Annotated in this window: 61 protein-coding genes (1 of these 61 cut by a window edge); 39 read left to right on the plus strand and 22 right to left on the minus strand. The window is 45.0% G+C overall.

All coding sequences use genetic code 11. The features are described 5' to 3' along the window. Window positions 1-104: 104 nt before the first annotated feature. The 3 genes from ACRBG0_RS16735 to ACRBG0_RS16745 form a co-directional block, all read right to left on the minus strand. Window positions 105-635 (minus strand): alpha/beta hydrolase, encoded by a 531-nt coding sequence (locus ACRBG0_RS16735; protein WP_431488012.1) that lies wholly within the window; start codon window positions 633-635, stop codon window positions 105-107. 104 nt (window positions 636-739) lie between these two features. Continuing rightward, window positions 740-1,255: a hypothetical protein gene (locus ACRBG0_RS16740; RefSeq protein ID WP_431488013.1), complete on the minus strand. Its 516-nt coding sequence runs from the start codon at window positions 1,253-1,255 to the stop codon at window positions 740-742. Between the two features lie 62 nt (window positions 1,256-1,317). Further along, complete coding sequence (locus ACRBG0_RS16745) at window positions 1,318-1,938, minus strand: outer membrane beta-barrel protein (protein WP_431488014.1); 621 nt, start codon at window positions 1,936-1,938, stop codon at window positions 1,318-1,320. Between the two features lie 105 nt (window positions 1,939-2,043). Between ACRBG0_RS16745 and ACRBG0_RS16750 the strand changes: the two genes are divergently transcribed. Continuing rightward, window positions 2,044-2,322, plus strand: a complete 279-nt coding sequence (locus ACRBG0_RS16750; RefSeq protein WP_431488015.1) for a hypothetical protein — start codon at window positions 2,044-2,046, stop codon at window positions 2,320-2,322. Window positions 2,323-2,324: 2 nt separating this feature from the next. Here ACRBG0_RS16750 and ACRBG0_RS16755 read toward each other — a convergent pair whose 3' ends face one another. Beyond that, entirely contained in the window at window positions 2,325-2,726 is a 402-nt protein-coding gene (locus tag ACRBG0_RS16755; protein ID WP_431488016.1) for a type II toxin-antitoxin system VapC family toxin, read from the minus strand. Beyond that, on the minus strand, window positions 2,717-2,968 hold the full coding sequence (locus ACRBG0_RS16760; RefSeq protein ID WP_431488017.1) for a hypothetical protein: 252 nt from the start codon (window positions 2,966-2,968) through the stop codon (window positions 2,717-2,719). The genes ACRBG0_RS16755 and ACRBG0_RS16760 overlap by 10 nt, the downstream gene beginning before the upstream one ends. A 151-nt stretch (window positions 2,969-3,119) precedes the next feature. On the opposite strand from ACRBG0_RS16760, the gene tgt reads away from it, so the two are divergent. From tgt to ACRBG0_RS16835, 15 genes are all read left to right on the plus strand, one after another. After that, a complete protein-coding gene (tgt, locus tag ACRBG0_RS16765; protein WP_431488018.1) occupies window positions 3,120-4,259 on the plus strand; it encodes a tRNA guanosine(34) transglycosylase Tgt in 1,140 nt (379 codons plus the stop codon). Then, the gene (locus tag ACRBG0_RS16770; RefSeq protein WP_431488019.1) at window positions 4,256-5,341 is read left to right on the plus strand and encodes an LptF/LptG family permease; all 1,086 of its coding nucleotides are present in this window, start codon (window positions 4,256-4,258) and stop codon (window positions 5,339-5,341) included. The genes tgt and ACRBG0_RS16770 overlap by 4 nt, the downstream gene beginning before the upstream one ends. Window positions 5,342-5,687: 346 nt before the next feature. Beyond that, the gene (locus tag ACRBG0_RS16775) at window positions 5,688-6,230 is read left to right on the plus strand and encodes an RNA polymerase sigma factor (RefSeq protein ID WP_020535076.1); all 543 of its coding nucleotides are present in this window, start codon (window positions 5,688-5,690) and stop codon (window positions 6,228-6,230) included. Window positions 6,231-6,245: 15 nt separating this feature from the next. Next, window positions 6,246-7,439, plus strand: coding sequence for an A/G-specific adenine glycosylase (gene mutY / locus ACRBG0_RS16780; RefSeq protein WP_431488020.1), 1,194 nt, complete (start codon window positions 6,246-6,248; stop codon window positions 7,437-7,439). Between the two features lie 21 nt (window positions 7,440-7,460). Then, a complete protein-coding gene (locus ACRBG0_RS16785; protein WP_431488021.1) occupies window positions 7,461-7,937 on the plus strand; it encodes a single-stranded DNA-binding protein in 477 nt (158 codons plus the stop codon). Between the two features lie 77 nt (window positions 7,938-8,014). Next, on the plus strand, window positions 8,015-9,406 hold the full coding sequence (gene gldE / locus ACRBG0_RS16790; protein ID WP_431488022.1) for a gliding motility-associated protein GldE: 1,392 nt from the start codon (window positions 8,015-8,017) through the stop codon (window positions 9,404-9,406). Between the two features lie 12 nt (window positions 9,407-9,418). Next, window positions 9,419-10,303, plus strand: a complete 885-nt coding sequence (locus tag ACRBG0_RS16795; protein ID WP_431488023.1) for an NAD kinase — start codon at window positions 9,419-9,421, stop codon at window positions 10,301-10,303. Window positions 10,304-10,381: 78 nt separating this feature from the next. Then, window positions 10,382-10,747 carry a cupin domain-containing protein gene (locus tag ACRBG0_RS16800; RefSeq protein WP_431488024.1) on the plus strand — a complete coding sequence of 122 codons (366 nt, stop codon included), beginning with the start codon at window positions 10,382-10,384 and terminating at the stop codon, window positions 10,745-10,747. Window positions 10,748-10,762: 15 nt separating this feature from the next. Next, window positions 10,763-11,518, plus strand: a complete 756-nt coding sequence (locus ACRBG0_RS16805) for a cyclase family protein (RefSeq protein ID WP_431488025.1) — start codon at window positions 10,763-10,765, stop codon at window positions 11,516-11,518. A gap of 5 nt (window positions 11,519-11,523) precedes the next feature. Then, entirely contained in the window at window positions 11,524-12,201 is a 678-nt protein-coding gene (locus ACRBG0_RS16810) for a helix-turn-helix transcriptional regulator (protein WP_431488026.1), read from the plus strand. Window positions 12,202-12,258: 57 nt separating this feature from the next. After that, the gene (locus tag ACRBG0_RS16815) at window positions 12,259-12,696 is read left to right on the plus strand and encodes an SRPBCC domain-containing protein (protein WP_431488027.1); all 438 of its coding nucleotides are present in this window, start codon (window positions 12,259-12,261) and stop codon (window positions 12,694-12,696) included. A 5-nt stretch (window positions 12,697-12,701) separates the two neighbouring features. Further along, window positions 12,702-13,187, plus strand: a complete 486-nt coding sequence (locus ACRBG0_RS16820; RefSeq protein WP_431488028.1) for a DinB family protein — start codon at window positions 12,702-12,704, stop codon at window positions 13,185-13,187. A gap of 9 nt (window positions 13,188-13,196) precedes the next feature. Further along, on the plus strand, window positions 13,197-13,547 hold the full coding sequence (locus tag ACRBG0_RS16825) for a hypothetical protein (protein ID WP_431488029.1): 351 nt from the start codon (window positions 13,197-13,199) through the stop codon (window positions 13,545-13,547). Between the two features lie 70 nt (window positions 13,548-13,617). Further along, entirely contained in the window at window positions 13,618-13,920 is a 303-nt protein-coding gene (locus ACRBG0_RS16830) for a hypothetical protein (RefSeq protein ID WP_431488030.1), read from the plus strand. A gap of 42 nt (window positions 13,921-13,962) precedes the next feature. Beyond that, window positions 13,963-14,949 carry an aldo/keto reductase gene (locus tag ACRBG0_RS16835; protein WP_431488031.1) on the plus strand — a complete coding sequence of 329 codons (987 nt, stop codon included), beginning with the start codon at window positions 13,963-13,965 and terminating at the stop codon, window positions 14,947-14,949. On the opposite strand, the gene ACRBG0_RS16840 is transcribed toward ACRBG0_RS16835, so the two are convergent. The 3 genes from ACRBG0_RS16840 to ACRBG0_RS16850 all read right to left on the minus strand — a co-directional run bounded on the left by ACRBG0_RS16840 (window position 14,937) and on the right by ACRBG0_RS16850 (window position 17,592). Continuing rightward, on the minus strand, window positions 14,937-15,413 hold the full coding sequence (locus ACRBG0_RS16840) for a TrmH family RNA methyltransferase (protein WP_431488032.1): 477 nt from the start codon (window positions 15,411-15,413) through the stop codon (window positions 14,937-14,939). The genes ACRBG0_RS16835 and ACRBG0_RS16840 overlap by 13 nt on opposite strands. Window positions 15,414-15,666: 253 nt before the next feature. Then, on the minus strand, window positions 15,667-17,010 hold the full coding sequence (locus ACRBG0_RS16845) for a GntP family permease (RefSeq protein ID WP_431488033.1): 1,344 nt from the start codon (window positions 17,008-17,010) through the stop codon (window positions 15,667-15,669). A 93-nt stretch (window positions 17,011-17,103) separates the two neighbouring features. Then, window positions 17,104-17,592, minus strand: coding sequence for a gluconokinase (locus tag ACRBG0_RS16850; RefSeq protein ID WP_431488034.1), 489 nt, complete (start codon window positions 17,590-17,592; stop codon window positions 17,104-17,106). A gap of 137 nt (window positions 17,593-17,729) precedes the next feature. Between ACRBG0_RS16850 and ACRBG0_RS16855 the strand changes: the two genes are divergently transcribed. After that, entirely contained in the window at window positions 17,730-18,440 is a 711-nt protein-coding gene (locus tag ACRBG0_RS16855) for an HAD family hydrolase (protein WP_431488035.1), read from the plus strand. An 83-nt stretch (window positions 18,441-18,523) separates the two neighbouring features. Here ACRBG0_RS16855 and ACRBG0_RS16860 read toward each other — a convergent pair whose 3' ends face one another. Both ACRBG0_RS16860 and ACRBG0_RS16865 read right to left on the minus strand, forming a co-directional pair. Then, entirely contained in the window at window positions 18,524-19,999 is a 1,476-nt protein-coding gene (locus tag ACRBG0_RS16860) for a T9SS type A sorting domain-containing protein (protein ID WP_431488036.1), read from the minus strand. Between the two features lie 202 nt (window positions 20,000-20,201). Then, complete coding sequence (locus ACRBG0_RS16865; protein WP_431488037.1) at window positions 20,202-21,263, minus strand: TIGR03032 family protein; 1,062 nt, start codon at window positions 21,261-21,263, stop codon at window positions 20,202-20,204. Window positions 21,264-21,550: 287 nt separating this feature from the next. Here ACRBG0_RS16865 and ACRBG0_RS16870 point away from each other — a divergent pair, with 287 nt between their 5' ends. From ACRBG0_RS16870 to ACRBG0_RS16890, 5 genes are all read left to right on the plus strand, one after another. Then, window positions 21,551-22,576, plus strand: coding sequence for a FecR family protein (locus ACRBG0_RS16870; RefSeq protein ID WP_431488038.1), 1,026 nt, complete (start codon window positions 21,551-21,553; stop codon window positions 22,574-22,576). 12 nt (window positions 22,577-22,588) lie between these two features. Further along, window positions 22,589-24,154, plus strand: coding sequence for a hypothetical protein (locus tag ACRBG0_RS16875; RefSeq protein ID WP_431488039.1), 1,566 nt, complete (start codon window positions 22,589-22,591; stop codon window positions 24,152-24,154). Window positions 24,155-24,296: 142 nt separating this feature from the next. Continuing rightward, window positions 24,297-24,908, plus strand: a complete 612-nt coding sequence (locus ACRBG0_RS16880; protein WP_020535097.1) for a hypothetical protein — start codon at window positions 24,297-24,299, stop codon at window positions 24,906-24,908. A 299-nt stretch (window positions 24,909-25,207) separates the two neighbouring features. Beyond that, window positions 25,208-25,951 carry a head GIN domain-containing protein gene (locus ACRBG0_RS16885; RefSeq protein WP_431488040.1) on the plus strand — a complete coding sequence of 248 codons (744 nt, stop codon included), beginning with the start codon at window positions 25,208-25,210 and terminating at the stop codon, window positions 25,949-25,951. A gap of 167 nt (window positions 25,952-26,118) precedes the next feature. Beyond that, window positions 26,119-27,102, plus strand: a complete 984-nt coding sequence (locus ACRBG0_RS16890) for an OmpA family protein (protein WP_431488041.1) — start codon at window positions 26,119-26,121, stop codon at window positions 27,100-27,102. Window positions 27,103-27,191: 89 nt separating this feature from the next. On the opposite strand, the gene ACRBG0_RS16895 is transcribed toward ACRBG0_RS16890, so the two are convergent. From ACRBG0_RS16895 to ACRBG0_RS16915, 5 genes are all read right to left on the minus strand, one after another. Beyond that, window positions 27,192-27,860, minus strand: coding sequence for a hypothetical protein (locus ACRBG0_RS16895; RefSeq protein ID WP_431488042.1), 669 nt, complete (start codon window positions 27,858-27,860; stop codon window positions 27,192-27,194). A 107-nt stretch (window positions 27,861-27,967) separates the two neighbouring features. Continuing rightward, complete coding sequence (locus ACRBG0_RS16900) at window positions 27,968-29,110, minus strand: glycoside hydrolase family 3 N-terminal domain-containing protein (protein ID WP_431488043.1); 1,143 nt, start codon at window positions 29,108-29,110, stop codon at window positions 27,968-27,970. A gap of 89 nt (window positions 29,111-29,199) precedes the next feature. After that, entirely contained in the window at window positions 29,200-29,511 is a 312-nt protein-coding gene (locus tag ACRBG0_RS16905) for an ArsR/SmtB family transcription factor (RefSeq protein WP_431488044.1), read from the minus strand. 190 nt (window positions 29,512-29,701) lie between these two features. Next, a complete protein-coding gene (locus ACRBG0_RS16910) occupies window positions 29,702-30,277 on the minus strand; it encodes an acyltransferase (RefSeq protein WP_431488045.1) in 576 nt (191 codons plus the stop codon). Between the two features lie 9 nt (window positions 30,278-30,286). After that, window positions 30,287-31,429, minus strand: a complete 1,143-nt coding sequence (locus ACRBG0_RS16915) for a DegT/DnrJ/EryC1/StrS family aminotransferase (protein WP_431488046.1) — start codon at window positions 31,427-31,429, stop codon at window positions 30,287-30,289. A 193-nt stretch (window positions 31,430-31,622) separates the two neighbouring features. Here ACRBG0_RS16915 and ACRBG0_RS16920 point away from each other — a divergent pair, with 193 nt between their 5' ends. After that, on the plus strand, window positions 31,623-31,829 hold the full coding sequence (locus ACRBG0_RS16920) for a hypothetical protein (protein WP_431488047.1): 207 nt from the start codon (window positions 31,623-31,625) through the stop codon (window positions 31,827-31,829). A 26-nt stretch (window positions 31,830-31,855) separates the two neighbouring features. Here the strand turns inward: ACRBG0_RS16920 and ACRBG0_RS16925 are convergent, their stop codons facing one another. After that, the gene (locus ACRBG0_RS16925; RefSeq protein WP_431488048.1) at window positions 31,856-32,605 is read right to left on the minus strand and encodes a DeoR/GlpR family DNA-binding transcription regulator; all 750 of its coding nucleotides are present in this window, start codon (window positions 32,603-32,605) and stop codon (window positions 31,856-31,858) included. 384 nt (window positions 32,606-32,989) lie between these two features. Here ACRBG0_RS16925 and ACRBG0_RS16930 point away from each other — a divergent pair, with 384 nt between their 5' ends. Together ACRBG0_RS16930 and ACRBG0_RS16935 are read left to right on the plus strand one after the other, a co-directional pair. Beyond that, window positions 32,990-36,085, plus strand: coding sequence for a SusC/RagA family TonB-linked outer membrane protein (locus tag ACRBG0_RS16930; RefSeq protein ID WP_431488049.1), 3,096 nt, complete (start codon window positions 32,990-32,992; stop codon window positions 36,083-36,085). A 39-nt stretch (window positions 36,086-36,124) separates the two neighbouring features. Next, on the plus strand, window positions 36,125-37,435 hold the full coding sequence (locus ACRBG0_RS16935; RefSeq protein ID WP_431488050.1) for a RagB/SusD family nutrient uptake outer membrane protein: 1,311 nt from the start codon (window positions 36,125-36,127) through the stop codon (window positions 37,433-37,435). A gap of 114 nt (window positions 37,436-37,549) precedes the next feature. On the opposite strand, the gene ACRBG0_RS16940 is transcribed toward ACRBG0_RS16935, so the two are convergent. Both ACRBG0_RS16940 and murQ read right to left on the minus strand, forming a co-directional pair. Beyond that, window positions 37,550-38,410, minus strand: a complete 861-nt coding sequence (locus ACRBG0_RS16940) for a hypothetical protein (protein WP_431488051.1) — start codon at window positions 38,408-38,410, stop codon at window positions 37,550-37,552. Then, window positions 38,407-39,225 (minus strand): N-acetylmuramic acid 6-phosphate etherase, encoded by an 819-nt coding sequence (murQ, locus tag ACRBG0_RS16945; RefSeq protein WP_431488052.1) that lies wholly within the window; start codon window positions 39,223-39,225, stop codon window positions 38,407-38,409. The genes ACRBG0_RS16940 and murQ overlap by 4 nt, the downstream gene beginning before the upstream one ends. Window positions 39,226-39,497: 272 nt before the next feature. Here murQ and ACRBG0_RS16950 point away from each other — a divergent pair, with 272 nt between their 5' ends. The 9 genes from ACRBG0_RS16950 to ACRBG0_RS16990 all read left to right on the plus strand — a co-directional run. Further along, on the plus strand, window positions 39,498-40,352 hold the full coding sequence (locus ACRBG0_RS16950; RefSeq protein WP_431488053.1) for a hypothetical protein: 855 nt from the start codon (window positions 39,498-39,500) through the stop codon (window positions 40,350-40,352). Between the two features lie 29 nt (window positions 40,353-40,381). Continuing rightward, entirely contained in the window at window positions 40,382-41,356 is a 975-nt protein-coding gene (locus tag ACRBG0_RS16955; RefSeq protein ID WP_431488054.1) for an alpha/beta hydrolase family protein, read from the plus strand. Between the two features lie 161 nt (window positions 41,357-41,517). After that, entirely contained in the window at window positions 41,518-42,123 is a 606-nt protein-coding gene (locus ACRBG0_RS16960) for a sigma-70 family RNA polymerase sigma factor (protein WP_431488055.1), read from the plus strand. A 60-nt stretch (window positions 42,124-42,183) separates the two neighbouring features. Next, window positions 42,184-42,924 carry an acyl-CoA desaturase gene (locus ACRBG0_RS16965; RefSeq protein WP_431488056.1) on the plus strand — a complete coding sequence of 247 codons (741 nt, stop codon included), beginning with the start codon at window positions 42,184-42,186 and terminating at the stop codon, window positions 42,922-42,924. 386 nt (window positions 42,925-43,310) lie between these two features. Then, the gene (gene scpB, locus ACRBG0_RS16970) at window positions 43,311-43,931 is read left to right on the plus strand and encodes an SMC-Scp complex subunit ScpB (protein WP_431488057.1); all 621 of its coding nucleotides are present in this window, start codon (window positions 43,311-43,313) and stop codon (window positions 43,929-43,931) included. Between the two features lie 267 nt (window positions 43,932-44,198). Beyond that, entirely contained in the window at window positions 44,199-44,711 is a 513-nt protein-coding gene (locus tag ACRBG0_RS16975) for a DUF2480 family protein (protein ID WP_431488058.1), read from the plus strand. A 22-nt stretch (window positions 44,712-44,733) separates the two neighbouring features. Then, window positions 44,734-45,183 carry an N-acetyltransferase family protein gene (locus ACRBG0_RS16980; protein WP_431488059.1) on the plus strand — a complete coding sequence of 150 codons (450 nt, stop codon included), beginning with the start codon at window positions 44,734-44,736 and terminating at the stop codon, window positions 45,181-45,183. Between the two features lie 9 nt (window positions 45,184-45,192). Then, window positions 45,193-45,675, plus strand: a complete 483-nt coding sequence (locus tag ACRBG0_RS16985; protein ID WP_431488060.1) for an OsmC family protein — start codon at window positions 45,193-45,195, stop codon at window positions 45,673-45,675. Window positions 45,676-46,080: 405 nt separating this feature from the next. Then, window positions 46,081-46,549 (plus strand): lytic transglycosylase domain-containing protein (locus ACRBG0_RS16990; protein ID WP_431488081.1); only part of this gene is annotated, 469 nt, incomplete at its 3' end. Between the two features lie 130 nt (window positions 46,550-46,679). Here the strand turns inward: ACRBG0_RS16990 and ACRBG0_RS16995 are convergent. Continuing rightward, window positions 46,680-49,139, minus strand: coding sequence for an ABC transporter permease (locus ACRBG0_RS16995; protein WP_431488061.1), 2,460 nt, complete (start codon window positions 49,137-49,139; stop codon window positions 46,680-46,682). Between the two features lie 329 nt (window positions 49,140-49,468). Between ACRBG0_RS16995 and ACRBG0_RS17000 the strand changes: the two genes are divergently transcribed. From ACRBG0_RS17000 to ACRBG0_RS17010, 3 genes are all read left to right on the plus strand, one after another. After that, complete coding sequence (locus ACRBG0_RS17000) at window positions 49,469-49,975, plus strand: NUDIX domain-containing protein (protein WP_431488062.1); 507 nt, start codon at window positions 49,469-49,471, stop codon at window positions 49,973-49,975. Between the two features lie 214 nt (window positions 49,976-50,189). Then, complete coding sequence (locus tag ACRBG0_RS17005; RefSeq protein ID WP_431488063.1) at window positions 50,190-50,864, plus strand: ABC transporter ATP-binding protein; 675 nt, start codon at window positions 50,190-50,192, stop codon at window positions 50,862-50,864. A gap of 16 nt (window positions 50,865-50,880) precedes the next feature. Next, window positions 50,881-52,218, plus strand: coding sequence for a sensor histidine kinase (locus ACRBG0_RS17010; RefSeq protein ID WP_431488064.1), 1,338 nt, complete (start codon window positions 50,881-50,883; stop codon window positions 52,216-52,218). Window positions 52,219-52,220: 2 nt separating this feature from the next. On the opposite strand, the gene ACRBG0_RS17015 is transcribed toward ACRBG0_RS17010, so the two are convergent. The 3 genes from ACRBG0_RS17015 to ACRBG0_RS17025 all read right to left on the minus strand — a co-directional run bounded on the left by ACRBG0_RS17015 (window position 52,221) and on the right by ACRBG0_RS17025 (window position 54,439). Continuing rightward, on the minus strand, window positions 52,221-52,685 hold the full coding sequence (locus ACRBG0_RS17015) for a hypothetical protein (protein WP_431488065.1): 465 nt from the start codon (window positions 52,683-52,685) through the stop codon (window positions 52,221-52,223). Between the two features lie 213 nt (window positions 52,686-52,898). Next, complete coding sequence (locus ACRBG0_RS17020; RefSeq protein WP_431488066.1) at window positions 52,899-53,330, minus strand: hypothetical protein; 432 nt, start codon at window positions 53,328-53,330, stop codon at window positions 52,899-52,901. 14 nt (window positions 53,331-53,344) lie between these two features. Then, window positions 53,345-54,439: a hypothetical protein gene (locus ACRBG0_RS17025; RefSeq protein ID WP_431488067.1), complete on the minus strand. Its 1,095-nt coding sequence runs from the start codon at window positions 54,437-54,439 to the stop codon at window positions 53,345-53,347. Window positions 54,440-54,627: 188 nt separating this feature from the next. On the opposite strand from ACRBG0_RS17025, the gene ACRBG0_RS17030 reads away from it, so the two are divergent. Both ACRBG0_RS17030 and ACRBG0_RS17035 read left to right on the plus strand, forming a co-directional pair. Next, the gene (locus ACRBG0_RS17030) at window positions 54,628-55,464 is read left to right on the plus strand and encodes a GNAT family N-acetyltransferase (RefSeq protein ID WP_431488068.1); all 837 of its coding nucleotides are present in this window, start codon (window positions 54,628-54,630) and stop codon (window positions 55,462-55,464) included. 447 nt (window positions 55,465-55,911) lie between these two features. Next, window positions 55,912-56,773, plus strand: the 5' portion of a protein-coding gene (locus ACRBG0_RS17035; RefSeq protein ID WP_431488069.1) for a PorP/SprF family type IX secretion system membrane protein. 194 nt of this gene lie beyond the right edge of the window; only the first 862 of its 1,056 coding nucleotides appear in the window; the start codon lies at window positions 55,912-55,914; its stop codon lies beyond the right edge, outside the window.

Here is a 56,773-nt window from a genome sequence, read left to right on the forward strand (position 1 = left end):
TGAGTGCGAGGTGCGGTGTAATCTCCAACTTCCGGTTTTGATGCTGAAGAGTATGATCGCACTGGTACGATTAGCCTTTTTGAACGCTATCTAGGCATTCATGCCTAAAGGTGGAGAAGCTTGTCAACAATTGTTTTCGCAACCTCTGCCTTGGTGTAGGCTTCATGCCCATAGTTGGGTAGTAATTCATAAGGCAAATTGACTTGTTGCTGGCTCCAATGTTCATCCGGACGGAAAGGATCATTGGCTCCGTAGTACAATTTCCCCTTTATTGGAAACACTTCTTTTTCCTTGCGTAAGCGGGTCGCTGAAACGGCGCAGAAATACCCGCAAGAGAGCCCTTTTTGTATGGCTTTCCAGCCAATGGTGCCGCCGATGCTGAAAGCTAGGATAAGTGCTGGAGCGTGTTGCCTTTCTGTCACTAAAAGATTATTTATAGCTCTTTCAATACCGCCCTCCAGAAATTGTTGATGAAGTTGATCTTGCTTGTAATTATTCAAATCTATCTCTCCAAGCTGGCAGCAATCATACCATTCAAGTTCAAAATGCTGCCGCAAAGGTTGCTCGTAATAGGGCCACCATTGTGAACGACCAATTCCCCAAAGGTCTGACAGGATAATAAGGCGTTGCTTCATGGACTTACCAGCGTTTACACCCTTACACTTTTCCGCCATTTATTATGGTGCATGATGCGAAGAAATAAGCTGACGGACCCTCCGACTTCCGGCTTTAAAACTCCCTACTGTCCTCCCTGTCCAGCAGCCTGCTGGAAAATTTTCTGGTAAAAACCAAAACCACCTTCGGTCATTTGGTTGCCATAGGTGTAGGTGCCGTTTTCGAGGAAGAGATAGTACAAGCAAGCACCTCCGAAAAACAGATCAGCCTCTTCGGCATTTTGGCCATCTACCTGGAAGAAAACACGACCTATAGGTTGGCAGGAGCTGACTATTTTAGCCGGCGTAGTAGAAATAGTGCCCAAGGTGGTGCGGATAGCCCCCTGTACATTCTGACTCATTGAAAAATTAGTAGTGTAAAAAACGAAATCAATATAGTCGCAGTTGTCATAGAGGTACATCATCTTTTCCTGCGTAATGCTAGGGTAGGGAGAAGTGGTTGTCTCAGTAGTGACAGGAGCGGTGGTCGCAGGAGCTTCAACTTCCGTTTGAGCTTCTTCCTGGTTTTGATCCGTAGTGCCGGATTGACACTGTGAAAAAAGCAAGCTAGCCAGTAAAAGAGAAAGAAAGATGAATCGCATAGTATAAGGTAATTTACATTTCCCCAAAGATAGGGAATCCAACTTGGGACAATATGATAAGCCTAAAGAATATAATAGAGGCGAACGCCGAGATTACGACCTATGAATTTGATATCTTCTGTGTTGGGGTTCTTGTCTGGCGCTTTTAAGCTGCTTAAATACTTGGACCATCGGAAATTGAGCGCAAGCTTTTCTGAAAAAATATAGGTAGCTCCAAGTACGATTGAAGGAATATCTGTCCGATAATCTTCCAGTTCAGAAATATCAGACCCCACGTCATTTATCACCTCATAGTTGATCAACCGATTGTAACTTACACCAGCACTGGCGAGAATTTTCCAGTCGGAAAAATTGATCATCAATGGCACTTCCACAAAGTTGAGTCTAATTTTGTCGTATTGTGAAGATATGTCATCGGTAGGCACACGACTAGCTCCTTGCTGGCTGTAAAGAAATTCCGTGCTCAATGACCAGCGGTCGCTTAATTTAGCACTGACGCGTGCTCCGGTATTGAAGCCGATTTTATTGAACCCTCCCAGCTTGTCACCATCGATTTGGGAAAGATTAAAGCCTCCAACCAGCATGGCGGAGAAGGTTTGTGCGGATGCCTGTGGCCCGCTTAATAGTCCTGCCAGGAATAAAAGGCAATATACATGGTTGCGGAGCGTGTTTGTTTTCATCATCTGATTACTTAATTAAGAGTGTAAAGTTACGGTACCTTATTGAGGTTCGATCTTAAAACTTTACAATTTTCGTAATATTGTGGTACTAAATACTTGTTAAGTAATATGAAATATACCCGTCATACCCTCAAAAAACTGGAAACACTTTTCAGCGAGATCGAATATACCATTCGATACGAAAAAGGGAATTTCAACTCAGGGTATTGTGTCGTTGAGGACCGGAAGGTGGCCGTGATCAATAAGTTTTACGATACGGAAGGCCGGATGAACGTATTGCTAGAGATTATTGCAGGCTTAACCATCGAGGAGGATCAATTGGAGGAATCTTCGTTGAAGTTTTACAAGCAGGTTCTGAAGTTCCTGGCGCGGCAAGAGGAAGAATGATTTCAATACGCTTGCCAGCGTCGTAGGCCAATGATGTGTTCAAAGTGTCGATCGTAAGTTATCAAGGTTCCGCCTTGCTCGATGCTGATAGCTGCTATCCAAACATCGTGGGTAGGTATTGGCCGACCAGCAGTTTTTAGTTGGAGCATAAGTTCGGCGAAAATCAGCAGTGTCTCAGCGCCAGGATAGTGCCTTTTTACCTTGGGATAATTTTCAAAGTCCGCGAGAATGTCGAGGTTCCTTTCCGTCTGGTTTCCTTTTTTAAAGCCGAACAATAACTCAGCAATAACAAAAGCAGGAAGTATAACCTCCTCAGCTTCTTTAATAAGTTTGAGTACTTTTTGGTCCCCCTTCATGAGAGCAGCGTAGGCATTGGTATCCAGAATTATTTTTGTTAATCCCATAACTCGGTATCAATAGCGTCGAAAGTAGAGGTGTTTGCTATGAAACTTTCTGCTTCTTCTTCGGACCAGTAGCCACAGAATTTTTCAAAGTCATTCATTGGAGGAGGAGCATCGCTCAAACCTAGGGATTGTCTTAACAGCCTCTTGATGAGTTTATTCTGGCTTAATCCCATTTCACTGGCCAATTGCTGAATTTTTTGAGCAATTACGGTGTCAAGATTATGGATAGTAATTGATTTCATTTCTCTGATCTTTATTAATAGAACCAAAAGTGAACCATTTTAGTTCTTTTATGAACCAAAATATCATTTTTAACTTGCAATAGCAAGCTGAAGCTTTATTTCCTGCCCTTATTCCCATACTTTCAATACCTTTGCTGCCCGAATTTGACTTATGGCACGATTACAATTTAAGCTGGAACATACAGACCCAGGCTCCAAAGCCCGGGCAGGAACGATCACCACCGACCACGGGGAGATCGAAACACCGATTTTTATGCCTGTCGGGACGGTAGGCTCTGTAAAAGGAGTGCACGCCCACGAGCTGCGTGATGATGTCAAAGCCCAGATCATCCTGGGAAATACTTACCATTTGTACCTGCGCCCTGGTACAGAAGTATTGGAAAACGCCGGAGGCTTGCACAAGTTTAATGGCTGGCAAGGCCCAATCCTTACCGACAGCGGTGGTTATCAGGTATATTCTTTGGCACATCGCCGAAAGATAGAGGAGAAGGGGGTTACTTTTCAATCGCATATTGATGGTTCAAAGCACGTCTTCACGCCCGAGCGTGCTATGGATATCCAGCGGAGTATTGGTGGAGATATTATTATGGCTTTTGATGAATGCCCCCCACACCCTTGTGAGTATCGTTATGCCAAGGATTCTTTGGGGCTGACCAATCGTTGGCTAAAGCGTTGTGTTGATCATTTTCAAGCGACGCCGGACAAGTATGGGTATACCCAAAATTTGTTCCCGATTGTGCAGGGCAGTACGTTTGAAGATTTACGGCGAGCAAGTGCTGAAACTGTAGCCAGTTACGATATGCCAGGTAATGCCATCGGAGGATTGTCGGTAGGGGAGAAGTCGGATGAAATGTACCGTATCACGGAATTGTGCTGCGATATTCTGCCCGCTGGTAAACCGCGCTACCTGATGGGCGTAGGCACCCCCGTGAATCTGTTGGAGTGCATTGCGCTGGGCGTAGATATGTTTGACTGTGTATTGCCCACTCGGAACGCCCGGCATGGTATGATCTATACCCGCCATGGCGTGATGAATATCAAGAATTTGAAATGGAAAGATGATCACAGTCCTATCGATGAAGATGGCCCCTGTGCTACCAGTCGCTACCATACCAAGGCCTTTTTACGCCATTTGATCCACAGTGGTGAAATGCTTGGTGGGCAATTGGCATCCATACACAATTTATCTTTCTTCTTGTGGTTGGTTAAAGAGGCGCGTACGCATATACAAAGCGGTGATTTCGCACGTTGGAAAGAGGAAATGGTGCCGAAGCTGCAAACGAGATTATGAAATTAATAGACTGGTACATACTGAAGAAGTTTCTTTCTACTTTTTTCTTTACCGTGTTGATCTTTACGATGATCACAGTAATCATTGATTTTAGTGAAAAAGTAGAGAAGTTTATCGAGTCAGATATTACCAAGTCGGAGATCATTTTTGGCTACTTTCCCAATTTTGTCATTTTTATATATGGATTACTCTTTCCTTTATTTACTCTGATTTCTGTGGTTTTCTTTACGTCGCGACTGGCGAATAATTCGGAAATCCTGAGCATCTTCAATGCAGGGGTCAGCTTTCGACGTCTTTTGCGGCCCTATATGATTGGTGCAATTTTTATTGCCATCATTCATGCGTTAGGGACTCACTACTTTATCCCAGAGGGTACAAAAACACGGCTGAAACTGGAACGCAAATACTTTGATCCTAACCGTGATCAAGGTAAACAACGCAATATCCACATGTTTCTTGACCCGGAAACGAAGGCTTACGTTAATTTCTGGCGCAAAAGAGATAGCACTATTCGCGGCTTCCGCCTGGAACGATTTGAAAACCATGAACTTGTTTATCTACTAAAGGCTTCGAGTGCAGAGTGGTTGGGGCCACCAGATAAATGGCGCTTGGTCAATTATGAGGTTCGAACCTTTGACGGCCTCAAAGAAACCATCGTTTCTGGCCAGGGAGAGCAAATGGATACAGTGTTAAATATGCAGCCTGCTGACTTTATTGAATATAAAGAGCAGCATGAGATGATGACGACGGTTGAACTTTCCAGTTATATCGATAAACAAAGGGCGCGCGGCGTAGGTAACACGGCAAAATACGAAGCGGAGCTATGGCGGCGAACAGCTGAGCCTATCACCGTGCTCATTCTTACCTTGATCGGCGTGGCTATTGCTGCCCGAAAAGTGCGCGGAGGACTGGGGATACATTTAGCGGTTGGTATATTACTGGGAGCACTGTTTCTTATTCTATCCCGGTTTTCCTCCGTTTTTGCAGCAGGGAATGCTTTACCTGTGGTCATAAGTGTTTGGTTGCCCAATATTCTCTTTGGAGCAATAGCTGTTTTGTTGATTGCTAAAGCACAAAAATAGCTGGAGTCTACCGCTATTAAGGTTTCTTTCTTTTCTAAAAGGCAGGTGTTTAAGTGTTTTGTTTAACAAAGCAGTAGGTATTGCAGGTGTAATGCTAAACAAAATTCATCTTCTTTCATTTTTTATTGAAATAAATAAATAAATGTAAATACATTGATTTTGAGTGTATGTATCTGATTTTCAGTTATTAATGCTTATTTTTGCATTTGTTTTGACAATATGATTGCTTGGTTTTGAAAGATTTGTTGCCTTTTGACTTGGTTTTTGTTTAAACTTAGCGTAAATTTGATTCAACAACAGAAAGCAACTGTTTAGTTCTAATAATCCTAACTAGAAGCCTCTAATTATGTCCAGCATCGAATTCAATGACCGTCTCAACCAAATGGCTAGCCTCCTGCATTCTTTTGCATACAGTTTGACCAAGAATAATGAGGATGCGCGTGACCTGTATCAAGAGACCGCTTATCGGGCAATTACTAATCGGGAGAAATTTCGTACAGGCACCAATTTAAAGGCCTGGCTTTTTACGATTATGAAAAATATTTTCATTAATAATTATCGTAAGAAGGTAAAGGCCAATACCATCATGGACTCTACCGATAACCAGTATTACATCAATTCTGGAGATAACGCTATTGATAATAAGGCTGAAAGTAGCATAATGATGAAAGAGCTTACCCGAATGATAGATAAACTAGACGAGAGCATTCGCATTCCTTTCCTCATGCACTATCAAGGCTATAAGTACCAAGAGATAGCAGATTACCTAGAGCTTCCTTTGGGTACAGTGAAAAGTCGTATTTTCTTTGCTCGCAAGGATTTGAAATTACAGATTAAGAGGAGTTATGGACAACTCAATTTCTTCAAAAAAGAAATTGCGGTACAGTAGTATAACTTTCCATTTTTGATAACCCCAAGAAATGACGGCGGCAAAACAAGTTTTTGCTGTCGTCATTTTTATTTTGAAAACGCTCCTCCTTCTTTTCAATCAGCTTATTTGTACATTCGCCTTATGGCTTCTTCCTCCTTTCCTTTTTTTACGCGTACACTACTTGATTGGTATGAACCAGAACGCCGGCCCTTGGCTTGGAAACATATCACGGATCCTTATCTGATTTGGTTGTCAGAAATTATTCTTCAGCAGACTCGAGCAGAGCAAGGTGCGCCATATTTTCAAAAATTCAGTGAATGCTACCCAACGGTAAGTGATTTGGCACGGGCAGCCGAAGATGAGGTGATGAAAATGTGGGAAGGTTTGGGGTATTATTCTCGCGCTCGCAATTTGCACGCTGCCGCAAAATTTATTCACACGGAGTATGGCGGTGTTTTCCCTGATGATTACGAACGTATTCGTGCCCTCAAGGGAGTAGGGCCTTACACCGCTGCAGCTATTGCTTCTTTTGCGTTTCAATTGCCCTATGCGGTGGTCGATGGGAATGTGTACCGCCTCTTGTCGCGTTTTTTTGATGATGCGACGCCAATTGATATTAGCCAAGGAATAAAACACTTTGCAGGACTAGCCCAAGAGTTGCTTCCCAAGGATAGTGCAGCTACCTATAATCAAGCAATGATGGACATGGGAGCGACAATATGCACCCCGAAAAAACCACTTTGTGAAGCTTGTCCATTAAATAGGGAATGCCAGGGATTAGCTAATGGAACAATTACCGAACGACCAGTAAAGGTGAAAAAACTCAAGCGTAGCACGCGTTATTTCAATTACCTGGTGGTTCAGCATCCTGATTTTAGGATGATTGAAAAAAGGACAGCAAAGGATATTTGGCGTAATCTTTATCAATTTCCTCTGGTGGAAACCAAGGCATCCCTTGACACACTCTCCCAATTGTTAGAGGAGCAAAGCTGGCCAGATTGGCTATTGGCCGAAAATTTACAACTGATTCGCAAGCTTGGGCCGCGTAAGCAAGAGCTTACACATCAACGTATTATTGCCGATTTTTGGGAATTTAAGTACATTGGAAACCGTCCAGATAGGCTCCCGGAAGGAATTAATCTTATCAAGCCGGAAAATTGCAGTAAATTTGCTTTCCCGAAAGTCATCAGTTGGTACTTCGATGATAATTCGCTATATTTATTTTAATAACAATATCTTATCTAGTCTATGGTTAATCGGGTTATCCTTATCGGAAATTTGGGGCGTGATCCAGAAGTTCGCCGCCTCGAAAATGGTGCTGTCGTTGCCAAGTTTTCAGTTGCTACCAACGAAAATTATCGCGACAAAACTGGCGAATGGCAAACCCAAACAGAATGGCATGATGTAGTAGTCTGGCGCAATCTGGCTGAAAGGGCCGAAACCCAGCTATCTAAAGGGTCACAGGTTTATCTGGAAGGCAAACTGACTCATCGTACTTGGCAGGATAAGGACGGTAATAATCGCAAAACAACCGAAGTAGTTGCGAGCTATTTCAGAGCTTTGAACCGTAGAGAAGGAGGAGATAGCAATAACGGTTATTTTCCATCTACTGATGATGAAATGCCTAGTAGCACAACAAGCGTAGCTCCAGCTAAAGAGAGTGCTCCGGCTCAGACTACACCACCTGCACCAGAAATGGACGCAGATGATGACCTACCTTTCTAATACAGCAGCGTCTGATTTTTTAGATTAACGTTAATCTATTGGAACCCGAACCGGACAGTATCATCCATCTTCTAGGAATGTTAGACTTTTTGCTGTGGATTAGTCCACAATGGCAGATAAGTTTAAGTATTGTAGGCTTGCTCGTAATGCTTGTCTGCTCCGCATTGGTTTCCGGATCGGAAATCGCTTACTTTTCCTTGTCTCCCAATGACCTGGAACGCCTAGAACAGGAAGAGCAGAGTAATAGCCGCCGTGTACTTTGGTTGCTCACTCAGCCCGAAAAATTACTAGCTACTATTCTTATTAGTAATAATTTCATCAATATTGCGATAGTACTATTGGCTGAAATTGTAATTAGGCAAATCATCCCAGAGGAAAGTACTTTGGTTTGGGCAGCCAACCTTCAAGAGAGCTTTGCCTTCTTGCAGAGCTACCAGGCAGAGAGCATTGGTACTGTCGTCTATTTTAGTATTACAGTTATAGGGATAACCGCTATGTTGGTGCTTTTTGGCGAAGTAACGCCTAAAGTATACGCGACCCTTAATAGTATTCGGTTGGCCCGTATTATGTCGTTTGCCCTCAGTCTCTTAATGCAGGTTTTTGCTGGACTGAGTAATCTTCTGGTCAATTGGTCTCACTGGATGGAGAAGCGCCTGGCTAGCAAACAATCCAGTGTAGGGCTTACCAGTAAACAGGAAATTGACGAAGCCATAGAATTAACTGTTTCCCAGGAAGAAGATAGTGAGCAGGATTTGGATATCCTTAAGCGAATCATCAAATTCCCCGAAGTTAGTGTTCGTCAGGTAATGCAAGCCAGGGTCGATGTAATTGGACTGAACGATTCTGCTGATTATGCAGAAGTGCTGGATACGATTAAGGACGCAGGATATTCCCGTTTTCCTGTTTACGAAAAAGATGCTGATAATGTAATCGGTATCCTTTATGTAAAAGATCTTTTGATGCACCGCTACGAAGCCGCCGAATTTAACTGGCAGGACCTCATTCGTACCAATGTGTTATTTATCCCTGAATCGAAAAAAATCAATGACCTGTTGAATGATTTTCAACGAGAACGCTTACATATGGCTGTTGTCGTTGATGAATACGGCGGTACTTCAGGCATTGTAACTTTAGAGGATGTTCTTGAAGAAATTATTGGAGAGATTCAAGACGAATTTGATGACGAACCAGATGTCGTTTATCAAAAAATTGATGACCTGAATTACGTTTTTGAAGGCAAAACCCTCCTCAATGATGTATGTAGAATCATTGGCATTGATACAGATTCTTTTGATACAATCAAAGGGGAATCGGAGTCGTTAGGAGGCTTGTTTTTGGAACGCCTCGGTAGAATGCCTAAAAAAGACAGAGAAATGCTGTTGGAAGGTTTTCGTTTTAAAGTTTTGGAAATAAGCCAAAGACGAATAGAAAGGATTTTGATCACCTTGCTCCGTACCGGAGAAGATTAAGCCCCCAAGGCCATGCAAGTCATCGTATTTAGTAAAAAAATGAAGCAAAAAGATGTTCCTTATATCCAGGAGCTCTTCGATGTCCTTGCTGATTTTCAAATCAATACTTACGTGTATGCCCCTTATTTACAGATGTTGCAAGGGGTCATTGAATTTAAACGAGACGTAGGTGTTTTTGAGGGATATGTTGATTTTTCGGTAAAACACTTCGACTACTGTATTACTTTAGGCGGCGATGGCACCATCCTTGAGGCCATCACCCAAGTCAGAGACAGTAAAACCCCATTGCTGGGAATTAATCTTGGGCGACTTGGTTTTTTGGCAACAATTGAAAAAAAGCTTATCCGAGATGCGATTACCAAGCTTCAGCGTGGAATGTATCGGATTGAAGAAAGGCGGACTTTATACTTAGAATCCAATTTGCCTCTTTTTGACGATATGCCTTATGCGCTAAATGATTTTACGATCCTTAAGCGGGATACTTCCAGTATGATTATTATTCATACTTATATCAATGGTGCCTACCTGAATTCTTATTGGGCTGATGGTATTATTGTGGCTACGCCTACAGGGTCGACAGGCTATAATCTTAGCTGTGGAGGTCCTATCATTTTTCCTGGTTCTGGTAACTTTATTATTACGCCTGTGGCACCGCACAATCTCAATGTACGTCCAATAGTGATGAGTGACGATGCTGTTATCTCTTTTGAAATAGAGGGGCGTGCCGAAAATTTCCTCTGTACATTAGATTCCCGCTTCGAGACCATTACGGCTGCTCATCAGTTGGCCGTTCGTAAAAATGGCTTCGGTGTACGGTTGGTCAATTTGCAGGATATTGATTTCCTTGATACTCTCAGGGGTAAGCTCAATTGGGGGCAGGATACAAGGAATGATTAGTATTTGTTGAGAGAGTTGAAGTTCTCACCAAGCTCTAATTTATATGTTACTTTTGTAAGTAACCAAATCCTCCGACCAATGAAGAAAATCAACCTCCAGCAGAAATTATCCTTATTCAAGGAACAATGGACGCCAAAAGTTATTGCTGAACTAAATGGACAGCAGGTGAAATTGGCGAAAATTCAAGGCGATTTCGTCTGGCATAACCATGCGCAGGAAGACGAGATGTTTTACATCATCAAAGGAGAGTTGTACATCGATTTTCCCGAGCATACAGTGGAATTAGGGCCTGGTGATATGGTCGTCGTACCTGCAGGTGTAGAGCATCGCCCACGCACCAAAGATGGTCAGGAAGTACACCTGATGTTAGTAGAACCCCACAGTACCAAGCATACGGGGGAGGTAGAGCATGAACTCACCAAGCACAGCTATGATTGGATATAATCAAAGAAGACCACTATGAATGCGCAATTTCAAATAAGCGGAAAAGCCTTTACAGCAGACCTTGCTCAGCCTTTGGATATCAGTATCCCATTGCGTTTTGATGGGCGTGGGCCAAATTGTTTTTACGCGCCACTAGCGGAGAGCTCTCCCGTGAAAGCGGGCGATTTTGTGGGGTCTACCGCCGAGGGGGGCTTGGTAAACTTCAAGAACATACGCCTCAACCCCCACGGCAACGGAACGCACACCGAATGCGTAGGCCACATCAGCAAGGAGCCCTACTATCTGAGTAACTGTCTGGAAAAATACCACCATTCCGCTCGTTTGATAAGCATCTATCCTCGTAAACTGGAAGATGGCGACCGCGTAATTGAGCGAGATCAACTGGCAGAAGTACTGCGCCCAGGAGAGACCGCCGCCGTAGTCATCCGGACGTTGCCCAACGACGACCAAAAACTGGAGCGTAATTATTCCGGGACCAATCCCCCTTATTTGGCAGCAGATGCGGCCCAGCTGTTGGTGGATTATGGGGTAGAGCACCTCTTGTTAGACCTCCCTTCAGTGGACCGCGAGGAGGATGGTGGTGCCCTCTCTGCGCACAAAGCCTTTTGGCAATATCCCTATGCTACCCGCCTGGGAGCTACTATTACTGAATTGGTTTTTGTGGAGGATGCTATAAAAGACGGACTGTACCTGCTTCAGCACCAAATTACGAGTATGCAGCTTGATGCCAGCCCAAGTAAACCCGTTTTGTATCGGGCAAAAAGCGTATAGTTTGTATGAGTCGCCTCACCCGCCTCACGGCTATCCTTACCCAACTACAAGCGAAGCGAGTCGTAAAAGCTCGAGAAATAGCTGATCGTTTTGGCGTGAGTCTTCGCACCGTTTATCGCGATATCAAAACCTTGCAAGAAGCGGGCGTACCGATAGGTGCGCAAGAAGGAGTAGGCTATTTTTTGGTAGAAGGCTACCGCTTGCCTCCGGTAAGTTTTACGGAAGAAGAAGCCAATGCAGTGGTTTTGGTAGATCAGTGGGTACAACAACAGGGGGATCAGTCTTTGCGGCGAGATTATCAATCAGCAATATTCAAAGTTAAAGCGGTACTTGGGACCACCCAGAAAGAGAAAATAGCTGTCTTAGAACAACGAATAACACCTTCTGTACCACGTGAAAATCAGGCGTCGAGTTATTGGTTGGCCGATTTGCAAAAAGCAATAACTGCCAGGTTGGTTATAGAACTTACCTACGTAGCAGCATCGGAGCAACTGACCCAGCGGCGGGTGGAACCGCTCGCGCTAAGTTTTACCGAACAGGCTTGGTATTTGCTCGCTTTTTGCCAATTACGGGAGGATATCCGCGAATTTAGATTGGACAGAATCCAGCAGTTGAAAACCACCGAGATGATTTTTGCTCCTCACGAAGATTTCGTCTTGAAAGATTATTATCATGCTCGTTAAAGATGTTGACATACCCTTGTCAATACACCTGTCTACCTTGCGGGAAAATTTTAAATTATGCAACAGCAAAGTATTCAACAACAAATAGATTTACCTGCCACCATTGAAAAAAGCTGGCGTTTATTGACGGAATCTGTTTACACCAAGCAGTACATGTTTAACTGTGAAGTGAAATCGACTTGGGCAATGGGTAGCTCTGTAATTTGGCAGGGGAATTACCAAGGGTATGATGCTTACCAGAAAGGAAATGTATTGGCTATTCAGCCGGGGCGTTCTTTAAAATACTCCACGTTTGATCCGAATTTTGGTTTGGAGGATGTGCCTGAAAATTACATTCACGTAAGTTATCACCTGAAAGAAAAGGAAGGCTTTACCGAACTAACTATTATTAATGAGACCTTTGATGGTAATAAGGAACGCCTGGCACATATTCGCCAGGGCTGGGAAATGGTCATGGTGGAAATGAAGAAAATAATGGAAGCGGAAAAAAGCTAAGAATCATGAAGAAAATTTACCGAGATAATGGTGCAGTTGGTGCCTTGTTAGATGAATACGAACGTGCCTTGAATGAGTTACAAGCGCTCATAGTTACCGTTGCGAATGATCAATTGGTACGTATAGTAGACCCGCACACCGATGATCCTGATTGCCGCTCTATACAAACCATACTTACCCATGTAGTGCGTGCAGGGTATGGTTATGCGATTGCGATCAGGAAAAACGAGGGAGAAGAACTGGCGTACATGGAACGGAAAACGCAGAATACGATAGCTGCTTACCAGGAAGACCTACAGCGGATGTTCGCTTACAATGAACAGCTTTTTGCCGATTATCCCAATTTACAATTGGAGGAAAAAGACGCTGATAAGAAAATCAAAGTAAGCTGGGGGCAGATATATGATGTAGAGCAACTTATGGAGCATGCCATTGTTCACATCTTGCGGCATCGTCGTCAGATAGAGCGCTTTTTGTTGAGGATGAATTAGGTTTCTTTTATGAAAAAAATACTGTTTATTATCACCCTTGGGATAGCTACTTTTTCATTGAGTAACACTGCGCCGCTGTTGTCAAATTCTGATCCTGAGCTTGTTCTTGTTACTTACCAGCAGCATATTCTTCCCATTTTTGAGGTTCATTGCCTTTCTTGTCATGGTGAAAGGGTAAGTAAGAAACGTCAACTCCATACTTACGAACTGGCCAAGGAGAAGATTGATGATATATTGTTTCGAGTGCAGTTGGAGCCCAGTAATCGAAAATTCATGCCTTACAAAATGCGGCAGGCGCCATTGACGAGGGCACAGATTGCTGTACTAGTGACTTGGAAGGATGAGGGGATGATGGAGTAAGGGAGATTGCCTCTGCGCTAGTGCAGGCTACAGGTAGATGAATAATTAGTTCAAATTATAAAGCGTTGTCATGAACAAGAAACCTTCTGAAAATAGTGTCTTGGTGTTCGTGGTTTTTGTGTTAATTATGATTAACCCAGGAGGAGAACAGCTTAAAGAACCATGTGCAAGGGTTTTAAAAGGCTTTTATAACTGGAATGTATTTATTCCTATTTACTTCACACTATTGATTTTTAGTGTTCGTGGTCTTCTAAAAATTAGGAATCTAAAAACGCAAATATTCACCGCTATACTTTTCAGTGTAGTTCCTTTGTACATCTTATTAGCAGCGGCCTATCGTCTAATTGAGGGTTTCTTTGATTTCGCCCACTAGTAACCTTACCTTCGTCAAAGAATAAAAAAAGTCCGTCTTACCATGCAGTATCGAATATTAGGAAAAACAGGTTTTGAAATTTCTGAACTTTCGCTGGGCACCTGGCAGGTTGGAGGAAAGTGGGGAAGTGGTTTTGATGATAAAAATGCTGATGAAATCCTCAATGCAGCCATTGATGCGGGTGTCAATTTTATTGATACCGCTGATGTTTATGAAAACGGTATGAGCGAAACGGCGGTTGGCAGAGTAGTGCGCCAACGTTCCGAGCGTATCTACGTTGCTACCAAATGTGGTCGGCAGATCAATCCGCATACCAACGAGGGGTACCAGCCAGAAGTGTTGGTGAAGTTTGTGGAAGATAGCTTGCGCCGAACAGGACTGGAATGCCTGGATTTGATTCAACTGCATTGCCCGCCCACAGAGGTGTATTACCGCCCGGAAATATTCGAAACCTTTGAACGACTGAAGGAGCAAGGGAAAATATTGCACCTGGGCGTAAGCGTAGAAAAGGTAGAGCAAGGCCTCAAAGCAATTGAGTTTCCAAACGTAAGCACGGTACAAATTATCTTCAATCTTTTTCGGCAGCGCCCAATGGAATTGTTCTTCCAGGAAGCAAAGAAACGAGATGTAGGTATCATCGTACGCGTACCCTTGGCGAGTGGTTTACTCACTGGGCTTTATCACGAGGGTACCACATTTGAGAAAGACGACCACCGCCATTTCAACCGAGATGGTGCCGGTTTTGATAAAGGAGAGACTTTTTCTGGCGTCAACTATGCCTTAGGATTGGCTGCTGTGTCAAAGTTGAAAGCCTTGTTTCCTGAGGAAGAAAATCTGGCACCTATCGCATTACAGTGGATACTGACCCACCCGGAGGTGAGTTGCGTTATTCCGGGCGCCTCTAAATTGGCGCACTTGGCTTCCAATTTCTCTGTTTACGATCAACCTCCACTGAGTTCTGCACAGGTGAGTGCGATGAACGCAATTTATGAGGAATACATAAAGGCAGAAGTACATCATCTCTGGTGATGCTGCATTGCTTTTTCTACTACGATGCCAAAGCTTACGGCTACATTGAGGCAGTCAGTATGTCCGAAACTGGGGATATAGACGGTGGCGTCTAAGGATTGGATGACTTCTTCCGGCAGGCCGTCTTTTTCGCTGCCAAAAAGGATGAGATCCTCGGCCTGCCAGCTAAAGTCATTCAAGTGTTGGGCCTGCTCATTGACGAGGGTACCTACTTTTCTGCCAGCATAATTTTGCAAAAAATCAATGGGGTCTTCCAGTATTATAATTTCAATGTGATTGACCGCCCCGGCAGTCCACACCCTGGCCATGTGCTCCATGTTGGCCCGCCCTTTCTTATTGTCTGGCGGAGTAAGCAAACTGTTTTGATCGTAAATATAGATACGCTTGAACCCGAAAAACTCCGCAGAACGAATCATCGAAGACATATTGGGCCGGTATTCGGGAGCGTAAAGCAGAAGATCCATGAATGGTGAATTGACGAGCGGTAAAGGTAGTAGATTTTTTATCTAGCTATATAGGAGATGTACGACTTTTGAGCGTACAGGGAAATGGGGGTGGAGCCAGCAGCAAGTTTGTCGTTGAAAGAGTGGTGTGTCTGCATGAATGTATTTATACAAATGAGGGCTAGCCGTATGATCGTATTGGTACGATTGGGCACGGGGTGTGTTTTTGTACGGATGTGTGGGGATTTCTCAATCCCAACTTCCGATTTCTTAATTACACCATTGGATAAAGAACCACAATGACCACCAGTGCTGTCAAAGAAAGCAACACGGTCATCATCGACCAACTCCGTAGCGTCGTTGCTTCGTCCATGTGCAGGTATTCTTTTACCAGCCAGAAGCCGCTGTCATTGACGTGAGAGAGCGTGCTTGCTCCGGCGGCAATGCTCAGTACCAATAGTGCTAATTGAGGTGGGCTCAACCCCAATGTTGGGAGAGCAGGTGCCAGCAAACCCGCAGCCGTAATCATAGCAACGGTTGCCGACCCTTGGAGAATGCGGATAAGTGCTGCCAAGAGGAAAGCCAATAATGGTGGAAGCAACTGAAATTGTAGGAAAACCTCGGCGAGAGAGGCACCCGCGCCACTAGTCACCAACATTTGTTTGTAAACCCCGCCAGCACCGGTGATGAGGATGATAGCCCCTGCTGGAGCCAATGCTTTGGTGGCCAGGCTTTGCAGTGCTTTGCTGTCCAGTCCCCGCTTGGTTCCAAGGTAGTAAAGTGCTAGTAGACACGACAACAACAGCGCCACATAGGGATGCCCCAGAAAGATGATGCCATCGGTGAGCATGGTGGAGGCCAAGACATCTGCCTTGGTCAGCATTGTCGTAAGGGTGTTGCCCAGGATCAAAATGATTGGCAATAGAATAAGGGTAAGAATAAGTTTGATGGGTGGTAATTGTGTGTCCCCCAGTTCAGGCCCATCGAGCGGAGGGGCTGCAATGAAAAATTTGTCACCTACTCGCTTTCCCCACCAGAGTCCTGCTATGGTAACGGTGGGGATGCCTACTGCAAAGCCAAGCATAATGACCCAGCCGAGTTCGGCTTGCAAAATATCAGCAACGGCAATGGGGCCGGGCGTGGGCGGTATGAAGGCGTGCGTGGTGGCCAAACCAGCCAACAAAGGAATACCGAAGTGGAGTAATGAACGCCCGGTGCGCCGGCCCAAGGCGTAAACCAGTGGCACTAGAAGAACAAAAGCTACATCGAAAAAAACGGGGATAGCGACCAGAAATCCCGTAAGGACAAACGCTAAGGAAGCCCGTTTTTCGCCCAGGCTTGAAAGTAGAAACCGGGCCAGTGCTTGACTGCCACCGGAATGCTCTAAGACCGCTCCAAGAATGGCACCTAAGCCTACAATGGTAGCCACAAAGCCCAAGGTGCCGCCCATGCCAGTGGTAATATTGGTAATGATTTCGGCAGTAGGAATACCTGCTGAAAGACCAAAACCAATGCTGGCAATCAGTAAAGCCAAAAAGGCGTTGAGCCGAAATTGCAGGACGAGAAGCAGCAGCAGCGCAATGCTGAAAAAAATGGCAATGAACAATTGGGGAGTCATAAAGGAGTAGTCTAATCAAAAAGAACGGAAATTACGAAAATTAAAGGCACTAAGAACTGTTTACAAATGAGGTGAGCCATTTTTGTGCTGTTCCTAAGCACCAGCCAGGATATCATCAACAATTTGATCGATGCTTTGATCAATGGAGACGATGAGTGCATCGTGGGGTTCTTCCAATGCTGCAAATTGAGAGGCGAGTAGGGTAGGTGGCATAAAATGCCCGCTGCGGGCTTGCATCCGAGCTGCGATCAACTCGGGGCTCCCCTTGAGGTAAACGACTAAAGGAGGGGGCGTGAGGTCTTGTTCAAGGGTATTGCGGTAGCTGGCTTTGAGTGCTGAACAGGCCAAAACAGCACCTTCTCCATTTTGACTTTGTTTTTTGAGCAATGCCGACAGGGTCTCCAACCATGGCTGGCGGTCGTCATCATTGAGGGCTTGGCCAGCAGCCATTTTGGCGACATTGGCTTGGGGGTGGAAATCATCAGCATCGAAAAAGGGGAGGTGAGTACGTGTACTTAGGGCTTGGCCAATGGTGCTTTTTCCGCTACCGGAAACGCCCATGATAAGATAGATAGAAGGCATGATTGAACGATTTATTCCCTTGGTGAAGAGGAAAGATCGGGAGAATTTTTCAGAACCACTATTTTTGTCCAACCATAAAGCCCTATCGTAGCTTTATCAATGATTATTTAATTCCTACCTCCAAAGCAACAAAGCCAGTGAAGACATTTCTCCTTTTTGATATAGATGGAACCCTTCTTTTTTCTAATTCTGTTGACAGCCAATGTTTTGCTGAAAGCTACCAAGAGGTCTTTGGCCAACCCTTTCCCAGTATCGACTGGCGGCAATACCCGCATGTGACCGATCACGTTATTTTTAGGACCGTCTTTACTCGTCATTTTCAGCGGATGGCTACAGGTGAAGAGCGGCAGGCTTTTGAAGATCATTACGTGAGCCGCTTACAAGCCGAGCGTAAAAAACAACCGGAAGCTTTTCAGGAAGTACCCGGCGCGCGTGATTGTTGGCGGCAGCTGGAGCAAGATGATCGCTTTGTATTAGGTATTGCTACAGGAGGTTGGCGGGCACCAGCGCAGGTGAAGTTGCAGCATATAGGGATTCATCCAGCACCTCCTTATGCTGCTTATGCGGATGGGATGGAGCAGCGCGATCATATACTACAGGCAGCGATTGATTTGGCGTGTGCTGCACACGAAATCAGCCATGTCGTTTATATAGGAGATGCCATCTGGGATGTTACGACGACGAAGCAAATGAACTTGCCGCTGATTGGCTTGCGTCGTCAGGGCGATGAAGAGGTACTGCTCCGGGAAGGAGTAAAGGTGGTGTTGAGTAATTATCAAGACTTAACCGCTTTTCACCAAGCGGTGGATACTGTTTTGTTAGAACACCAAATAAGGCTACAGGAATAGAAGAAGTCGAAAGTCAGCTATGGATATCTGGAGTAATTAGCACTATTTCCGATTCCTCAATGCTGACTTCCGACTTAGAAAAATTACTGCTTAATCACCTTGCCTGTCCATTGTTTTTGTTCGCTTTGTAGCTTCAAATAGTAGGTGCCGGCAGGGTAGCTGTCAAGCTGTAATTGCTCGTCCAGCTGGGTGGTAGCCGGATAGTCTTGTTGCTGTAACAGCTGGCCGTTGGTGTTAAATACTTTGAGCGTTACCGCTAAAGGAGACTCTTCTGTACGGATTTGCAAATTATATACTCCTTGACTTACGGTAGGGAATACCTCAATTTGAGTAAACTCATCGGCAAGTTCCTCAACAGCGACATTTAGGAGTAGGTTTTCTTGATAGCCCCAACCTGCGACCTCTGTAAATTCATTGTAGGTAGCTCCTGTAAGAACGTCTAAATCGCCGTCATTATCTAAGTCACCCAGCATAGGCCAGAGGAACAAGGCTGATTGCGGTTCTAGTCCAAACGGATCAATAGCTACATCTGCAAAAGAGGGGCCAGTTGCGGTTCCTGTATTTTCATAGTATTGGTAAGAAACACTATAATCATAGTAGTCGTAATATGGAGAACCTGCGAGGATATCTACATCGCCGTCGTTGTCCAGGTCGCCAAATTCTAGAAAGATGATATTTTCAAAAGAAGTTGGTAGTCCAAAAATATCCCGTTGTACTGCACCAAAAGCAGGAGCGGTAGCAGTACCCGTGTTTTCTTGGAACATGATGCCATTTTCTTCAATATATTCACTGTAGTCGTAAAAAATACTGAATAAATCGAGGTCTCCGTCACCATCAATATCTGCCAGTTTAGGGGTGAAAGCAGTAGAACCATCACTGTCCATCCCGAAAGGATTGATTTGTGGTTCTCCAAAAACTGGATTTTGGGCATCCCCTGTATTTTGGAAGTAGAAAATGCCGCCATCAGTATTTTCTCCATAGATATAGGAGCCAATGAGAAGATCTAGGTCCCCATCCCCATCTAGGTCGGCAAGGACTGGGTTGATCATGTTACCATCTTCAAGACTTGGAAGTATTATCCCAAATGCGTCAGATACAGGCTTCGTGAAATTGGCGAGGGTACCATCATTAGTGCTTTGATTTTCACGAAATTCCAGAATTTGGTTGTCCTCATACCCTCCATCATCAGTATAGCTTACACTGACAATATCTAGGTCCCCGTCCCCATCAATGTCGGCGAGGGTTTCGAAGCGAATTTCATCGTGCGTCATCAACCCGAATGGGTTTTCTTCTAATGGTGCGAAATTTACTTGAGCTTGTGCAGGTGTAGCTCCTAAGCCCAGCAAAAGAATGGCGCCACCGAGGGCTTTGCGCAAGCTGCTAACTTTTTCCAATCGCAACATTTGCTGAAACAATTGCCGTAGACGGCCGCGCAAGAATGCTTGCTTTGTAGAAGTGAAATTAGCAAAACTGCCATCTTTGACCCATTGCCTTACCCGGCTGCTCAGGTAGCGCCACTGCCGGCGGGTCGTTGAAGTTTGTTGTTTTCTTTGGTACATGTAAATAAAGTTTTAGTAATGAAAAATGTCAGAGAAGGTTTAGAGCCTGTTTAAATTTATATGATCGAGCGAGTGCCACCAAATTTTATGCTGATTAAGGCAAAAAGTGGAATCGATGCCGGAAGCATCGGCGAGCATTTTTAGCGTAAAGCAGCGCAAAGTTTGGCAAGCGCAGCCGATTGAGGGGATTTTAAATAGGTTCTTAATCTTTTTCTGTTTTTTGTCCCCAATAGGTAGCGAAGGGTGTGGCCAAACCTCGCTTGTGATCGTCCTGTAAAGTGCTCATTATATTCGGGCGTAACATACCGGGAAGGACCTTGATGTCGTAAATTTCCTCTACGGATTCTTGGTAGGCCAATTGGCCAATTAGCTTCCCGCTGGGTAGATGGACAACAAGTATTCCTGCCGGAGATTTTTTGAATTTATCGTCAATTTTAGCAAAGGTTTTCGAGCTGGCTCTAATTTTACTTACTCCAATAAAGAGGTAATCGCCATGGCGATCCATGCCTCTGAGGAAGCCGGGATGTTGAAAAACCGTCGTAGTTTCCCCGCTTGCTGGATTTATCTTTAAAAGCGTACCTGCTGCTGAAAGGAGTACGAAAAGCCCTTCGGGATATAAACGAGGGGAGTGCGGCATAGCTAAGCCAGATGCAATGACCTTTCCAGAAGGGACTTCCATCACAATGCCGCTGGTTGTGACGGTTGGTCGCCAGCTTTTGGGGGTGTCGCCTTGGTTAAAAGCCGTAGCGTAGGCTGGTTGTCCATCTTTCATGGCCATGCCGTTGAGGTGGCAACGGTCCTCTGCTGCCAGTTTGCTGATAAAAGGAGGCTGCCAGATCGGTGTAAAATTGTAGTTGGCGTCAATTTTACATAGACAAGAGAAAAAAGTATTGACGGCGAAAAGCCCTCCTTTGCCAAATTCCAGGTCGTGAATATCTAGCGCTCCTGTATAAAAATTAGCGCGAGGCATAAACATATTGTCGTAAATGGCGGGCTTTGCAGGGTAGTGATGTGCTAATGCTGGTGAATTGCGTAAGACAATTACCTCGTCCTTTGTTGCAATGGCCATTCGGTCTTCATGAAGCGCGATGCCCATCGCTTTGCCAAAAGAACGGGGTAGTTGCACAATGCTTTGTTTATTCTTCGGACTTAGTAAGATCACTTTGCCAGCCTGGTAAGTGCTAAGGGCTAAACTGATGCCCAGCTGATGCAAAATAGCGGCGAATCCAGGAGTGTACTGGCAACTAAAGGGAGGTAAAGCCAAGGTCAGTGATTTTTAGAGTTGATTGCTCAAGAAAGACAAGAGTAACCATTTCGATACAATAATGATAAGGTAAGATAATTAAAGAGGCATCTGTTTACCACTTTTTTAAAAACCTTTTAACAGTATAGGCTTGGAACCTTAATACCATGGTAAAGCCTTATCTTTACTTTTTATGTTGCTACTTAGCAGTTTAAGGGAGCTATTTAGTTTTTTTTAAAAAAATATTCATTGGGAATAGGGGGGAGTAAAGCGTACCCACATCCTAACATTGACAAAGGGAAAGAATTATGAAAAATACCCGGGCCGAGGAGTTGATGGCAGCTTATCTCAGTGGCAATATTGCTGCTGCTGAGCAGGAGGAGTTGTTGGCATGGGTAGCAGATTCTTCTGAAGGTCAAAAGTTCTTTGATAATGCGGTTACACTGTGGGATTTGACAGCTCAAATGGCTTATCCTGACTTTTCAGCGCAAAAAGCTAATACTTGGGAAAAAGTAGACGCAAGGTTAACCGATACACCCGTTACAGCGGCGAAAGGCTCAGAGAAAGGAATTATCGTTTCCTTCAACTACCGTCGATGGATGGCAGCGGCGGCGATAGCTTTGTTGCTCGTTGCTGGCTGGTGGACGTTGCAACCTTCGGGTAATACGGCGGTCATTGCCAGTACCTTGAATGATGAGCAGTCGGAGCTGACTTTGCCAGACGGCACTTCGATATGGCTCAATGAAAATACTTATCTGACCTATGAAGAAGTAAACGGCGAACGCCGGGTACAGTTGGAAGGAGAAGCTTTCTTTGATGTGGCGACGGACAGCTTGCAGCCGTTTCGGATTTATGCAGGAGAGGCCATTACTACTGTTTTGGGCACCTCCTTCAATATTCGAGCATATCCTGAAGAGGAGTCGGTAGAAGTAAGTGTGAAGGAAGGAAAAGTTGCTTTGGAAACCCAAACGAAAGCTCCTGATGCTGAGGTAGTCGCACAGAAAGTAGAGTTACTGCCCGGTGATAAAGGAGTATTTGTTAAAGAAACTGCTGCGATTGCTACTAAAGAGGAAGAAGCGAAAAATAGTACTGCCTGGAAGGATGGAAAACTGGATTTTGAAGATGTACCACTCTCCGAAGCGATCAAAGTAATGGAGCGCTACTACGAAGTGGACATTGAGTTGGCCACAGAAGGTTTAGGGAAGTGTTTGTTGAATGGTAAGTACGAGAATATTGCCTTAAATGACCTCTTGGAGGCTGTTGAGTTTTCGATGGAATTGCAATTGGATGAAAATAAAGGCATCTACCGCTTTGCGGGAGAAGCTTGTCAATAGAACCACGACCCCATGTTGTACAAACACCTGTTAAAAATCGGATGTCTGCTTGTTCTGCCATGCTTCGCATGGGCGCAACAAAGTAGTATTCAGGTTAGTTACCACTATCAGGAAACTACTTTAGGGGATGCACTAGTGGATCTGGAGCAGCGTTTTGATCTCAATTTTACCTATAGTCCAAGTCGGTTGCCGATGGATTACCACCTCAATGCTTCGGCCAATAAAATGCCGGTGCAGGATGCTATGGATAATTTATTTGCGACCAGCCCGATCAGGCACGCCTTTATTGGTGATCAAATTGTGCTGAGATCTGACCCCGGAAGACTTGGGCAAATTGAAACTAAAGCGATACAACCCCGTCAAAAGACGCCCCTGTATCAGGAACCACGGCCAACGCCGCCAGCAATAACAGCAATCCCGACGCAAGAGCCCAAACAAATTTCTGGCGGCGACCAATGGCTAAGTGATAAGCTGGAAGAAGAAGATTTGGAGCGAATAGCCATCGCCATGGAAAACCATAAGCGAGAAATGGCAATGGAAGAATACGATGCCACCCACCGCTTGGCGCAGATTTCATTGTTGCCTTATTTTGGCACTAATACGCACCGTAGTAATGAGGTGACTAACAACGTTTCGATCAACGTTTTTTGGGGAACCAGTAAAGCTGTAGATGGTTTTGAAATTGGCGGATTTGCCAATTCCGTTGTAGAAGATATGAGAGGATTCCAGATGGCGGGTGGCGTTAACCAAGTTGGACGAAACGTTATTGGCACCCAACTAGCTGGCTTAGTCAATCATACAGGAGGAACAGTAGAAGGCGCGCAAGTAGCAGGCGTTGGAAACATTGTACTGGATAGCATGACAGGCGCACAGGTTGCTGGATTATTCAATATCTCCAAGCACCATTTGGATGGTAAACAGACCGCTGGCGCTTTTAACTGGGCCAAAGGTGATGTGGAACGCCAAATAAGTAGCTTTTACAATCGAGCCCGCTACGTAGAAAAACGACAGGTAGGTTTGGTGAATGTTTGTGATACGACGGGCAAAGCTCCCTTGGGATTACTGAGTTTTGTTAAGTACGGTTACAATCGGGTAGAGGTTGGTGCGACTGAAAATATGTACGTCAATTTGGGTGCAAAATTCGGGATACGCAAGCTCTACAATATTGTTCACCTAGGCTTGCGCTGGGATGTTGTAGAGCAGCAAACGGTTGACAACCTAACCTCCGAAGCAGTGTATACCACTTGGTCTGTAGGTTATGGTTTAGGGGTGGTTCCCCGGCTGGGAAAGAAAGTTTTGTTGAACGTAGAGGCAGTAGCGATGCACGTTAATGAGATGGATTCCTGGACAAGTAAACTTAACCTGCTAGGACAATTTAGAACAACTTTTGACTATCAATTGAATGGGCGGATGAGCTTTTATGCCGGCCCTGTACTCAATGTGATGTGGTCTCAATTATATGATGCGTCTACCGATACTTACGGTTCACGTATTCCGGTTAACCCGCTGTGGAATGAGCAGCAGGGAGAAACGAATTTTCAAGGTTGGATAGGCTTCTCAGCTGGTATCCGCCTGTAGTATTATCAAGCTTAAATCAAGGATTTAATTACGACTGGTAGTGTACCAGGCGCTTAGTGTAGCACACTAAGTACTGGCTGTGCCATGTCTAAACAATAAATTAACCAAGAGACAACACTTAAGTCTTAAATACACTCGACGAATGAAAAATTTAATGCAAAAACAACTTCTTTTTTTGGCGGTGTTACTCACCGCAACAATTGGCTTACAAGCCCAACATGAAACCCTTTTTAATCAGGCCAGAGTTGTTGGAGCCTTTGGTGGCCCAATTACGGAATATGGATTGAGCAACAACCTGAGTACTTCGGTAGGTGGCGGTGGTGCCCTGGTGATCAACAGTTTCTTCATTGGCGGCTACGGCTTGGCCAGTGTAGATTTTGATCAACTTTACGAAGATGGGGAGGTAGATGTGTTGGATATTGGCCATGGCGGCTTTTGGTTAGGAGGTACTTACCAACCACACCGCCTGGTACACATGTACGGTAGCGCACGTCTTGGTTGGGGCGCTATTAATATTGATCTGAATGGCAATACCCCTTACCGTGAATTGGACAAGATTTTCGTGGCAACGCCAGAAATAGGCATGGAATTAAATATTACCCGCTGGTTTAGGTTGGCCGGAACAGTAGGCTATCGCTACGTGACTGGTGTTAACGAAGACCGTGGACTGAAAGGCGAAGACTTTTCCGGTGCTGTTGCAGGAGTAACCCTGCGTTTCGGTTGGTTTGGTCGCAGAAGAAGCAATAATTGGTAAACCTCACAACCTATTGGCTCGATATTTCGACGATGGGGAAGGAGCTTTGTGTTTTGCTTCCACACTTGGCAGGTAGTGTTCGCTGCGCTCACGTTTGTGCTCGTTCCTCACTAAAGCTCGCGGTTAGCGCGGCTACCGCCGACGCAGTCGGCACCCCCGTGAGCGCAGCGAACACTACCGTGATTCCGATTTATCGGAAGAGCACCAACCGTGAGTTCCGAGGTATCGGAACGAACACCCTCGCGATCCCGAGCAATCGGGAGAGCACCCCCAATACTTAACCCTAAAAATCAAAAATGATGAATAATCTTAAATTTATTTTCGTGCTGGTATGCACCGGCAGCTTGTTCCTTAGTGGATGTTTTGTAGATATCAATGATGATGACGGCCTTTTTGGTTGCATGGATGCGGATGGCCCGATAAGTACTATTGATCTTAATTTGCCGGATTTTTCCGGAATCTCGTTGGCGATGGACGCCAGGGTTGAAATCACCCAAGGGCCAGAACAATCAGTAACGGTTGAAGGGAAGTCAGATATTTTTGACGAACTGGATCTGGATATAAGCAGCAGTGGTATTTGGACGATCAGAACCGAAGATTGTGTCCGTGACGTGGATAACCTCATTTTCTACATTACTGTTCCTGATTTAAATGAGATCAAAATCAGTGGTTCCGGTAAGATTATAAGCACCAATACCTTTGTAGTAGGCGATATAGAGCTTCGTATTTCTGGCTCTGGTGAAATCAATATGGCACTGGAGGCCGATGATATAGAGGTTGATATCTCCGGTTCAGGAGAAGTATATCTGGAAGGTTTAGCTGATGAACTGAGCCTGGATGTTACAGGGAGTGGTGATTTAGAGGCTTTCGACATTGCGGTGCGCGAAGGGAATATAAAAATCTCAGGCAGTGGTGATGCTGAAGTCCGGGTTGAAGACCGCCTGGATGTGCGGATTACGGGCAGTGGCGATGTCTACTACAAGGGGCAGCCCCTGCTGGATGTGTCGATCACCGGTAGCGGTGAAGTCATTGATGCGAATTAAAATGGAGTAGTAATTCAGTAACGTATACGTGCCCTTTCTGCCTCAGTAGAAAGGGCTTTTTTATTTATTTTTTTCGTCGAAAAAAAGGAGGTTTACGAACCTTAGGTGTACTAGATTACGTTAAAGAGACCATTGATTCATTTACCCTTGAACAACCATTTTAAATTATGCGTAATTCTTTGTTTTTCCTGAATATGCTGCTGCTTGTTTTCCTAACCAGCTGCGTTTCACAACAAAAATATACTGATCTCGAAATTGCCAAAAACCGCCTTTCCAATCGGCTTAATGAAACGGAAGCGGAGTTGGATAGCTACCGCAACCAGTCGGCTAAATTGCAATCTCAACTCACTGCTGAACAGGAACAACGGCAACAAGTTGCAACGGACCTAGAGCGTTCTCGCCAACGGTATGCAGAGTTAGATGCGACTAATCGCGATCTACTTGCACGTTATGATCGAATCCTCGAACAGAACCGTACTACATTGGCTGCGGCAGGTGATGAAAATGCAAGTCTCAATGCACGACTCAATGAGAAAGAACAAGAGCTGAATCAACGCCAAAAAGAGTTACAAGGCCTCCAACAGCAATTGAGTGACGAAGAGAAAAATCAACAACGCCTTCAGCAGGAACTCGTAGCCAGGGAGGCAAGAGTAGCAGAGTTGGAGAAAGCCATCGCAGACAAAGAAGCCCGCTTGCGGACGATTCGCGACAGGGTCAACCAGGCTTTGCTAGGGTTCTCAGAAGCAGACCTTACAGTGCGGGAAAAGAATGGTAAAGTATACGTTTCTTTAAGCCAAAACCTGCTTTTTGCCTCTGGTAGTAAGACCATTAACAACCAAGGGAAACAAGCTATTGCACAACTGGCAACGGTACTCAAAGCCAATAAGGATATCAATATTACAGTAGAAGGCCATACCGACACCGATGGAGAGGCCGCCTTTAATTGGGATCTCAGCGTAGGCCGTGCAACCACGGTGGTGAAGGAATTGACGATTAATGGCGTCGCTGCCGAGCGTATCATCGCAGCAGGCCGGGGAGAGTTTTATCCTATCGCAACCAACGATACGGCCGCAGGTAAGGCCCAAAACCGCCGTACCGAAATCATCCTGACTCCTAAATTGGAAGGGTTGTATGAGTTGATAGGGGAGTAGTCGCTACGAGAGATGGTTTTTTACCACATAGTCACCTGGTTTTTTTTAGAAAATTATCTGTGACTATGTGGTAAAAAACGCACTACTGCTCACCAGCGATACGCAGCAAAAGCCGTAACGCCAGACTGTTTGTTACCATCGAAAAAGGAGTTGAATTGAGCGGCGAAACCAACCTTCCAGTTGTAGTTGATGGGGTATTGGAACTGTAGATGAATAGGAATGCCAAAACTCCCCTTTCGTTCAATAGTATGGTATTTTACATCAAATTGATCAAAGTCCAGATTATACACGTAGCCGGAGCTGTATTCCTGTCGGTAGTAGAGATGAGCTATCCCGGTACCCAACTGTAAGTCGGCAAGGCTTCGATCTCCGATCATCCGCCAAAAGACCATAGCTTCTGACCAAAACGCACGGTAAGAGCGGGTGCGCGTATCTGGCAAAGTGGTGGTAGGTAAACGGTAATAGTAATGAATCGTATCCTGCACTTTATTGCCGGCGTAATTGATTCGGGTAGTCAATTCCCAGCGTGGGTGAACGGTACGGCTATAGCCTAAATTGAACCCCAGTCCACGGCTGTTATTGGTCTCGCTACGAATGCTGGTGCTACGGCTATTGCTGCTGTAGGTCTCGTAATGATCTGTTGTTGTTAGATGCAAATGCGACTGGGCAATACCGAAGATGATGCGCTGGTCGGTCGTTTTTTGGGCCAATAATAAAAGAGGAAGCAGGAAAAAGAGGGAGAGCATTGTCGTTTTCATCTCAGAGAATTTTGTTGTAGGTGTTTGAAAAAATATCGAACTCCCTTAAAATTCGACAAGAAAATGATCTACAGCAAGCTCTGTACCTCGGATTAATACAAGTTTAACTATTTAGACAGTTGCTTTTTAAGATTAGTAATACGCTGATAGGATTCTAAGATGCGTTCTGCGGGAATCTCTCCGCTATCTAGCAGCTTTCGTAAAGTCGCGATGGTACGACGGGCGAGTGTTTCATCATAATCTTCGAGGTTATTGCCAAAAACGAGCATATCGACACCAGCGAGGATGGATTGCTTGATGATGGTCTCAAAATCGTAAAGTTTATTTACCGCGTTCATTTGCAGGTCGTCAGAAAAAACGACACCATCATAATGGAAAGAGTCCCGAAGCATAGCCTGAATGTAGTGGGGCGAGAGGGTAGCGGGGTAGATAGAGTCAATGGTGCGGTTGAAAACGTGTGCCGTCATGACCGCCAGGACCTCCTCCGACGCGAGCAGTTGCTCAAAAGGTTCCAACTCTTCGGGCGTCCAGGTAGCGGTGACGTCGGTAAAACCTTTGTGGGAGTCACTCTCTGAGCTACCGTGACCAGGGAAATGCTTGAGGACGGAAAGAATTCCAGCACTGGCATGAGGAATGATCCATGCACGAGCGTGACGGACAACTTGGCCGGTCGTAGCACCATAGCTTCGCTTGATTTTTCCAATCACGGGATTGTCCGGATTGACGTTGATATCGACCACCGGCGCAAAATTGACATTAAAACCAAGCTTTTTTAGGTTAGTAGCGTTTTGAGTAGCATAATAAGTGGTAGAGTCGGTGTTTTCTTTGGCGCCCATGTCTTGAGCTGCCGCAATTTCAGGAAAACCATAAACAGGTCGGAGCCGGGTTACACGTCCCCCTTCTTGATCAATAGCTGTGAGTAAAAAGCCTGGTGCCAATGCCTGCAAATCAGTCAACAATTGCTCGACTTGTGGCGGAGAATCAATGTTTCGACCGTAACGTTTTAGGCCCACATCATAATCAAATAGAATAATATTGCCAATCTCCCCATTAGCGAGTTGGTCTTTAATGATAGGGCTCACGCTGTCGATTTCCAATCCCCGGAAGCCCTGCATAATGAGCTGTCCGAGCATAGCATCGGTGATTTGAGGGGTGGCGTCATCTGTAGAAGATTCGGCAGATGAGGTTGGTTGGCAGGAAGTTGTCAAGAGCAATCCTGTCAGAAAAAGAAGAAGTGAATATTTGTGCATAGTGAGCCAGTTTGTTGCGAAGGAACAATAATTATTTGAATGTCTAACTGGTCTAGTGAGGGGTAAGGTAAGGCTCTTTGTTGAAGACGCTAGCCCACGTTTGAAAAATATGTTTTCAGGCTATTTTTAGCAGACTGCCAGCCTACATCATTTATACGGTAACCAACTGCGCCAGCGAAGGTGTCTTTGATCAGAATCTGCGCATGGCATAATGTTTTTAGGTGTTGGCTTACGCTGTTAGCTGAAAGAGGGATGAATTCAATTATTTCTTTATGCATTAAGAAATCAAATCTTCTTAGGAGATCAATGATTTCTAATCTGGCAGGGTGGGCTAAGGCTTTGGCATATTGAGAGATTTTTTGTTCAGTTTGGGGAAAGAGAAAGCTTTTGTTTTGAGGCATAATGCTGTTTTAAAAGCAATCTACGTAAAAGTTTTTAATTAAAAAAAATAAACATTTTTGTTTTTTAACTATTCGATTTGAATTCACTCGAAAAGATATTGTTTGGTTTAACACGATAGGAGTATCCCTTATTTGAGATTAGTTCTGCACCAAAAGATTGGTTAACTGGTTAATATGTTTTCTGAACTCACTACTCAACTTTCACAAGTCCATCCAGCAATGAATATCTCTCCCCGCTTTCACTACAAACAGCTTTGCCTTGGTCATCAAATTCCAGTCGGTCGCCATGGGCGCTCATCCATCCGATTTGCCGGGCAGGATTTCCCACGACCAATGCATAGGGGGCAACATCTTTGGTGACGACACTGGCAGCACCCACAAAAGCGTAAGTGCCTAAAGTAATACCACAAACAATGGTAGCATTGGCTCCGATACTTACGCCTTTACGTAAGATCGTTGGCCGGTATTCGTGCTTGCGTTCGACGCCAGAGCGGGGATTGATGACGTTGGTAAATACGGCACTTGGCCCAATGAAGACGTCGTCTTCGCAGATGACGCCTTCATATAGGCTGACGTTATTTTGCACCTTTACATTGCGCCCCAGCCGGACTTTGTTGGCCACAAACACATTTTGCCCTAAAGAGCAACTTCCACCAATAATTGCACCAGGCATTAAATGGCAAAAATGCCAGATTTTGCTCCCTGCGCCTATTTGTGCGCCCTCATCAATAATCGCGGTGGGGTGAGCATAGTAGGTTGCACTCATGGGCTTGTTTTAAGAGAAAAAAGCTTTCACCTGAGCAGAGATATATGCGAGGGTATCTTCCTGCAGCTCACTGTGCATAGGCAGGCTGATCACTTCTTTGCAAAGGAGGTCTGTTGTTGGTAGAAAATCTACATCGTTGGCAGCTGTTCCTTTGTAGGCGCTCTGTTCGTAAAGAGGTACCGGGTAATAAACCATACTGGGTACGCTTTTTTCCTGAAGGAACGCTTGCAATTCATCGCGCTTGCCATTGGTAACACGAAGAGTATATTGATGATAAACGTGCGTGCTATTGTCCTGACGGGCTGGTGTTATCAGTGCCTCAATGTCTGCAAAGGCTTGGTCGTAGTAGTCGGCAGCTGCTTTGCGGGTTGCATTGTAGCTGTCTAGATGCTGAAGTTTGATGCCCAGGATAGCCGCCTGAATAGAATCGAGCCGCGAATTGACACCGATTTCATCATGGTAGTACCTACGATTTTGGCCGTGGTTGGCTACCATACGTAGCTTGGCTGCTAGCTCATCATTGTCGGTATAGATAGCACCACCATCACCATAGGCACCAAGATTTTTGGAAGGATAGAAAGAGGTACAGCCAATATCACCTAGCGCACCTGCAGCTTTGACGGTGCCGTCGGGGAAGGTATACCTGGCACCGATAGCCTGGGCATTGTCTTCGACGACAAATAAATTGTGCTTTTGGGCAAGCTCCAGAATAGGAGCCATATCGCAACATTGACCGAAAAGATTAACCGGAACAATGGCTTTGGTCTTATCGGTAATGGCTGCCTCCACGAGTTCGGCTGTTACATTGAAGGTGTGAGGATCAACATCTACCATCACTGGCTTTAGCTGTAGCAGGGCAATTACCTCGGCTGTGGCTACATAAGTGAAGGCAGGAACGATGACTTCATCACCAGGCTGAAGGCCTAATGCCATCAGTGCTACCTGTAAGGCATCGGTTCCGTTGGCACAGGGAATAACGTGCTTTACACCGAGGTAGATTTCTAAATCGGCTTGGAATTTCTTGACCGCTGGACCGTTGATAAACGCACCAGAGCGGATCACATCAATTACTTGCTGGTCGATTTCGGTTTGCAGTTTTTCATACTGCGTCTTCAAATCAACCATGTGGATGGTAGGGGTAGTCGTATTCATAGCGGCAAAGATAAGCGCTTGTCGGGAAATTTTGAACGCGCAGCACTAATCTCCGGTGTAAAAAATAACGATAGGGTGAAACCTATGGAAAAAGCCTACGTATAAGGAAAAAACATATAACTGCTGAGGTACCCATCACATACAATAAATACCTTGCCTTGGCATAGATTCCCAATTGAACACACAATATTTTATGACAGTGGTATTCCCCATCGCTGAAACAGCACTGCAAAGTGTCCATCACTGCGAAGCACGCCAAGAAGGAAGTTGGATAGTTTATACTTGTAAACGTTGCCCTGGTTACGAACGAAAAATTCACCAGGATACTGGCCAGATTGCTATTAAAGGCCCTGTGCCTTTTTCTGTTGAACATGTTTGTGACAGAAGAAAAAGACAATAACAGAGGTATTCTTTTCAAATAGTCTGTTACAATACTTTTACGCCTCGTTCTCGATAGCCCTTGAGGTCGTCGTGCTCTGGATGCAATTCCGTAAGGAGGTAATCAATGTTATTAAGTTCGCAAATCTGAATTTTCTGGGTGCTCCCCAGTTTTTCTGCAATAGATAGTACTACCGTCTTTGTAGCAGCCTTGAGCATAGCTCGTTTTACAACGACAACTTCCCAATCAGAATCTGTAAGACCATGTTCGGGGTCAATAGCATTGGCACCCATAAAGCAAATATCTGGACGCAATTGTTGCAATTGTGTGATAACTTCCCCCCCTATGCTCACTTTGGCAGTAGGGGAAAGTAAGCCTCCCAAAAAAATAGTCTCACAGTTGGGATGTTCCAGCAGCTGTTGAGCGGTAGACAGGCTCATCGTTAAAAAGGTGACTTTTAACTCTGGTGGTAAAATTCTGGCAATTTCTTTATTGGTACTCCCTCCACTGATTAATACCAACATCCCATCTCTAAGCATACTAATGGCCTTTCGGGCAATAATAGTCTTCTCTTGATAGGCATAAATATCATTTTCCCGATAGGAGTAGGAATGATAAGAGCGAGAAAGTGCTCCTCCTCGAACTTTGATCAGCTTATTGCGGTTGGCCAATTCCTGTAAGTCTCTTCGGATAGTATCCTCCGACACCGTAAACTTTTCGCTAAGGTCACTCAGTAACACTTTATTGTGAATATTGACTTCCCTTAGAATCAGCGCCTGTCTTTCTTTCTTTAGCATGAAGTTTACTTTTTGGGCATTTGGATAGGAAAAGAACACTTGGCTCAATATTGCATAAAAATGCATAATGATAGCAGTAGTGCCGGTTTTGCGAAGTTGTATTGGTTTTTGTTGCAATAAATTGCAATTTTTTTGGCCTATTCTGGCAATAAGTCGGGAAATTATGCTTAAATATGCAATGAAATAAGCATTAAGTCGCAAGCTTTTGCTCATTTCACCGCATTAAATTACAATCCTAACCAAACGTATACCAAATTCTATCGCCTAACTTGTACTCGTAGCTGTTTTATTTTTGCCAACACTCAACAGAATCTAATACTTCTTAGAATCTAAAACATCAGCTTTTGCAGGTTAGCCCCGAAGGATATACAAAAATTGGAGGCTATGCAAAGATCTTACACTTTACACCGCTTGCTACCGGCTTTATGCTGCTTATTGGCCGGCTTTGCGCTACAGGCGCAAAATCTCAACTTTACCGTTAACGGTACGATAGTTGATGAAAATAAAACGCCCCTCATTGGGGTGACCGTCCTTATTCCGTCTCTAGGTACAGGGTCTATTACTGATATCGATGGGACGTACACCATCGAAGCTAGTGGCCCGGCGGCTACTTACGAACTTCAGTACTCTTATGTAGGCTTTACCACGGTTGCTGAAAGAATAGAAGTAACCCGTACTGGGCAAGCTTTTACGATGGATGTGAGCTTGGGAACCGACGTCTTGAGAATGGATGAAGTAGTGGTCATCGGTTCTTCCGTAACTTCTAGTCGTCGTTCTTTAGGCAACTCGATTACTTCTGTCAAGGCTGAGGAACTTACCAACGCTAACCCTCAAGGCGTACTCAGTTCGCTACAAGGTAGGGTTGCTGGTGCCCAAATCGTACAAAACTCTGGTGATCCTGCCGGCGGTTTTTCGGTTAGATTACGTGGCTCTAGTTCCATTCTTGGTAGTTCTGATCCGCTCTACATTGTAGATGGGGTCGTTATCAGTGCCGCAACCTCCAATGTTACCAATACCAATGTTGATGCAGGAGCAGCGCAGCCTGGTACCAACCGGATTGCGGACCTTAATCCCAATGACATTGAAAGTGTTGAAATAATCAATGGTGCTGCTGCCGCTGCGATCTACGGATCACGAGCTTCTAATGGAGTGGTTTTGATTACCACCAAAAAAGGAAAAGCGGGCAAGCCACAAATTACCCTTAGCTCTGGCCTGAATGTTAACCAAATCAGAGAAAAGGTTTATATCAACCTCAGAGGTGAGCAGTTTGGTAGTGCAACTCAACGACTGTATCCTATCGCAGGTGCTGACCCCGTTACTGGCGGTCTTACGGTTGGTGCTAATTTCTCTACCGACAAAGTACCCGTTACACGTTATGATTATCAAGACGAGATTTTTGACACCGGCATGGGTACGGATCAGCATCTCGCTATCAAAGGCGGAAATGAAAGCTCAAACTATTACGCGGCCCTGAATTATACGTTTAACGAAGGGATTGTACGCAATACGGATTTTCGCCGCTACGGTGCTCGCTTACGCTATAATCAAACCGTTAGTGACTGGATGAGCATCTCTATGGGTTTGAATTACAATAATTCTTACTCTAATGAGAAACCGGATGGCAACGTATTCTGGAGTCCGATCAACACCATTAATATTACCAACAACATCTGGGACATTACCCAGCGTGATGAGTTGGGCAACCTGCAATCAGTAGAACCTACTCGTGTGAACCCACTGAGTGTTATCGAAGATTTTGATATCAACCAGGAGGTAAATCGTGCCATTGCTGATGTGAAGGTTTCTATTTTTCCTTTTGAAGGATTTAGCCTGACTTATCTGGCAGGTGCGGATACTTACAATCAGTTGGGTAATACCTTCATTCCTCCGTATCCTTATAGCCCGGTAAACCCTGGTTATTTCGATGATGGTTATGCTTCTACAGCTACTAACCAGGTGTTCCAAATGAACCATGATATCAATGGTGCTTACACCACGATCGTTACCGATAATATCAGTTCGACAACCCAGTTTGGTTTTTCTTCTCAATTTTCGAAAAACCAGTACACCGTTGCTGACGGTCGCGCACTAGCGCCTTTTGTAGAAACAGTAAGTGGTGCAGCCAATCCGTTTGCCCCACAATCTAATATTGCGCGTTTGCAAATTTGGGGGTACTACCTCCAGCAAACCTTCAGCCTGAAAGATCGCTTGTTCCTTACCCTCGCTGGGCGTGTGGATGGCGCGAGTTCGTTCAGCCCTGATAATCGCAACCAGTTTTACCCAAAGGTGAGTGGTAGTTACCTGATTTCTGACGAAGACTTCTGGCAAGGTAGTGGCATAAGTAATGCTGTTTCTACCTTCCGCTTGCGTGCTTCTTGGGGACAAGCTGGTAACCTTACAGGTATCGGCCCTTATGATCGATTCAACAACTTCAGCACAGGTAACCTTGGTGGTGATCTGACGATCAATGCCAGTAATACCCTCGCCAACCCTGATGTAAGGCCAGAACGCCAGACAGAGTTGGAGATTGGCGCAGACTTATCACTATTCAATGATCGGGTAGGCCTTTCTGCTACGTATTATCAGCAGGATATTGAAGACTTGTTGGTAGAACGCGTACTTCCTGCCTCGCAAGGCGGTAAGGCAATTACGACCAACGTAGGAAACATGGAAAACAAGGGCTTGGAAATTGCCCTGACAGCGACGCCTGTTCGGACGAGCAAGGTCAGCTGGGATGTCTTTGCCAACTTTAGCCGCAACCGTAACAAGGTATTCAACCTTGGCCAAACCTTAATCGGTATCAATAATGTAGCCGGTGCACCAATATTCTTGGTAGAAGGAGAAGCTATAGGTGTTTTCTATGGGACGTACCAAGCTACTAATGCTGATGGAAGTATGTTATTGACGCCTGACGGCTTGCGCCAGCAAGAACGCGGTGATGTAACGACCAATACGCCTAGTCGTGATGCTGATGGTCAGCCAACAGGTGATCCGCTACGCCGCGTAATTGGTGACCCTAACCCTGATTTTATATTAGGCCTGGGCTCACAGATCAATGTAGGTAAATTAAGCTTAGGCTTCTTGTTCGAATCTGTTCAGGGTGTTGATGTTTTTGATGCCGATAAAAGAACACGTCAGGGAGTTGGAGTAGGTGAATTTGCTGAGCAGGAATTGACTGGTGAACTACCCCGTGGTTGGGTATGGTCGATCTATCCAATTTCGGAATGGCGGATGAGTGATGGTTCGTTTACCAAACTACGTGAAATTACCCTGAGCTATACCTTTGATAAATTATTTGATGGTGCTTTAAACAATACGGTACTAACAGTTGGGGGAAGAAACCTCTTCTCTATTGATGACTTTACCAGTTATGATCCGGAAGTGAATGCTGGTGGACAAAGTAACCTGTTGCGCGGCGTGAATTTCGGCCAGGTGCCGATTCCTCGTGTCTATACCGTGACCCTGAAGACCAACTTTTAGGAACTGCACAAATTGTCAAAGAATTTAAAATATTACGACATGAATCGTCTAAAAATATATCTAAAGCACAGCGGTATTTTACTGCTCAGTTTACTCACTTTTGCAGCCTGCGAAAAGGATTTTACTAATCCAGGCGCTGCTACAGAAGCTCAGGTGCTAAGTACACCTGATGGTGTGATTGGTTTGGCAGCTGGCGCGCAGCGCCGGTTCTCTGTTGGTCGCCAAAGCCCTGTTTATGCTACCGTCGCTGGTGCTGGGTTCACAACAGGAGAGTTGAGGCTTATTAACCCTGGTAATGCAGCAGAAAACGGCGTTTCCCTAGGGTATGCAGACCTGCCAGGTAGCAATGGCATCGTTACCAATATCTGGGAGCAGTGTCTATTGACACGCAATGAAGCTGACAAGGTAATTGCCAATGCCGATATTATTCCTGATGCTAATACGCGTGCCTGGACGATAGCTTATGCCTCGATTTTTCAGGCACTCGCTAACGGAACAATGGCCGACTTCTTTGAGCAGGTTACCTTGACAACAGAAGAGAATGCTACTTTCTCAAGCCGTGAAGAAGCCATCAAAGCAGCAATTTCTTCACTTGAGAAAGCGCGTGATATCCTCACCAGTGATGATGGTGGACTAAAGGAGCGTATTCCAGCAGATATTGATATCCCAAATACGGTGCAGGCATTACTCGCACGCTATTATCTGCTCGATGAGCGGTATAGTGATGCGATTAATGCTGCCAACGCGGTAGACCTAAGTGTGACGTCTACCTATACTTATGATGATGTTAGTACCAACCCCATTGCTTTCGTATCGATCCTGACGAACAATGTCTATCAGCCGATTGACTTGACTTTAGGTTTGCCAACTGATCTTCAGCCAGATGCTGCAGATCAACGCCTGGCCTTTTATTTTCAGGACTTGAACCCTGCGATGAATGATTACCGGGCAGCTGCCTTTTTTGATGATAACAAAGACGGTATTCCTATCTACCTGCCGGGTGAAATGTTGCTCATCAAAGCAGAAGCTTATGCACGGCAAAATCAGCTGAGCGATGCGATCGGCGCATTAGATGAAGTACTGACCAAGCAAGCTGGTGATGATGCCTTTGGTATTGGTGCCGGATTGCCTGCTTACAGCGGCCCGGAAACACAGGCAGATGTACTGGCTGCAATCTATGCTAACCGCTGTATGGAGATGATGATGTCTGGATTACGCCTTGGCGACAGCAAGCGATTCAATCGTGCTGGCCCTAATGATGCTGATGCTGAAAGAAATAGAAATTGGTACCCTTACCCGTTCTCAGAACGGGATAATAACCCCAATACTCCTGATGATCCGGAGATTTAAAAGCAGTAGGGTAAGCACGCCTTACCTTACTACTTTTGGTCTAGTGATTGTTCTATAATCCATTTGAATGCCCCGCTCTTTGAGTGGGGCGTTTTTTGTTAGAAGAACCTCAGGTTAAAGGACCGATCGATGGTAGTTGATCAATGAAGGAAGGGGCGGGGAAATAATTGTTTTGATAGAAAGACCTCTTTGTAGCAGTGCTTCCTCCAGGTAGGGGCGAAACTGAATGGCAATAGAGCCGGTAAAAGCGACTGCGGAATGATCATCGCCAGTCATTAAAGGCAGTAGATACAAATCAGTGAATTGCCCAAAATCGGCGGTTACTTTTTTTTGCAAAAAACTACTTTCGGGAAGCCATTTTTTCAATGCTGGTGCAAATTGGGCAAGGTATCTGCTGGGGTTAGTCGTTTGGTATACTTCACTGATAATAGCATCTCTGCTAAGTTGGTATTCTTCCTGCAATGCTTTTCGGATAGTAGCAGGTAGTTGTTGTTGGAGAAACGCCAGGAGCAGTATTTTTCCCAAGTTGGCTCCTCCTCCCTGATCACCGAGTACGTAGCCTAGCCCACCTCGTTGGTCTACAATTTGCTGGCCATCATAACGTGCAGCATTAGAGCCCGTGCCGAGAATACCCACAACTCCAGCTTCTTGTTGACAAAGTGCCCGAGCAGCTGCTAGTAGATCCGTAGCCACAATGGGGCAAGGCAATGTTGGCATAAAGGTGGAGAAATATTTTTTCACTAACGATTGGCCATCATTTTGAGAACAACCAGTACCATAGTAATAAACATTACTCACCGATGAGTCATTGCCAAGTTGGACACTTATAAGCTGTAAGCTTTTTTGCCATTCTGCTGCGCTACTGAGAAAGGGGTGGAGCCCAGAGACCTCTCCTTGGTGAAGGATGCTGTGGGGGGAGGCCAGTACCCAAGCCAGCTTGGTTGCCCCACTTTCTAGTAGTAGGAAGTTTTTCAATGCTTCGAAATACGCTGATGAATTTCCATAGCGTGGCGCACGCTACCCGCTTCTAAAAGTAATGTGCGTGCTTCGGGGTAAGGAATTTTTAAAGCTTGTACCAGCATGGTAGCCCCTCTGTCAATCAGCTTTTCGTTGCTAAGCAGCATATCGATCATCTTATTGTCCAGCACACGACCCAGACGAACCATTACACTGGTGCTGATCATATTGAGTACTAGTTTCTGTGCCGTGCCAGCTTTCATGCGCGTACTACCTGTTACGAATTCAGGGCCAACCACCACTTCTACCGGAAAGTCGGCGTGCTCAGTAATAGGAGCTCCTGGATTGCAGGTAATACAACCCGTAGCAATACCGTTTTCACGGCAACGAGCGAGGCCTTCAACGACATATGGGGTCGTGCCAGAGGCCGCAATACCTATGACCATGTCTTGCTCATCTACATAGTGAGCCCGCAGGTCGGTCCATGCTTGTGAAGGGCTGTCTTCTGCGGCTTCCACGGCATTACGGATGGCCGTATCTCCACCCGCAATTATACCGATAACCAGGTTGTCAGGCACGCCGTAGGTAGGAGGACATTCACTAGCGTCCAATATGCCTAATCGCCCACTGGTGCCGGCGCCTATATAAAACAAACGACCTCCTTCTTGCAAGCGTTCCGCTGTAGCAACTACAAGGGGTTCTATCTGTGGAATAGCACGTTCTACAGCGGTAGAAACGGTTTGGTCTTCTTTATTAATATTAACCAGAAGCTCCTTGACGCTCATGCGTTCCAGATGCCTATATTCACTGGTGGCCTCGGTTATTCTTTTCATGGCGTTGCACTGAATGATTACCCTTAAAAATAGTTAAAATCGGACAAATACTGCATTAATTCTTGCAGAATATTGCAAAAATGCAATTAATGACGTTAATTCTTCAAGATTTAGGTACTTTTTTGCATGCTAGTCTCAATAAAATGAGTGGGCGTAAATGATATTTTTTTACGGTTAGAAGGTTATTGATATCCTTGGAAGTGTATCTTTTGAGCAGACTTTGGGTTATAAAATTAGAAAAGCTAAATCAACATCGCTAAATTTCGCTGATTTTGGCACAATTACAATGGACAGTTCCTGGCTTTGGTGGCAAAACCTATCTCGTGGGCTTGTATCACGGAGAAGACAGTGGTCACCTTATGGTACATTGTAACAACAAGGTGATGTTGATCGATTTTGGTGTACAAAGCTCTAAAGACTATTCCTTCTTCTTGGATGATGAGCTTTTTGAAGTCAAAATTTTAAAAAAAGAAAACGGCACCTACGCTTATGACATGGTGCACAATGAAGAGATCGACAGCCCTCATAATCGCCGCCGTGAAGAGGGCAAAAAGAGCGATCGCAGAAGCATTATAGCTGGGATAGGCTTAGTCGTATTAATCGGTATTGTTTTTTCTTTACTTTATTTTCGTGCTCCTGCTCACGAGGCGGCGCTATTGACGGGCCTGGCAGAGGGTAGGGGGGCAGACACCCAAGTGAGCCTTTTCCAAAAGCAAGATCGTTGGTATGCCAGTTATCGGGTCGATAACGAAGTTGAAGAAGTAGCCCTGCCTGAATTGGGGAATCGTTCTCCCCTTGGTTTCCCACTGGCGGTGGGTGATCGCTTCAGTGCCCGCTATGCTCCTACGGATACCGACCTTGTTTTTATCGACTGGCACAACCTCGTCCCTGCACAGCTAGAGCGCTATTTTCAATTGACCATGGCCCTGCATGCAGAACAGCACCCTGAGCTTGCGGGCCGCCAGGTATTGTGCCAGCTACAATTGGCGCTAGCACTGGAGGGCGCGGCTGGATTGGCCAAATTTTATCATCAAGACCAGCAGAATCAGTCAGAATACAATAGAGATGCTTACCTGCGGTTGGTGCGTGGCACGGAGTTTAAGCAGCGAGTGAAGGAGTGCTTGTGAGGGGGGGATGTCCACTTTAATAATGAAAAATGAAATATTTACATCTAGTAATTTTTTGGTTCTTAATCTTTAGTTGTCAAGCACAGGAAGAAAGCCTTTTAATAGAGAAAAGGTTAATTTCTGATTTAACGAATACGCCAATTTATCCAAGATTAACAGAGGAAACCAATGGCCAGATAAGTTGGAAAGAGGAATACAAGTATCTTGATAGTATAGAAATATATGGAATAACTTATATGAGCGACGGCCTTGAAATTAAGGGGTTGTTGGTTCAACCAAAGAGCGAAGAGAAGTATCCTTGTGTTATATATAATCGTGGTGGAAATAGAGCGTTTGGTTCATTGAAAATTGCGCATGGAGCGATAACATTAGGCCAAATAGCAAAAGAAGGCTATGTTGTAATAGCCAGTCAATATAGAGGAAATAGTGGAGGGGAAGGAATGGAAGAATTTGGAGGTGAAGAGGTAAACGACATAATTATCTTAACCGAAGTTTTAGAAGAAGTAGCTGCAGCTGACACTGATAAAATCGGAATGTATGGTTGGAGCAGAGGAGGAATGATGACTTACATAGCTTTAACGAAAACGAATAGAATTAAAGCTGCTGTGGTTGGAGGAGCAATATCTGATGTTTATGAGAACATCAAAGATAGACCAGAAATGGAGACCGGAGTTCTGGCTGAGTTAATCCCAAATTATGCAGAAAATAAAGAAGAAGAAATAGAAAAACGTTCAGCAATAAAGTGGGTCGATAAATTTCCGAAAGACGTTCCATTACTCATGCTACATGGGAATTCTGATTGGAGAGTGAAACCAGAACAAAGTTTAAGACTCGCATTAGAACTTGAAAAATATCGAATTCCTTATCGCTTGATAATGTTTGAAGGCGGAGATCACGGAATATCGGAACATAAAAAAGAAGTAAACGAGCAAGTATTAGATTGGTTTGAGAGATATTTGAAGAATGATGAACCATTACCCAATATGGACTACCACGGGCGATAAGAGGAAAAACGGTATTCACCAGAATTAATCGCGAAAATCCTCGATTTATTCCCACAATTAGCCACCCAAGTGATTTTGGTCACGCCGAAATATCCACTTGTTAGTATCTTTGTGCTTTTCGAGTGGGCAACCAAATCAGGTTGCCGACAAACTACCTTCTTGTGACACAAACTCAAGTGATTGCTGTTTATCAGCCCACTTTACAAGCTATTGCGGTCAGAATGCTAGGGTCAATGACCGATGCGGAGGATGCCGTGCACGATACTTTCCTGAAATGGTTGACCATAGATACTACCAACATCGAGAACATCAAGGCCTACCTGGTGCGCATGGTGACCAATGCCTGTCTGAACATCATCAACGCACGCAATAGAAGAAAGAGCACACCGTTGGAAGAGTTCGAGGAAGTTTTGGAAGACAAGAACGTCGAAAATACATTGACACTCTTTGATGTAGAAAATCAGCTCAATGAAGCATGGGCATTTATGCATCGCAAATTAGAACCCGTCGAGCGCGGCATCTTTGTTTTGAGAGAACTCTTCAACGTAGATTATGAAGACCTACAGGTAATCTTTGACCGAAAAGCAGACAACTGCCGCAAGATTGTTTCTCGCGCAAAAGAAAAATTGAAAACTCCCGAGCTTCCAAAGTTACCCATCTCACTACCCTCGTTGCCTCTACTTGAAAGTTTTAGGAATGCATGCCAAAAAGGCCACCTCGCCCCTTTGATCAGCGATCTCTACGCAGACCTTTTTTACGAAAAATAAACCTCTTTTGTCACAAAGTTGATTTTGTATTGTCTTAGACTAAAGACAAACAAACAACTCATGGAAGTCATCATTCCCTTTTTTCTAATACACTGGTATACATCGCTGTTTTTTCAAACATTCTTCCTGCATCGGTATGCTTCCCATCAAATGTTCACCATGTCGAAGTTTTGGGAGCGCATATTTTTTGTGCTGACTTGGGTATTCCAGGGTTCCAACTACCTGAGCGCCTACGGTTACGGCATTATGCACCGCATGCACCACGCCTTTGCCGACACCGAAAAAGACCCTCATTCGCCTACTTATGATGAGTCGATCTTCAAAATGATGTGGAAAACCAAAACCATTTATTCCCAAATAAATAAGGGACAAATGGAGATCGATAAGCAGTTTACCCAGGAAGTTCCTCAGTGGTTGGCGTTCGATAAATTTGCACGGTCTGCAGCATCGCGCATCATGTGGGGCACCATGTATGTAGCTGTTTACTATTTCTACGCAGATGTGTGGTGGTTGTGGCTATTACTGCCTGTGCAATTCTTATTGTCTCCGATCCATGGCGCCATTGTCAATTGGTTTGCGCACAAATACGGTTACGTAAATTTCCCATTAAAGAATACCTCTAAAAACTTCCTTCCGTTTGATTTTTTAATGATGGGAGAGAGCTATCATAACAACCACCACATGCATGGCAGTCGTGCCAATTTTGGGGGCATTCGCTGGCACGAGATCGATCCTACCTATTACATTATCCGGGTATTGGATAAACTGAGGATCATTAAATTGAAAGAGGTTCGGGCATAAAGGGGGCCTATCACCTTCATAGAACTTTATTGTTTTCAGGGGCCATGCCATCTCCCGCCCCGACTTTTCTAGTCGGGACGGGATCGGCACCGGGCCATCCGTTCTTACCTTCGGTACCACTGCTACCCCTTGTCCTGGTCCGTCCCGGCCCCGAGCTCCGGCCTAAAGGCCTACGCCCTGGGTAGTACTGTAATTGTGTAACCTCGTCTCGAGGCAAAAGTCACCTTGTGCGACTCATACGAGGTCATTACAAGAAGGATAGGCGCTGCTGCTTAGGGGCGGGTTTCAAACCCGGCCCTAAGCAGCAGCAGGCATGAGCCTAAATAAGCGCAAAAAAAGGCCCAAAAAACAGTCGCTCCGCTTATCTTTGTCCAAATTCTTAGCCTTTGGATCATCTTGTACAACATATTGAAAGCCTCATTTTTACCACCGATCACTCGATCAGCCTGGAAGAAATCGACAGCGTGCTGGAGGAAGCCTTCGGGCTCAATTTTCCCGATGAGCAGATTATTGAAGCAATAGAAGAGCTGAGAGAACGCTATGCTGCTCCTGGCTACGCTTTTGAGATCGTCGAAATAGGTGGTGGTTATCAGTTTCTTACCAAAGGCGCGTATCACAATACGGTAGGGGTCTTTTTGCGGCAAACCACCCACAAACGACTGTCGCGTTCGGCGCTCGAAACACTTTCCATCGTGGCTTATCGCCAGCCGGTGACAAAATCCGAGCTGGAGGCCATCCGTGGAGTGAGTTGCGATTATGCCATGCAGAAACTATTAGAGAAGGAGCTTGTTATGATTGTAGGGCGAAGTGATGGGCCAGGTAGGCCACTGCTCTATGCTACCAGTGAGAAATTCATGGATTATTTTGGCCTCAAAAGCATGGACGACTTGCCCAAGCCCAAAGAGTTTAGCAACCTCGAGAATGCCATTGGTGAACATGCTCCCATCGAAGAAGATGTTGAAAACTACAGGGGGAGAGCCGCCACGGGAAAGGAAGAAGAGGAGTAATATGATCTGAGGCTTGCCTTGTTGTTTCTACATAAAGGTTGTGGCGAGAAGGCAAACCTTACAGTGCTAGGTGCTTAGTGTGAAGATTTGATTTTATACCAAGGGGCGGCGAATAATAAGTCCCCCCATTTCAGGCTGGAGATTTTAGTGTTGAACAAGGCGCGCAGAACGCTAAGGGGAGCTAGTTGTTCTTCGCCGATCCCCAAGTGTCTTTTATGTTTAACTGACTGATAAAGAGGACTTTTTTATTAAACCTCACATTAAATTATGGATCAACCCCTCGTAAATCGGGTCGCAAATAGTGGATTGATTACCCTGAAGTTGGAGGAGTTTTTTCCGACTCAGGAGTTGGCTATCTTTGATTTGAAGGATTACCTTTTCATGGAAATGATCCTGAAAGAAAAAGACTTTCGCCAAGCACTCAAAGAACATAATTGGGAACAATACCAAGGCAAAATACTGCTGGTCTATTGTTCGGCTGATGCCATTATCCCGGTTTGGGCTTACATGCTGGTGGCGACTTATGCTGCGCCCTACGCACACGATATCTTTCAGGGGCCAGCCGATGATTTTTACCGGAGTTATTTCCTACGCCAATTGGATCAACTCGACACCGAGCAGTACCGCGACCAACGTCTGGTTATCAAGGGGTGTAGCGATCATCCTGTACCTCCTGCTGCTTATTTAGAGATTACTCGCAGGCTTCAGCCGCTGGTCAAGAGCATCATGTACGGTGAGCCTTGTAGCACCGTGCCGGTGTATAAGCAGCCAAGGAAATAAAGAACAGCATAAAAAGCGACCAATGACCATTCGTCAAGCCCAAAAAGAAGATGTAATTTCAATTGTAGCAATGCTGGCGGATGATGAACTGGGCCGCTTACGCGAAGATTTCCGTAAACCACTTCCGGAAAGTTATTACCAAGCTTTTCAAACGATTTATGAAGATCCTCATCAGTCACTGATGGTCATGGAGAAAGAGGGCCAGGTGATCGGTACCTTACAACTTACTTTGATTCCTTATCTGACTTACCAAGGCGGTATTCGCGCCCAAATAGAGGCCGTGCGTATCCACAAAGATTACCGAGGGCAAGGAATTGGCGAACAACTATTTCGTTGGGCCATTGCGGAAGCACAAAGGAAAGGAGCCCACCTCATACAACTCACCACCGACAAAAAGCGCCCCGACGCCCTGCGTTTTTACGAAAAATTGGGCTTCAAAGCTTCTCATGAAGGGATGAAGTTGCACTTTTAAATAAGCCACATGTCACAAAAAACACACCAATACACGCTACAGCTCAACTGGACCGGCAATAAGGGCCAGGGTACTTCTGCTTACGATGCTTACGAACGCGACCACGAGTTCAGTGCGGCCGGAAAGCAAGTCGTTATCCCGGGCTCTTCAGATCCTTCTTTTCGTGGTGACCCTACGCGCTACAATCCTGAAGAACTATTGTTGGCATCAATCTCTAGTTGCCACATGCTATGGTTTTTACACCTCTGTAGCACCAATAAGATACAAGTGATCGCTTACGAAGATGAACCCATTGGAACGATGCTAGAAACAAAATCGGGGAGCGGCCATTTTACAGAAGTAACCTTGCGGCCCAAGGTGAAAGTAGCAACGGAAGCAATGCTAGAGAAAATTCCTGAACTTCACCACAAGGCCAATAAGTATTGCTTTATTGCCAATTCTGTTAATTTTCCGGTACTGCATGAAGGGACCGCGGAATTTGTTAAGAGCTGATTTTTTCTATTATCTTTATCGTTTACGTAACACAAAGAAACAGCACAAAACAAAAGCGCAAGTTGTTTTTTGCGCAATACATTAAGTCTTAATCTCTTCCCCATGAGCAAGCAAAAACTTTGGAGCATCAACCTTATCCTGCTGGCACTGACCTGCATTTTTATTCTGGTAGCCTCGCAGATGAGCAATACAGAAAAACCTGATTACGATTGGCAGCCTACCGAAAATGTTCCTCAGATTGTCAAAAGTGTAGACCTAGACAAGGCTTTTAGTTTTTGTGGCGAAGCCTTACCAATGGATAATTTCGATGTTCGCGAAAGGCTGGATCGTGAGCTTACTGTCAATACCTACTGGCATTCCAGTACCATTCTATCGATTAAGTCAACGATGCGTTTTTTTCCTATAATGGATAGAATTTTAGAAGAAGAAGGTGTCCCCACTGATCTGAAATACATCGCTGTCGCGGAAAGCGCTTTGCGCAATGCCGTTTCACCTGCTGGTGCCAAAGGCATCTGGCAGTTTATGAAAGGTACCGGCACCGATTATGGCCTGGAAATCAACGATGAAGTAGACGAACGCTACCATCTGGAGAAAGCGACCCACGCCGCGGCTAAATACCTTAAGTCGCTCCGCGAACGCTTTGGTAGCTGGGCAAATGCAGCCGCAGCCTACAATATGGGTGGTGGTAATATGAACAAACACCTCCGCGAGCAGGAAGCCGATAATTACTTTGACCTCAACCTCAACGAAGAAACCTCCCGCTACTACTTTCGCTTGGTGGCCATCAAGCAAATCATGGAAAACCCACGAGAATTTGGCTTCTATGTAGATCGCGAGGATTATTACCCCGCACTTGATAATTACCGTACAGAAGNNGTATTAGGTACTTCGTACAGGGTATAGGAATTTTGACAGTCGTAGGTGTTACTATACCATGCGATTGGTCAAAAATAACAGAATAGAGAATAGAGGAACAGTTTAGACCTTCTACTGCTTCGAATTATTTACTCCCCACGCAACTGCTCTGCCGGATTCACCCACGCAGCACGTAAAGCATAGTAGCTGACGGTAAGAAATGCGAGTCCTAAGCCAAGAACTGCTGCCAGAGGCAACTGCCACCAGGAAAAATCTACCCGGTAGGCATAGTTGGTCATCCACTGTTGCACGCCCCACCATGCCAAGGGCAGACCAATCAGAACTGCAATCAGGATCAATTTCATGAATCCTCCGCTGAGTAATAGGACCAATTGGCTGGTGCCTGCTCCCAGAATCTTTCGAATACTGATTTCTTTGGTTCTCAACTGCGCTGCGTAAGCAGCTAGTCCAACCAAGCCCAGACAGGCCACCATAATGGTTAACAAAGTAAAGAAGAGCAGTATTTGTCCAAATTGCCGATCACTGGCATACTGTTGAGCAAATCGCTCATCTAGGAAATTGTACTGGAAGGTGTTTCCCGGAAAATGTTGATCATACAAAGCCTCTACCTGTGGTAACGTAGCAGCTATACTACTGCCTGAAAACCGAATAGCAATAGGATGACCTGTACCATAAAAAGGCTGGATAAGCAGGGGCGATATTGGATGATGGAGCGACAATTGGTGGAAGTCAGGAATAACTCCTACAATGGTCCAGTCTTTTCCGTAAGTGTTGACGATTTGCCCGATCGCCTTTTCGGGGGCTTCAAAACCTAGTGTCTTGACGCCTTCTTCGTTGATCAACAAAGAGTTGATTTCGTCAATGTTGGGGCTATGGTCTTCAGGGCGCAAGCTACGCCCGGCAAGAATCTCTAAACCATAGGTTTTAGTGTAACTGTGGTCTGCTTGAACAAAGCCGAAAGTATGATTGCGATCATCGGCAGCAGCGGGCAGGATGAGTCCGAAAACTCGGCCAATGCCTTCGCCCGGTGCCCGGCTGGCGGTACAAGCTGCTTGTATGCCGTTGAGTTGGGTGAGCTGTTCTTTGAATACATCCATGCGATTAATGAATGTACTGTCCCATCGGGATAATTCAGGGGCTTGTACTAGCATCATTTGGTCGATATTTACCCCCAAGTCTTTCTTTTGCAGGAAATTGATCTGGCGGTAAACCAAGAGCGTACCTGCTATAAGGCCAATAGAAGTCGCAAATTGGAAAACAATCAAGCCTTGGCGTAATGTACGTCCACGCCCTTGTCCGGTAAAGCTGCCTTTGAGCACCGATGCCATTTTTTGATTACTCAAAATCCAGGAGGGATAAAAGGTGGAGAGTATTAACCCAAGTAGGCACAAGCTGGCCGCCGTACCCCACAAGCGAGGGTGTTGGGCCAAAATATTGGTATTGGCCAGTTCGCCGAGGTCTATTTGTAGTTTTTGGTGAGCGATAGGTTGAATCAATAAAACCAGACCTACGGCTAAGCCAAAACTTATAAGGTTGGCTAATAAAGCTTCTGTAAAGAATTGATTGATGAGTTGCCTATTACTGGCACCAACGACTTTACGTAAGCCTACTTCCTGCGCGCGTTCCAATGCCCGAGAGGCTGTTAAGTTGGCATAGTTGATCCAGGCGATAAGCAGAATGAAAAAGGCAATGATTAATAAAGCCCAAATGGATTTTCCGTTAGCGGTTTTACCCATTTCGTACTCCAAATCATTGGATTTTAGGTGAGCATCAAGCAGAGGCTGTAAAGTGAAAACCTCCTTACTGCCCGAAACTTCGTTACCTCGGAAATAGCGCTCTGAGAAGCCTTCTAATTTTTTCTCAAAAGCAAGTACATCTGTTCCGGGAGCTAATGCTACATAATGGTAAAAATCAGACCAGGTCCAGCTGTTATCCGCGTTTTCACCAAAAGCTTCGATGATAGTGGCATAAGACACCAGGATATCAATCTGTAGATGAGAATTGGTGGGGATGTCATCCAAAACGCCCACTACTTTAAAGGGGAAGGGGGCGCCATCAACAACAATTTCTTTACCAAGCACTTGGTTGTAATCACCATCTTTGATGCCGTACCAGTCGCGGGCATATTTTGCGGTAAGTACAACTTCTCTGGATTTAGCTAGCAGACTGTCATTGGCAGCAGCCAAGCGTTTGAAATCGAAAATTTCTAAAAACTGAGCATCCGTATAATAGCAACGATCAAGGCGGTAACTGTCTTCTTGGTTGGGGTTGACCCACTCGCCGCCGCCGTAGAAAAACCGAGTAGCATTGGTAACTTCGGGATACTCTTTAAGTAAGGTAGGGCCGATAGTCGGATAGGTGATCGTGCCGCGTTGAACGCTTTCTCCGTTTTGGAAACGCTCGTTAACCACACGGTAAATTTGGTCGGCCTGACTATGAAAACGATCAAAGCTTAGTTCAAAACTGACGTATTGTAACAGCAACAAACAAGCTGCCATACCAGTAGCCAGCCCCGCAAGGTGAATGAAGGAATAACCTGGGCGAGACCGGAAATTTCTTAATGCTAATTTTAGGTATTGTAAAAACATAGTCAGGTAGTTTCGTCTGTGTTATAAAACTGCAAGGCTTATGCCATTTTGTTAAGTGTCTGATTAGTAGCTTTTTATAGTTAGATGGGGAGGTGCGGAAGTGTTCGGAATAGGAAAAGGTTGTTCATTATCGTACAGTGTAATCCTTCTTTAAGGATCGCTGTGTCTACCGAAAGCGCTTGGTTTAACCACATAGTCAGATAGAAATGGTTTAGGCTTCGTTTTTGGGTATTGTAAATCGCTGTGTCTATAGTGGTGAAAAAAGCCCAGTTTAATATCCACAAATGTTATACTTTGAGGACAATTTAGAAGAGCTGTAAAACGACTTTATGGAATATAATCATTGCCCCACCTGTAAAGGTACTTTAGGGATGAGCGCAGAAGGGTATACCGCTTGTTTAGAAATAAGCTGTAATTTCGTTTATTATGAAAACCCTACGCCAGTAGTAGCAGCGGTGATTGAGTATAAAGATGGGAATGTGCTTTTGGCACATAACTCCCAATGGCCTCCGAAGGTATTTGCGTTGGTAACCGGTTTTCTGGAAAAGCATGAAGACCCGGAAGAGGCTGTCTTGCGAGAAGTGAAGGAAGAAGTTGGTTTAGATGGTGAAATTAGAGGATTCTTAGGACATTATATGTTTAAAAAACGAAATCAACTCCTTATCGCTTATCACATTTATGCAGATGGTGAAGTTGAACTCAATGACCCGGAAATTGATGAAGTGAAGATTATTCCTTTTGAGCAAGTGAAGACCTGGCCAACAGGCACCGGGCATGCACTGAAGAAGTTTCTAGAGAGCAAGGGATTCACCCCTGAGGTCGTTCCTTTTGGTTGATTAGACCGTTCGTTATCGTACACCTTTGTCCACAGTTGAACAGGTGAAAGGCCCTGGTTGGGGAGTTATGTGTTTGATAGTTAGTGATTTAGATGTTTGGCATAAGTCTTGTCTTTTTCAAGTGTTCTAAATAAGGATGCTCTTATACTACTAAGAGTGTTTCGAAATTTGGAGGAGAGAGACTTATATTGTAACCTGACATAAAGAAATTAAAATGATACAACTCACCAATTTGGAGAAATCCATTCGCAATGGCTTACAAAAAGTATGGTTACTCAACCAAATCAATTTGACCATCGAAGAAGGAGAGTTTGTAACCATCATGGGGCCTAGTGGGGCAGGAAAGACTACCCTTCTCAATATTCTTGGAATGTTGGATGGTGCGAGTGGAGGTGACTATCACTTTTTAGGCGAACCTGTTCATAAGCTAAATGAACGCAGCCGCAATGAGCTACACAAACAATACATGGGCTTCGTTTTTCAGGCCTATCACCTTATCGATGACCTGACGGTTTACGAAAATATTGAGACGCCGTTGCTGTACCGGCAAGTCAAGTCCAAAGAAAGGAAAAGCATCGTCGCAGACATGCTGGATAACTTCCAGATCGTAGGAAAGAAAGACTTGTTTCCTGAGCAGCTTTCCGGCGGGCAGCAACAATTGGTAGGTGTCGCGCGTGCAATTGTTCACAAGCCACGCTTGTTACTTGCCGACGAACCTACCGGTAACCTACATACGAAACAAGGAGAAAGGATTATGGACCTTTTCAAGGAGCTGAACGAAGAGGGCATGACCATTATCCAGGTCACTCACAGTGAAAAAAATGCCCAATATGGCAGCCGCATTATCGAACTGGAGGATGGTAATATTAAGCAGGATATCCGCCTTTAACCCTTAAATCGGCGCTATGCTCTATCGTTTTCGTACTAATTTGGTGATTAGGGTTTTGTTGCTAGGTCTTGGTTTGGCGGGAATGCTGAGTTCCTGGCCGGAAAATCAGCTGTTGGCAGTACTCAGCGGCCTTTTGGCACTGGGGTGCTTGTTGAGCATCATGTATTTTGTTGATCAAACCAACCGCGACTTGGTGGGCTTTCTTACGTCTATCAAGTACAATGATTTTACAGCTACATCTACAGCAGAGCATCGAGGCAAATCATTCGGCGAATTGTACGAAGCTTTTAACTTGATCAATCGGAAGTTTCAGGAAGTCAGGGCAGACAAAGAGGCTAATCATCAATTCCTACAAACGATTGTGGAGCAGATTGAAATAGGACTGCTGTGTTATAATGAAGCGGGCGAAATTCGACTGATGAATAAAGCCCTCCAAAGGATGCTGCACAAGTCTTTTTTACTCCACGTCGATGGCCTGGAACAGGTGGACCCACAACTACTGGAAGCTATCCGTGAAAGCCGTGAAGGGAAGCGTGACTTGGTGAAAATAAAGGTAGACAACCGCCTGTTGCAGTTAGCTGTACTCACCAGCGAACTGCGCTTGCAAGAAGAACGACTATTTTTGGTGAGTATTAAAAATATTCAAAACGAACTAGAGGAGCAGGAACTGGTAGCTTGGCAAAAGTTGATCCGAATCCTAACCCACGAGATTATGAATTCCGTAGCACCGATCACTTCCCTAAGCGGAACTATTGATGCTATGCTTTCTGACGAACCTGTTCCGGATGCCCAAACCTTACAGGATGTTCGCCAATCTGTACAAGTGATCCAACGCCGGGGAGAAGGGCTACTTGCTTTTACGGAAACCTATCGCAGCTTAACACGGGTTCCTCCGCCAAATTTTCAGGAAGTCTCGGCCAATGAACTTCTGGAACAGGTATTAGCGCTCTTCCAAACACAAGCACAGCAGCAGGGGGTGGCCTTTCATTTGCATCGCTATCCCTCTGATCTCAACTTACAGGCAGATCCTCATTTGCTAGAGCAGGTGATTATCAATCTTACGAAAAACGCTTTAGATGCTATAGGTAGCGCGGAAAAACCAATTGTTGATCCGGCAATTCATCTGCACGCCAACCGCAATAAACAAGGGCAAATTATTATCCAGGTAGCTGATAATGGGCCAGGGATTCCATCGGAGCAATTAGAACAAATTTTTGTACCCTTCTTTACCACCAAAGCAGATGGTTCTGGGATAGGATTAAGCCTCTCTCGACAGATCATTCGTGCCCATAAAGGAACAATTGAGGTACAATCAGTGGGAGGTGAAGGGACCGTGGTGCAGTTGGTGTTTTAACACTAATTTGCCCGGCAAGCATTCTCTACCAAATCCCACCGCTTCAATGTCGTATTCCAGTAAACGGAGTAGCATTTTCCTCGAATCAGGAAATAGACAATTTCGGTGATGCTGTCTGGCGTTTGCCCAAACTGTGTACGAATACGGATGTAACAACCTTCTTCTCCATCCAAACTAAAGATAGAAGAATAGCGAGGCCCCAGCGCGAAACCATTCCAGCTGCTTTTATCAAAACTCAAAGCAAAGGATACCCCATAGCCCCCTGCTTGGTTGCTGATCATTAGGTTTCGTTGTAGTAATTCCTGCCCAGGATCAAGAATGGAGTAGTTTCTGCCATTATCTGGAAAATAGTGAATACGCTGAGGTTGATGCTCCACTTGTCCCCATCCCCACAGCCCAATAGCCATCAACCCACAAATAAGCGCGATCCTAAGTTTCATTTCTTTTTCCTGTGTTTCATTTTTCAAAGTCGGAGTTTTGAAGTGGGAGATCGGAAGTGGGAAGTCAGAAATGTTTGGTATCCGTTAGCATCAACTTCATACGCTGTAAATCAAGGAGAAGTATCTACTCCTATTTTTTACGTGTGTTTAGTTACTTCCGACTTCCGATCTCCCACTTCCCACTTTTGGTGCGGGATGCTTTTCTATATTTAGTCATCACCCTTACACCCTTCCACCAGCTTACTTTCCACTTGCTGCTTCTGCTGGCGACTGGGTACGCCCTAACAAATAACCTGCGACGGTACCTAGCAAACCAATAATAGGTGCAATCTGACTATTGCCATAACCAGCTGTTACCAAGAAAAGAGAACCAACAATAATCAGGGTTACACTGAGGTATTTCAGCGATTGGCTTAGGGGCTCTTTTCTGCTGTTGATAATCCAGGCTTGCGCCAATACGATAATCATCCCAAAAACGAGTACGCCCAAGGAGAGCCACACTTCTTGTGATGATTTCGTAGGGACGAAATCTGTGTTTACGGGAGGCAAGTTTACGCCATCAGTGACCGTTGCGGCTGGTGGTGGTGTATTGACTGCTGTTTCCAATGTTTCTGGCTGTGCCCAAAGACTGATAGCCAAAAAACTGAGTAGAATGATGATCGTGGTTCTCATTGACAAGTATTGATTTATTGACATTGTTGCAAATGCCGCTGATATTCTTTTTCATGGCGCAATTTACGATTCTCGTATTGTACGCGTTGCTCTTGTGCTAGTAAGCGCCGATCAGCTCTGCTTTGATTACCGCTTCTGGCCGAACGCATACCTTCTCGGTGCTGTCGACGGAGGTTGCGCAGTTGGTCTCTCTGGCTTTTCCTGAGGTCCCGCGCTGCTAATTCGCAGGCTGAGGGCTCAAAAAGACTTCGCGACCTATTGGCTGGGATGGTAACCGGGCTCAGGCGGACACTGTATTCACACAATGGCTTTTGTTGCATACCTTTACGCTCAGACCGAGAGATCGTACGGTTGGCAATTGTTGTACAAATTTCTGCCCAGCTGTTGTACGGCGCACCCCCAAGTACCTCCTGTAAGGTATAGAGAATTTCGTTAAAGAAAATTCCACCATCGTTAGAAATGAAAGTATAGTTCTCTTGCTCGGCACTAAAAAGATTGACCGTTTTAGTAACACCGGGTTCATCTGCAAAAAGCCCTTGGTAGATGGTGCCAAATCGTCCTGCCTTTGGCAACGAAACCACTTCTGGTGGTGTGTTAATGGACTGATAAGGAGGTGGTACACTCTGGTCCGTAATTGTCACATTGCATGCAACAACGATATTAAGGAGTAAGGACGGATTTTTTTCCTGAATACGCTCCATAATATCTCCGAAATTAACAGACTCTTGATAAGAGCGGAAATAGAGATTCGGGTAAGGGCTGGCAGTACTAGGGTCACGGAAACCATGACCAACATAAGCGAAAATGACAATGTCCCGCTCTTGGTAAGACATTTCATAATTGAGTACCTCGTCAAGGCGTTTAAGTGTGAAGTTCGGTCCACTTAGATCGTATTCAATCACACTAAGGATTCCCAGGTTGGCCGCCAGAAGGTGAACTTCCTGGTCGATACCAAAGCCAATACTGCGGCAGCCTTCTCTAATAATGTAGTCGTGGTTTTCGTTATCAAAAACCTTGATGAGGTGAATATGTCTGGTTTCTGCTTGCGTAAAACTCGTCACTAAACTCAAGCCAACCAGACACAGCAAGAACCGTAGAAAGTGTTGCATCTATCTTTTTTTTGAAAAAATCAAAAATTTTGTGAGTAGCTTGAGTAAGCCTGCGTTGGTGAGTTTATTGATTGAAACGCGGCCAGAAGAGTATATTTTGAGCGGTAGTATTAATTAACGGAACAGTATTTGAGCTTATTGTGTTGAATTGTAGACTAATTAAGCACCACCTTCAAAAGAATAAAGACTTGAAAGAACAACAATTGATTACGCTTGGCGATATGCCTATCGCGGTATTGACTCAAACATTTAATGATGCCTTTACCGGGTATTACGTTCCCATCAATTTTACAGAAGAAGGAATGATGGAGCGAATAAAAAGAGCAAGGATTGATCTTGCCTTATCTGTAGGAATATTAAACAAGGGGACGCTGGTCGCTTTCATGCTTACGGGGATTGGCGAGCAAGGAGGTTTGCCAACAGCATATAATGCGGGGACAGGTGTAATCAAAGCTTTTAGACGACAGGGGATGGTGCGGCAGATGTATGATTTTGCTATTCCTTTGTGGCAGCAATCAGGGTGCCAAAGAGCTAGCCTGGAAGTGATTACTGAGAACGAACGAGCAATCAAGGCGTACCAAGGCGTAGGTTTTCAAATAGGCCGTAAGCTCAGGGCGTTTAAGAAAAATACCGATAGTTCCGCTACTACAAAGCCTTCTCTCCTACGGAAAGTGGCGGTGCCCAATTGGGAACGTTACAACTCGTTAAGGGCGTTTACGAGTGCCTGGGATTATACCCGTGCCGGTGTAGAAGGACTTATCGCTGATTATACTTTTTATGAATGGGGAATGGTAAACGAGGCTCCCTTAGCTTATGCGATTGTTCATAAGGTAGGGAGAGTTGCTCAGGCCGGCGTTCATACTGAAGGGCCAGCGTGGGAAACACTCTTGGGAGCACTGGAAAACGCTTACGCCCAACTAACTTGGGTGAATATCGATGACCAAACCACGAAATTGCTCACAGCGATGAATACCTTAGGGTGGGAGCATATCATTGATCAGTACGAAATGGAGCGACCATTGTAAGAAACGGAACCCATGAAATTATGCTGGGAAGCTTGAAGCAGCATAAAAATGAATTGAGCCTCTGCTCGGCGTAGCCAGGTTGAGGCTCAACTTTTTTGCACAATACTTACATTATTTTATTTAACTTTGCTGATAACAACTAAGCTAAACTATGCCATTATTTATAGTGGTACCGTTTTTGAGAAAAAAAGTTGCTGGATAATATTCTTGAATAAAGCAGCGTTTAAGGCTTTGTTCGTATCTATACAGCAACAGCGGATGCGAAAATGCCCTTCTGCACTTATTAAGGATTCACACTACTACACCTCATAAATTTTGTACTATTAGCAATTGTCGCCGATAGGGTAAAATTTTATTTTTAACAGAATCTATTTCGGGCTTTCAGGCTCTTTTACGTATCATTGTAATTCTTTGGAAAATCTGTCGCGGAACAAACCTCCGGCTCCTATGAAAAGACTTAGACAATTAGCACTGTTCACTATCCTGATGACATTCATGCTTTCAGCACGAGGCCAGGATATCCATTTTTCACAGTTTTATCTTTCACCGCTGAATTTGAACCCAGCGATGACAGGTGTAATGAACTGTAACGTTCGCCTTGTCGCGAACTATCGTAACCAGTGGGCTAGCGTATTACGCTCCAATGCCTTCCGGACTTACTCTGTTTCTTACGATCAACGTATTCCTGTTGGCCGTAATGATTATTTCGGTATTGGTGGTACCTTTTGGGGAGACCGTGCCGGTGAAGCTGATTTTGCAACCCTTACGGGTAAACTTTCTGCTTCTTACTCCAAGAAAATGGGAGGCTCACGTAACTATGGTCACTACCTCGTTGTAGGTGCTGAGGCCGGTGTTGCTCAGCGTAGTCTTGATTTTCTCAACTTGCGTTGGGGACTTCAGCACGACGGCGAAGGTGGCTTCAATCCTAACCTTGACCCTGGTGAAACCAGCTTTGACCGCGACGAATTCCTTTTTGGAGATTTGGCAGCTGGCTTGCTATGGTTTATGACCTTCGACAAGAACAATAACCTTTATATGGGTGGTTCTTTCCATCACCTTAACCGCGCTGATCAATCGTTCAGCAGCCAGGATCAGGATTTGCTGTACAGCCGCTTTACTGCGCACGCTGGTGGTGAGTTCCTGGTGTCTAACCGTTTCGGTCTGGTTCCCGGTGTAATTGTGATGAGCCAGGGACCTTCCTTCCAGGTCAACGCAGGTACCAGTTTCAAATTCCTTTTGGGTACTGGCCGTCAGGCTGGAACACAATCTTGGCAGTTTGGTCTTTGGACACGTGTTTCCAACAAGATCA

Source organism: Lewinella sp. (assembly GCF_050633125.1).
Taxonomy (GTDB): Bacteria; Bacteroidota; Bacteroidia; order Chitinophagales; family Saprospiraceae; genus Lewinella.

Excerpts from the sequence above, each read along its gene's own strand:
- ACRBG0_RS16815 (WP_431488027.1), top strand. The coding sequence starts at position 12,259 with ATGCAACAGCAAAGTATTCAACAACAAATAGATTTACCTGCCACCATT.
- ACRBG0_RS16880 (WP_020535097.1), top strand. The coding sequence starts at position 24,297 with ATGAAAAATTTAATGCAAAAACAACTTCTTTTTTTGGCGGTGTTACTC.
- ACRBG0_RS16770 (WP_431488019.1), top strand. The coding sequence starts at position 4,256 with ATGAAATTAATAGACTGGTACATACTGAAGAAGTTTCTTTCTACTTTT.
- ACRBG0_RS16875 (WP_431488039.1), top strand. The coding sequence starts at position 22,589 with ATGTTGTACAAACACCTGTTAAAAATCGGATGTCTGCTTGTTCTGCCA.
- ACRBG0_RS16900 (WP_431488043.1), bottom strand. The coding sequence starts at position 29,110 with ATGCACAAATATTCACTTCTTCTTTTTCTGACAGGATTGCTCTTGACA.
- ACRBG0_RS16835 (WP_431488031.1), top strand. The coding sequence starts at position 13,963 with ATGCAGTATCGAATATTAGGAAAAACAGGTTTTGAAATTTCTGAACTT.
- ACRBG0_RS16860 (WP_431488036.1), bottom strand. The coding sequence starts at position 19,999 with ATGTACCAAAGAAAACAACAAACTTCAACGACCCGCCGGCAGTGGCGC.
- ACRBG0_RS16925 (WP_431488048.1), bottom strand. The coding sequence starts at position 32,605 with ATGCTAAAGAAAGAAAGACAGGCGCTGATTCTAAGGGAAGTCAATATT.
- ACRBG0_RS16800 (WP_431488024.1), top strand. The coding sequence starts at position 10,382 with ATGAAGAAAATCAACCTCCAGCAGAAATTATCCTTATTCAAGGAACAA.
- tgt (WP_431488018.1), top strand. The coding sequence starts at position 3,120 with ATGGCACGATTACAATTTAAGCTGGAACATACAGACCCAGGCTCCAAA.
- ACRBG0_RS16745 (WP_431488014.1), bottom strand. The coding sequence starts at position 1,938 with ATGATGAAAACAAACACGCTCCGCAACCATGTATATTGCCTTTTATTC.
- ACRBG0_RS16750 (WP_431488015.1), top strand. The coding sequence starts at position 2,044 with ATGAAATATACCCGTCATACCCTCAAAAAACTGGAAACACTTTTCAGC.
- ACRBG0_RS16905 (WP_431488044.1), bottom strand. The coding sequence starts at position 29,511 with ATGCCTCAAAACAAAAGCTTTCTCTTTCCCCAAACTGAACAAAAAATC.
- ACRBG0_RS16995 (WP_431488061.1), bottom strand. The coding sequence starts at position 49,139 with ATGTTTTTACAATACCTAAAATTAGCATTAAGAAATTTCCGGTCTCGC.
- ACRBG0_RS16830 (WP_431488030.1), top strand. The coding sequence starts at position 13,618 with ATGAACAAGAAACCTTCTGAAAATAGTGTCTTGGTGTTCGTGGTTTTT.
- gldE (WP_431488022.1), top strand. The coding sequence starts at position 8,015 with ATGTTAGACTTTTTGCTGTGGATTAGTCCACAATGGCAGATAAGTTTA.
- ACRBG0_RS16740 (WP_431488013.1), bottom strand. The coding sequence starts at position 1,255 with ATGCGATTCATCTTTCTTTCTCTTTTACTGGCTAGCTTGCTTTTTTCA.
- ACRBG0_RS16965 (WP_431488056.1), top strand. The coding sequence starts at position 42,184 with ATGGAAGTCATCATTCCCTTTTTTCTAATACACTGGTATACATCGCTG.
- ACRBG0_RS16980 (WP_431488059.1), top strand. The coding sequence starts at position 44,734 with ATGACCATTCGTCAAGCCCAAAAAGAAGATGTAATTTCAATTGTAGCA.
- ACRBG0_RS17020 (WP_431488066.1), bottom strand. The coding sequence starts at position 53,330 with ATGAGAACCACGATCATCATTCTACTCAGTTTTTTGGCTATCAGTCTT.
- ACRBG0_RS17000 (WP_431488062.1), top strand. The coding sequence starts at position 49,469 with ATGGAATATAATCATTGCCCCACCTGTAAAGGTACTTTAGGGATGAGC.
- ACRBG0_RS17010 (WP_431488064.1), top strand. The coding sequence starts at position 50,881 with ATGCTCTATCGTTTTCGTACTAATTTGGTGATTAGGGTTTTGTTGCTA.
- murQ (WP_431488052.1), bottom strand. The coding sequence starts at position 39,225 with ATGAAAAGAATAACCGAGGCCACCAGTGAATATAGGCATCTGGAACGC.
- ACRBG0_RS16760 (WP_431488017.1), bottom strand. The coding sequence starts at position 2,968 with ATGAAATCAATTACTATCCATAATCTTGACACCGTAATTGCTCAAAAA.
- ACRBG0_RS16840 (WP_431488032.1), bottom strand. The coding sequence starts at position 15,413 with ATGGATCTTCTGCTTTACGCTCCCGAATACCGGCCCAATATGTCTTCG.
- ACRBG0_RS16785 (WP_431488021.1), top strand. The coding sequence starts at position 7,461 with ATGGTTAATCGGGTTATCCTTATCGGAAATTTGGGGCGTGATCCAGAA.
- ACRBG0_RS16935 (WP_431488050.1), top strand. The coding sequence starts at position 36,125 with ATGAATCGTCTAAAAATATATCTAAAGCACAGCGGTATTTTACTGCTC.
- ACRBG0_RS16975 (WP_431488058.1), top strand. The coding sequence starts at position 44,199 with ATGGATCAACCCCTCGTAAATCGGGTCGCAAATAGTGGATTGATTACC.
- ACRBG0_RS16805 (WP_431488025.1), top strand. The coding sequence starts at position 10,763 with ATGAATGCGCAATTTCAAATAAGCGGAAAAGCCTTTACAGCAGACCTT.
- ACRBG0_RS16955 (WP_431488054.1), top strand. The coding sequence starts at position 40,382 with ATGAAATATTTACATCTAGTAATTTTTTGGTTCTTAATCTTTAGTTGT.
- ACRBG0_RS16930 (WP_431488049.1), top strand. The coding sequence starts at position 32,990 with ATGCAAAGATCTTACACTTTACACCGCTTGCTACCGGCTTTATGCTGC.
- ACRBG0_RS16820 (WP_431488028.1), top strand. The coding sequence starts at position 12,702 with ATGAAGAAAATTTACCGAGATAATGGTGCAGTTGGTGCCTTGTTAGAT.
- ACRBG0_RS16775 (WP_020535076.1), top strand. The coding sequence starts at position 5,688 with ATGTCCAGCATCGAATTCAATGACCGTCTCAACCAAATGGCTAGCCTC.
- ACRBG0_RS16735 (WP_431488012.1), bottom strand. The coding sequence starts at position 635 with ATGAAGCAACGCCTTATTATCCTGTCAGACCTTTGGGGAATTGGTCGT.
- ACRBG0_RS16885 (WP_431488040.1), top strand. The coding sequence starts at position 25,208 with ATGAATAATCTTAAATTTATTTTCGTGCTGGTATGCACCGGCAGCTTG.
- ACRBG0_RS16755 (WP_431488016.1), bottom strand. The coding sequence starts at position 2,726 with ATGGGATTAACAAAAATAATTCTGGATACCAATGCCTACGCTGCTCTC.
- ACRBG0_RS16920 (WP_431488047.1), top strand. The coding sequence starts at position 31,623 with ATGACAGTGGTATTCCCCATCGCTGAAACAGCACTGCAAAGTGTCCAT.
- ACRBG0_RS16850 (WP_431488034.1), bottom strand. The coding sequence starts at position 17,592 with ATGCCTTCTATCTATCTTATCATGGGCGTTTCCGGTAGCGGAAAAAGC.
- ACRBG0_RS16795 (WP_431488023.1), top strand. The coding sequence starts at position 9,419 with ATGCAAGTCATCGTATTTAGTAAAAAAATGAAGCAAAAAGATGTTCCT.
- ACRBG0_RS16915 (WP_431488046.1), bottom strand. The coding sequence starts at position 31,429 with ATGAATACGACTACCCCTACCATCCACATGGTTGATTTGAAGACGCAG.
- ACRBG0_RS16890 (WP_431488041.1), top strand. The coding sequence starts at position 26,119 with ATGCGTAATTCTTTGTTTTTCCTGAATATGCTGCTGCTTGTTTTCCTA.
- ACRBG0_RS17025 (WP_431488067.1), bottom strand. The coding sequence starts at position 54,439 with ATGCAACACTTTCTACGGTTCTTGCTGTGTCTGGTTGGCTTGAGTTTA.
- ACRBG0_RS16825 (WP_431488029.1), top strand. The coding sequence starts at position 13,197 with ATGAAAAAAATACTGTTTATTATCACCCTTGGGATAGCTACTTTTTCA.
- ACRBG0_RS16895 (WP_431488042.1), bottom strand. The coding sequence starts at position 27,860 with ATGAAAACGACAATGCTCTCCCTCTTTTTCCTGCTTCCTCTTTTATTA.
- ACRBG0_RS16810 (WP_431488026.1), top strand. The coding sequence starts at position 11,524 with ATGAGTCGCCTCACCCGCCTCACGGCTATCCTTACCCAACTACAAGCG.
- ACRBG0_RS16870 (WP_431488038.1), top strand. The coding sequence starts at position 21,551 with ATGAAAAATACCCGGGCCGAGGAGTTGATGGCAGCTTATCTCAGTGGC.
- ACRBG0_RS17005 (WP_431488063.1), top strand. The coding sequence starts at position 50,190 with ATGATACAACTCACCAATTTGGAGAAATCCATTCGCAATGGCTTACAA.
- ACRBG0_RS16910 (WP_431488045.1), bottom strand. The coding sequence starts at position 30,277 with ATGAGTGCAACCTACTATGCTCACCCCACCGCGATTATTGATGAGGGC.
- ACRBG0_RS16845 (WP_431488033.1), bottom strand. The coding sequence starts at position 17,010 with ATGACTCCCCAATTGTTCATTGCCATTTTTTTCAGCATTGCGCTGCTG.
- ACRBG0_RS16985 (WP_431488060.1), top strand. The coding sequence starts at position 45,193 with ATGTCACAAAAAACACACCAATACACGCTACAGCTCAACTGGACCGGC.